At 64.3% G+C, this 57,312-nt stretch carries 53 protein-coding genes (2 of these 53 running past the window's edge); 21 read left to right on the forward strand and 32 right to left on the reverse strand.

From position 1 onward, the window contains the following. From BLV07_RS26100 to BLV07_RS26120, 5 genes are all read right to left on the reverse strand, one after another. Positions 1 to 1,430, reverse strand: the beginning of a protein-coding gene (locus BLV07_RS26100; RefSeq protein WP_091891536.1) for a bifunctional cytochrome P450/NADPH--P450 reductase. 1,807 nt of this gene lie to the left of the window's left edge; 1,430 of the gene's 3,237 nt are visible here — the first part of the coding sequence; its start codon is at positions 1,428 to 1,430; the stop codon falls past the left edge of the window. A 122-nt stretch (positions 1,431 to 1,552) separates the two neighbouring features. Then, on the reverse strand, positions 1,553 to 2,548 hold the full coding sequence (locus BLV07_RS26105; RefSeq protein ID WP_176945756.1) for an alpha/beta fold hydrolase: 996 nt from the start codon (positions 2,546 to 2,548) through the stop codon (positions 1,553 to 1,555). A gap of 10 nt (positions 2,549 to 2,558) precedes the next feature. Continuing rightward, positions 2,559 to 4,109, reverse strand: a complete 1,551-nt coding sequence (locus tag BLV07_RS26110) for a WS/DGAT/MGAT family O-acyltransferase (RefSeq protein ID WP_091891542.1) — start codon at positions 4,107 to 4,109, stop codon at positions 2,559 to 2,561. A 48-nt stretch (positions 4,110 to 4,157) separates the two neighbouring features. Then, entirely contained in the window at positions 4,158 to 4,958 is an 801-nt protein-coding gene (locus BLV07_RS26115) for an alpha/beta fold hydrolase (protein WP_091891545.1), read from the reverse strand. Next, complete coding sequence (locus BLV07_RS26120; protein WP_091891548.1) at positions 4,958 to 5,215, reverse strand: DUF6489 family protein; 258 nt, start codon at positions 5,213 to 5,215, stop codon at positions 4,958 to 4,960. The genes BLV07_RS26115 and BLV07_RS26120 overlap by 1 nt, the downstream gene beginning before the upstream one ends. Positions 5,216 to 5,522: 307 nt before the next feature. Here BLV07_RS26120 and BLV07_RS26125 point away from each other — a divergent pair, with 307 nt between their 5' ends. From BLV07_RS26125 to BLV07_RS26180, 12 genes are all read left to right on the forward strand, one after another. Further along, the gene (locus tag BLV07_RS26125) at positions 5,523 to 7,118 is read left to right on the forward strand and encodes an ABC transporter substrate-binding protein (protein WP_091891551.1); all 1,596 of its coding nucleotides are present in this window, start codon (positions 5,523 to 5,525) and stop codon (positions 7,116 to 7,118) included. A gap of 104 nt (positions 7,119 to 7,222) precedes the next feature. Further along, complete coding sequence (locus tag BLV07_RS26130; protein ID WP_091891554.1) at positions 7,223 to 8,203, forward strand: ABC transporter permease; 981 nt, start codon at positions 7,223 to 7,225, stop codon at positions 8,201 to 8,203. Between the two features lie 10 nt (positions 8,204 to 8,213). Next, on the forward strand, positions 8,214 to 9,185 hold the full coding sequence (locus BLV07_RS26135; RefSeq protein ID WP_091891557.1) for an ABC transporter permease: 972 nt from the start codon (positions 8,214 to 8,216) through the stop codon (positions 9,183 to 9,185). A 14-nt stretch (positions 9,186 to 9,199) separates the two neighbouring features. Next, the gene (locus tag BLV07_RS26140; protein WP_091891561.1) at positions 9,200 to 10,186 is read left to right on the forward strand and encodes an ABC transporter ATP-binding protein; all 987 of its coding nucleotides are present in this window, start codon (positions 9,200 to 9,202) and stop codon (positions 10,184 to 10,186) included. Then, positions 10,183 to 11,172, forward strand: a complete 990-nt coding sequence (locus BLV07_RS26145) for an ABC transporter ATP-binding protein (protein ID WP_091891564.1) — start codon at positions 10,183 to 10,185, stop codon at positions 11,170 to 11,172. Before BLV07_RS26140 ends, BLV07_RS26145 begins: the two co-directional genes overlap by 4 nt. Positions 11,173 to 11,253: 81 nt before the next feature. Continuing rightward, complete coding sequence (locus tag BLV07_RS26150) at positions 11,254 to 13,059, forward strand: gamma-glutamyltransferase family protein (RefSeq protein WP_091891567.1); 1,806 nt, start codon at positions 11,254 to 11,256, stop codon at positions 13,057 to 13,059. Positions 13,060 to 13,069: 10 nt separating this feature from the next. Beyond that, on the forward strand, positions 13,070 to 13,780 hold the full coding sequence (locus BLV07_RS26155; RefSeq protein ID WP_091891569.1) for a DUF1028 domain-containing protein: 711 nt from the start codon (positions 13,070 to 13,072) through the stop codon (positions 13,778 to 13,780). Then, complete coding sequence (locus BLV07_RS26160; protein ID WP_091891572.1) at positions 13,777 to 14,766, forward strand: ABC transporter ATP-binding protein; 990 nt, start codon at positions 13,777 to 13,779, stop codon at positions 14,764 to 14,766. Before BLV07_RS26155 ends, BLV07_RS26160 begins: the two co-directional genes overlap by 4 nt. Further along, positions 14,766 to 15,872, forward strand: coding sequence for an ABC transporter ATP-binding protein (locus tag BLV07_RS26165; RefSeq protein ID WP_176945757.1), 1,107 nt, complete (start codon positions 14,766 to 14,768; stop codon positions 15,870 to 15,872). Before BLV07_RS26160 ends, BLV07_RS26165 begins: the two co-directional genes overlap by 1 nt. Before the next feature lie 22 nt (positions 15,873 to 15,894). Continuing rightward, on the forward strand, positions 15,895 to 17,403 hold the full coding sequence (locus tag BLV07_RS26170) for an ABC transporter substrate-binding protein (protein ID WP_091891574.1): 1,509 nt from the start codon (positions 15,895 to 15,897) through the stop codon (positions 17,401 to 17,403). A gap of 10 nt (positions 17,404 to 17,413) precedes the next feature. Further along, positions 17,414 to 18,355, forward strand: a complete 942-nt coding sequence (locus BLV07_RS26175) for an ABC transporter permease (protein WP_091891577.1) — start codon at positions 17,414 to 17,416, stop codon at positions 18,353 to 18,355. Between the two features lie 4 nt (positions 18,356 to 18,359). Next, a complete protein-coding gene (locus tag BLV07_RS26180; RefSeq protein ID WP_091891580.1) occupies positions 18,360 to 19,244 on the forward strand; it encodes an ABC transporter permease in 885 nt (294 codons plus the stop codon). A gap of 201 nt (positions 19,245 to 19,445) precedes the next feature. On the opposite strand, the gene cnbZ is transcribed toward BLV07_RS26180, so the two are convergent. The 9 genes from cnbZ to BLV07_RS26225 all read right to left on the reverse strand — a co-directional run bounded on the left by cnbZ (position 19,446) and on the right by BLV07_RS26225 (position 30,870). Further along, positions 19,446 to 20,192, reverse strand: coding sequence for a 2-amino-5-chloromuconate deaminase CnbZ (cnbZ, locus tag BLV07_RS26185; protein WP_091891583.1), 747 nt, complete (start codon positions 20,190 to 20,192; stop codon positions 19,446 to 19,448). A gap of 9 nt (positions 20,193 to 20,201) precedes the next feature. After that, positions 20,202 to 21,452: an adenylate/guanylate cyclase domain-containing protein gene (locus BLV07_RS26190; protein ID WP_091891586.1), complete on the reverse strand. Its 1,251-nt coding sequence runs from the start codon at positions 21,450 to 21,452 to the stop codon at positions 20,202 to 20,204. Then, a complete protein-coding gene (locus tag BLV07_RS26195) occupies positions 21,449 to 21,838 on the reverse strand; it encodes a response regulator (protein ID WP_018315558.1) in 390 nt (129 codons plus the stop codon). The genes BLV07_RS26190 and BLV07_RS26195 overlap by 4 nt, the downstream gene beginning before the upstream one ends. After that, positions 21,835 to 24,417 (reverse strand): sensor histidine kinase, encoded by a 2,583-nt coding sequence (locus tag BLV07_RS26200; RefSeq protein ID WP_091891589.1) that lies wholly within the window; start codon positions 24,415 to 24,417, stop codon positions 21,835 to 21,837. Before BLV07_RS26200 ends, BLV07_RS26195 begins: the two co-directional genes overlap by 4 nt. A 135-nt stretch (positions 24,418 to 24,552) precedes the next feature. Continuing rightward, complete coding sequence (locus tag BLV07_RS26205; protein WP_091891592.1) at positions 24,553 to 27,651, reverse strand: MexW/MexI family multidrug efflux RND transporter permease subunit; 3,099 nt, start codon at positions 27,649 to 27,651, stop codon at positions 24,553 to 24,555. A gap of 69 nt (positions 27,652 to 27,720) precedes the next feature. Next, on the reverse strand, positions 27,721 to 28,911 hold the full coding sequence (locus BLV07_RS26210) for an efflux RND transporter periplasmic adaptor subunit (protein WP_091891595.1): 1,191 nt from the start codon (positions 28,909 to 28,911) through the stop codon (positions 27,721 to 27,723). 1 nt (position 28,912) lies between these two features. Further along, on the reverse strand, positions 28,913 to 29,599 hold the full coding sequence (locus BLV07_RS26215) for a TetR/AcrR family transcriptional regulator (RefSeq protein ID WP_176945764.1): 687 nt from the start codon (positions 29,597 to 29,599) through the stop codon (positions 28,913 to 28,915). Positions 29,600 to 29,740: 141 nt separating this feature from the next. Further along, complete coding sequence (locus BLV07_RS26220; protein WP_091891601.1) at positions 29,741 to 30,331, reverse strand: thiamine pyrophosphate-dependent enzyme; 591 nt, start codon at positions 30,329 to 30,331, stop codon at positions 29,741 to 29,743. Continuing rightward, complete coding sequence (locus BLV07_RS26225; protein WP_091891605.1) at positions 30,328 to 30,870, reverse strand: phosphonopyruvate decarboxylase; 543 nt, start codon at positions 30,868 to 30,870, stop codon at positions 30,328 to 30,330. The genes BLV07_RS26220 and BLV07_RS26225 overlap by 4 nt, the downstream gene beginning before the upstream one ends. Positions 30,871 to 30,976: 106 nt before the next feature. Here BLV07_RS26225 and BLV07_RS26230 point away from each other — a divergent pair, with 106 nt between their 5' ends. Continuing rightward, on the forward strand, positions 30,977 to 32,209 hold the full coding sequence (locus tag BLV07_RS26230; protein WP_091891608.1) for a cytochrome P450: 1,233 nt from the start codon (positions 30,977 to 30,979) through the stop codon (positions 32,207 to 32,209). A gap of 228 nt (positions 32,210 to 32,437) precedes the next feature. Further along, positions 32,438 to 33,652, forward strand: coding sequence for an ornithine--oxo-acid transaminase (gene rocD / locus BLV07_RS26235; protein ID WP_091891611.1), 1,215 nt, complete (start codon positions 32,438 to 32,440; stop codon positions 33,650 to 33,652). Between the two features lie 171 nt (positions 33,653 to 33,823). On the opposite strand, the gene BLV07_RS46500 is transcribed toward rocD, so the two are convergent. Continuing rightward, complete coding sequence (locus tag BLV07_RS46500; RefSeq protein WP_176945749.1) at positions 33,824 to 34,222, reverse strand: hypothetical protein; 399 nt, start codon at positions 34,220 to 34,222, stop codon at positions 33,824 to 33,826. Next, positions 34,219 to 34,653 (reverse strand): hypothetical protein, encoded by a 435-nt coding sequence (locus tag BLV07_RS48985; protein WP_244551214.1) that lies wholly within the window; start codon positions 34,651 to 34,653, stop codon positions 34,219 to 34,221. The genes BLV07_RS46500 and BLV07_RS48985 overlap by 4 nt, the downstream gene beginning before the upstream one ends. Before the next feature lie 72 nt (positions 34,654 to 34,725). Between BLV07_RS48985 and BLV07_RS48990 the strand changes: the two genes are divergently transcribed. Beyond that, positions 34,726 to 35,646 (forward strand): Spy/CpxP family protein refolding chaperone, encoded by a 921-nt coding sequence (locus tag BLV07_RS48990; protein ID WP_244551215.1) that lies wholly within the window; start codon positions 34,726 to 34,728, stop codon positions 35,644 to 35,646. Positions 35,647 to 35,982: 336 nt separating this feature from the next. On the opposite strand, the gene BLV07_RS26245 is transcribed toward BLV07_RS48990, so the two are convergent. Both BLV07_RS26245 and BLV07_RS26250 read right to left on the reverse strand, forming a co-directional pair. Further along, complete coding sequence (locus BLV07_RS26245) at positions 35,983 to 36,813, reverse strand: nucleoside phosphorylase (protein WP_091891617.1); 831 nt, start codon at positions 36,811 to 36,813, stop codon at positions 35,983 to 35,985. A 21-nt stretch (positions 36,814 to 36,834) separates the two neighbouring features. Then, a complete protein-coding gene (locus tag BLV07_RS26250; protein ID WP_091891724.1) occupies positions 36,835 to 37,503 on the reverse strand; it encodes an ArsR/SmtB family transcription factor in 669 nt (222 codons plus the stop codon). A 74-nt stretch (positions 37,504 to 37,577) separates the two neighbouring features. Here BLV07_RS26250 and BLV07_RS26255 point away from each other — a divergent pair, with 74 nt between their 5' ends. Genes BLV07_RS26255 through BLV07_RS26265 form a run of 3 tightly spaced genes read left to right on the forward strand, consistent with a single transcriptional unit; the run spans position 37,578 to position 40,003 of the window. Next, a complete protein-coding gene (locus tag BLV07_RS26255) occupies positions 37,578 to 38,327 on the forward strand; it encodes an MBL fold metallo-hydrolase (protein WP_091891619.1) in 750 nt (249 codons plus the stop codon). Then, entirely contained in the window at positions 38,303 to 39,616 is a 1,314-nt protein-coding gene (locus tag BLV07_RS26260; protein WP_244551216.1) for an MFS transporter, read from the forward strand. Before BLV07_RS26255 ends, BLV07_RS26260 begins: the two co-directional genes overlap by 25 nt. Before the next feature lie 30 nt (positions 39,617 to 39,646). Then, positions 39,647 to 40,003, forward strand: a complete 357-nt coding sequence (locus BLV07_RS26265) for an SHOCT domain-containing protein (protein ID WP_091891728.1) — start codon at positions 39,647 to 39,649, stop codon at positions 40,001 to 40,003. A 260-nt stretch (positions 40,004 to 40,263) separates the two neighbouring features. Here BLV07_RS26265 and BLV07_RS26270 read toward each other — a convergent pair whose 3' ends face one another. From BLV07_RS26270 to BLV07_RS26320, 10 genes are all read right to left on the reverse strand, one after another. After that, on the reverse strand, positions 40,264 to 40,464 hold the full coding sequence (locus BLV07_RS26270) for a hypothetical protein (RefSeq protein WP_091891624.1): 201 nt from the start codon (positions 40,462 to 40,464) through the stop codon (positions 40,264 to 40,266). Positions 40,465 to 40,612: 148 nt separating this feature from the next. Beyond that, positions 40,613 to 41,476: a sugar phosphate isomerase/epimerase family protein gene (locus BLV07_RS26275; protein WP_091891627.1), complete on the reverse strand. Its 864-nt coding sequence runs from the start codon at positions 41,474 to 41,476 to the stop codon at positions 40,613 to 40,615. Then, positions 41,476 to 42,681, reverse strand: a complete 1,206-nt coding sequence (locus BLV07_RS26280) for a dihydrodipicolinate synthase family protein (RefSeq protein ID WP_091891631.1) — start codon at positions 42,679 to 42,681, stop codon at positions 41,476 to 41,478. Before BLV07_RS26280 ends, BLV07_RS26275 begins: the two co-directional genes overlap by 1 nt. Before the next feature lie 136 nt (positions 42,682 to 42,817). Next, positions 42,818 to 43,969, reverse strand: a complete 1,152-nt coding sequence (locus tag BLV07_RS26285; protein ID WP_091891634.1) for a Gfo/Idh/MocA family protein — start codon at positions 43,967 to 43,969, stop codon at positions 42,818 to 42,820. Then, on the reverse strand, positions 43,966 to 45,363 hold the full coding sequence (locus BLV07_RS26290) for an enolase-like domain-containing protein (RefSeq protein ID WP_091891637.1): 1,398 nt from the start codon (positions 45,361 to 45,363) through the stop codon (positions 43,966 to 43,968). The genes BLV07_RS26285 and BLV07_RS26290 overlap by 4 nt, the downstream gene beginning before the upstream one ends. Before the next feature lie 204 nt (positions 45,364 to 45,567). Further along, positions 45,568 to 46,398, reverse strand: coding sequence for an ABC transporter ATP-binding protein (locus BLV07_RS26300; RefSeq protein ID WP_091891640.1), 831 nt, complete (start codon positions 46,396 to 46,398; stop codon positions 45,568 to 45,570). A 14-nt stretch (positions 46,399 to 46,412) separates the two neighbouring features. Beyond that, positions 46,413 to 47,405, reverse strand: a complete 993-nt coding sequence (locus BLV07_RS26305; RefSeq protein ID WP_176945759.1) for an ABC transporter substrate-binding protein — start codon at positions 47,403 to 47,405, stop codon at positions 46,413 to 46,415. A gap of 74 nt (positions 47,406 to 47,479) precedes the next feature. Continuing rightward, positions 47,480 to 48,289: an ABC transporter permease gene (locus tag BLV07_RS26310; protein ID WP_091891646.1), complete on the reverse strand. Its 810-nt coding sequence runs from the start codon at positions 48,287 to 48,289 to the stop codon at positions 47,480 to 47,482. A gap of 506 nt (positions 48,290 to 48,795) precedes the next feature. Beyond that, on the reverse strand, positions 48,796 to 49,503 hold the full coding sequence (locus BLV07_RS26315) for a TetR/AcrR family transcriptional regulator (RefSeq protein WP_176945760.1): 708 nt from the start codon (positions 49,501 to 49,503) through the stop codon (positions 48,796 to 48,798). A 154-nt stretch (positions 49,504 to 49,657) separates the two neighbouring features. Further along, positions 49,658 to 50,506 carry a VOC family protein gene (locus BLV07_RS26320; RefSeq protein WP_091891652.1) on the reverse strand — a complete coding sequence of 283 codons (849 nt, stop codon included), beginning with the start codon at positions 50,504 to 50,506 and terminating at the stop codon, positions 49,658 to 49,660. Between the two features lie 220 nt (positions 50,507 to 50,726). On the opposite strand from BLV07_RS26320, the gene BLV07_RS26325 reads away from it, so the two are divergent. After that, entirely contained in the window at positions 50,727 to 51,620 is an 894-nt protein-coding gene (locus BLV07_RS26325) for a sugar kinase (RefSeq protein WP_091891655.1), read from the forward strand. Positions 51,621 to 51,634: 14 nt separating this feature from the next. Next, on the forward strand, positions 51,635 to 52,543 hold the full coding sequence (rbsK, locus tag BLV07_RS26330) for a ribokinase (protein WP_091891658.1): 909 nt from the start codon (positions 51,635 to 51,637) through the stop codon (positions 52,541 to 52,543). Positions 52,544 to 52,708: 165 nt separating this feature from the next. Here the strand turns inward: rbsK and BLV07_RS26335 are convergent, their stop codons facing one another. After that, complete coding sequence (locus BLV07_RS26335; RefSeq protein ID WP_091891660.1) at positions 52,709 to 53,929, reverse strand: NAD(P)/FAD-dependent oxidoreductase; 1,221 nt, start codon at positions 53,927 to 53,929, stop codon at positions 52,709 to 52,711. 228 nt (positions 53,930 to 54,157) lie between these two features. On the opposite strand from BLV07_RS26335, the gene BLV07_RS26340 reads away from it, so the two are divergent. Next, positions 54,158 to 54,952 (forward strand): enoyl-CoA hydratase/isomerase family protein, encoded by a 795-nt coding sequence (locus BLV07_RS26340; RefSeq protein WP_176945761.1) that lies wholly within the window; start codon positions 54,158 to 54,160, stop codon positions 54,950 to 54,952. A 17-nt stretch (positions 54,953 to 54,969) separates the two neighbouring features. Here the strand turns inward: BLV07_RS26340 and BLV07_RS26345 are convergent, their stop codons facing one another. The 3 genes from BLV07_RS26345 to BLV07_RS26355 all read right to left on the reverse strand — a co-directional run. After that, a complete protein-coding gene (locus BLV07_RS26345; RefSeq protein WP_091891663.1) occupies positions 54,970 to 56,310 on the reverse strand; it encodes a TRAP transporter large permease in 1,341 nt (446 codons plus the stop codon). Further along, on the reverse strand, positions 56,307 to 56,885 hold the full coding sequence (locus BLV07_RS26350) for a TRAP transporter small permease (RefSeq protein WP_091891666.1): 579 nt from the start codon (positions 56,883 to 56,885) through the stop codon (positions 56,307 to 56,309). Before BLV07_RS26350 ends, BLV07_RS26345 begins: the two co-directional genes overlap by 4 nt. Before the next feature lie 210 nt (positions 56,886 to 57,095). Beyond that, a protein-coding gene (locus BLV07_RS26355; protein WP_091891669.1) for a TRAP transporter substrate-binding protein crosses the window boundary here: on the reverse strand, positions 57,096 to 57,312 show its 3' end. 791 nt of this gene lie beyond the right edge of the window; only the last 217 of its 1,008 coding nucleotides appear in the window; its start codon lies beyond the right edge, outside the window; it ends in the stop codon at positions 57,096 to 57,098.

Consider the following 57,312-nt stretch of genomic DNA (forward strand, 5'->3'; position numbering starts at 1 on the left):
GCGATGGGACCGCCATAGGCACCGCGCTCGCGGTCGGCGCGCGGACGCACCTTGATCTTGAAGCCTTCCGGCTTCATCGTCAGCGTTTCCTTGAGGTGCATTTGATAGCGCTGGTGATCGATCAGCTTGAAGCGCTGGAGGATCATGCCGAGCGCAAGCGCAGCCTCGTGCATGGCAAAGCCGCGGCCGATGCAGGCGCGCTGGCCGTTGCCGAACGGCTTCCAGGCATTGATCGGCCGCTTGGCTTCGGCTTCGCGGCTGAAATTCTCGGGATCGAACGCATCCGGGTTCGGCCCCCAGACGCTGGGATCGCGATGCAACGCCGTCACCAGGATGGTGGTGAAGGTGCCCTTCCTGAGTTTGTACTTGCCACCGCCGATGGTCTCGTCGTTGAGCGGCGAGATGCCGTAGGCCGGCGCCGGCGGCCACAGCCGCAGTGCCTCCTTCAGGATCTGCGTGATGTAGGTGAGCTGCGTCACCTGCTGATAGGTCGGCCTCGCATTGACGTCGGGGCCGAACACGCGGTCGACCTCGTCATAGGCCTTCTTCAGAATGTCCGGATGCTTGAGCAGTGCATAGAGCGTGTAGGACAACAGGCCGCTGGTGGTCTCGTGGCCCGCGATCAGGAAGGTGTTGATCTGGTAGCGGATGTTGACGTCATCGAGCTGCTCGCCGGTCGCGCGGTCGACGCCGGTCATCATCGCGGCCAGCATGTCTTTCTTGTCGTCGATCCCATCCGCACTCTTGCGGCGCTCCGCGATGATCTCGTCGACCATCTTGTTCATGAAGGCCACGTCTTCGGCCAAGGTCTTGCGCCGCTTCTGCATCCAGAGCTGCTCGAACGGCAAGCCGCGCGTCATCATGATGGTTTCGAGCGAGCGCACCAGCGACTCGACGAAGGGGTGGTAGTTGCGCCGGTAGAACGAGTTGAAGCGATAATCGAAACCGCACAGACCGATCGTATCAAGCGTCAATGCGGTCATATCGTGGACGACGTCGATCTCGTCGTCGGCGTTGAGCCGCTCCCATTTGTGGACGAGCTGCTCGGCGATATCGACCATGCTCGGATGATAAGACTGCATGGCGCGGTTGCCGAACGGCTGGAGCAGGATGTTGTGCGCCTTGCTCCAGTTCGGCTCCTTGGTATCGGCCGTGAACAGGCCATCACCGCCAACCGCACGCACACGCCGCAGCGCGCCGCGCACCGTCTTGTCGAAGCGCTTCTCGTTGGAGAGCTCGTCGACGAGATCATGGCCGGAGACGACGACGATCGGCGAGCCCATCATGTCGAGCCAGAAGATCGGACCGAGCTCCTTGGCGAGCCGCGTCAGGTGCTGCACGGGGGCGGCCGAGTCCAGCGACAACATGTTGCCGACCACCGGCTTGGTCGGCGGATGCGGGATCGGGTCCAGTCGGTTCTTGGATGACATGAAAAGCGTTTCCCCCTCAGTAACCCTCGTCATTGCGAGGAGCTCTTGCGACGACGCAATCCAGAGCCTCTCCGCGGACACATTCCTGGATTGCTTTGCTTCGCTTCGCTCGCAATGACGACCTATCCAAACCGCCTTCTACGCCATTCGATCAGCTTGGCGCTGACCTCCTCCGGCTTCTCCTGCTGCGTCCAATGGCCGCTGTCCTTGACGAGATACTTCTCGAGATCGGGAATCAGCTTGTCCATGCCATCAGCGGAGGATGGCGGCAACACCGCGTCATTCTCGGCCATGATCATCAGCGACGGCACGCGGACCGTATGATCGAGCCCTTCGGCACGCGTCCAGTTGCGCGACATGTTGCGGTACCAGTTGATGCCGCCGGTGAAGCCGGTTCTGGTGAAGGCATCGACGAAGACTTTCTTCTCTTCCGGCGACAGGATCGGCGTACGCGGATCGTGCTTCGCGTCATAGGCGGCAATCATCTGCGGAAATGCCAGATTGAGCCGCGGCGAAGCGCCGACACCGGCGACCACCTCCTCCGGCGGCGCGTCGGCCTGGCGCGGCACCGGCTTACGCATGAACGCATCGAAGGTCTGTTCGACACGGCTGCTGAAAATCCTGTCCGGCTCGCGCGCCGGATCCTGGAACTGCACGATGTACATCTTGTCGCCGAAGCGCGCGCGCAACAGCTCGATCGGATCGGCCCAGGCACGATTGGTGTGGGGCGTGTTGATGCCGACCACGCCGGCGACCCGGTCGATGTGCCGCAACGGCATCTGCCAGACGACGAAGCCGCCCCAATCGTGACCGACGAAGATCGCCTTGTCGATCTGCAGATGATCGAGCAGTCCGACGAGATCGCCGGTGAGGTGTTCGATGTCGTAGGCCTCGACCGGCTCGGGCCGATCGGTCGCACCGTAGCCGCGCTGGTCGGGCGCGATCACGCGGATGCCGGCCTCGCTCAACGCCTTGATCTGGTGCCGCCAAGAAAAGGCGAGCTCGGGCCAGCCGTGGCACAGCACGACCGGCGGCTTGTCATCGGCCGGGCCAGCCTCGTAATAGCCCATGCGGATTCCGTTCGTCGTCGCGAACCTGAGCGGTGGCATTTCAATCATGGCGAACTTCCTACTCGGCAGCGCCCTTGATGTCGGCCACGGGCGGCGCATAGGCCGCCTCCAGTGCCGCGAACTCTTCCGGCAGCATGTCGCACATCACTTGCACATGCGGAATGATGTTGGCGCCGACGATGAAGCCGAAATCGAGCTGGTCTCGATAGCTCTGCACGGTGATGTTGAGCGCCTGCCCATGCGTCGCGATCGACACCGGGAAGATGTGCAGAAGCTCGGCCCCTGCGGCATAGAGCGTCTGTCGCGGTCCGGGCACGTTGGACACCGTGATGTTGGCGGCCGGCGGCAGCACGTCCGACAGGTTGGAGCGGCTGTAGAGCAGCGCCAGGATCTGCACCATGATCGGTGCGCCCAGCATCGAGATATTGGAGACCTGCGGCATCAGTGCCCGCAGCGGATGCGACATCTCCTTGGACTTGGTCGATTGCGCGATGATCGCTTCGAGCCGCGCCTTTGGATCGGCGATGTTGGTCGCGATCGAGCAGATCATGCCGAACACCTGGTTGTTGGCCTCGGTGTTGCCCTCCTCGCGCAGCGAGATCGGCACGGCGGCGGTGAGGGATTTCGCCGGCAGCGTGCCATATTGCTGCAGATAGCGGCGGACCACGCCTGAGGCGAGCGCCAGCACCACGTCGTTGAGCTTGCCGCCGGCCTGCTTGGCCAGCGCCTTCGCCCGCGACAGCGAGATCGACACGCCGGCGAAGCTGCGCTCCGACGAGATGGTCTTGTTGAGCATGGTCGGCGGCGACACCATGCTGGCGAGGCTCTCGCGCGACTTCGGATCGGCGACCTTACCGAGCACGTCGGAGACGCTCTTGAGCACGGTCGGGATGTTGCCAGCGAAGCGTACCGCACTCTCGATCTGGTACATCGCATTGTCGAACAGGATCGAACCGATGTCACTCTTGCCGGTGCGCGGCAATTGAAGGTTCTTCGCGGCCGCCGATGCATCGAGCGGCTGGCTGAAGAGCTGCTGATAGGAATCGAGCAGGTTGGCGGCGATGTCGCGCGGCTCCTGTCCGGGCTTGGCCCCTGCCGTCGGAGGATCGACCTTCCGCGGGATCGGCGAGATGTCGTAGATCATGTTGGTCAGGGCCGCACCGGCGCCGCCGTCGATGGCGGCATGATGCATCTTGGAATAAAGCCCGACCTCGTTGTCCTTCATGCCCTCGAACACGTAGAACTCCCAGAGCGGACGGGCCCGGTTCAGGAGCTTGGCATGCATCCAGCCGACGATGCGTTCGAGCGTGGCGCGGTCGCGCGGCTGCGGCAGGCTGGCGCGGAAAATGTGGCGGTCGATGTCGAACTGGTCGTCCTCGACCCAGGAGGGGTGATCAATGTCGAGCGGCGCCTTCTCCAGCCGCGCCTTCAGGATCGGCGCGATGTGCAGGCGCGAGACGATCATCGCCTTGAAGTCTTCGAAGAAGTCGCCCTTGTAATCGTCAGGCAGGCGAAAGATAGCCATGCTGCCGACATGCATCGGCATTTCCGGCGTTTCCAGATAGAGAAACGACGCGTCCAGCGACGACAGCTTCTTACCGTCAGCCATAGTTCCCTCCCGCAAGATTTCGACGGGCGCCTTGGTCTGCGCTTCTCGTCAGGCCGATACTGCCTGTTCCGGCGGGGCATATGCAATGGCAAACGGCCCGGCCCGGTCAAATGGCCAGAATTCCCCCTCCGGTTGCGCCAGGCGGTCCGCCACGGCCCATAGCGCCGCGGGGTTGACCCCGAGCCCGATATGGCTCGCCAGGTGCACCTCGATGTTTTCGGCACGGTCGGAAGGACGCAGCAGACAGGTCCGCCAGTTCACGACACCGTCGGCGCGCGAATAGATCGAGCTCGTGGGCACCGGCAGATCGCCGGCGATCGCCTCGCGCTGTTCGGCAAAATCCTCGACCCGCTCGCCGGACAGCGCCTCGTACAGCCGCGTGGCGTTGGTCGCCCGCACGTCGTTGGCAAAAGGGCTGCCGAGCGTGACGACATAGCGGACCATTTCCGGCGCCTGAAGTGCGAGATCACGGGCATAGACGCCGCCGAGGCTCCACCCGACCAGGCTGACCTTGCGTCCGGACGCGGCATGGATTTCGCCCAGACGAACGCGCAAGGCGTCGCGCATCCGTCCGAGCCCGCCAAGATTGCGGCCCATCCGCCAGGCATGTGCCTCATAACCGAGCTCGCTGAGATAGCGCCGCATCGGCGCCATCGAGAGATCGCTGGCGAGGAAGCCCGGCAGCGCCAGCACCGGATGGCCGTCGCCCCTTGGTGCGCGCATCAGCAGCGGTGACAGCAGCAGGCTCGCATTGAGTTCGAACAGGCCCCGAGCCTCGGCAAGCAGCAGTCCGACACCCGGCGGACGAAGCCGGCCTGAATCCAGCGTCCCGTCCGGCTCTGACGGCACTATTTCTTCTTGTCGCTACTGCGCGTGCCGCCGAGGCCAGCCATCGCGACGAACATATCCTGAAACCGCTCGGCGAGCTTGGGATCGTACGTAAACCAGCTCTGGACCAACGATTCGGGCGAGACCTTGTCGATGTTGCTCAAGACCTGCTGCTGTAGCTTGTCCATCACCGCCGTCTGCATCGGCGACACATCGGGCAATCCAAAGAACTGGCGGGCCTCGAGGGGGGTGCAGTCGATTTCGATGTTAACTTTCATATCCCCTCCGGATGAGATTCGAGCGGCCTGCCGGTAGTATCGCCGCGAGTTGTGGTGCGACGCAAGCGACCTGATGTCGGCGGCGGGACGCCGGCTTCCGCCATCGGCGGGTATGGTCAATCAAATTGCTCGCACCTGCGTCCATCCGCCGACCAATGCTGGTCAGCATTGCTGCACAGCGGTGCAAGTTGGCGCGTTCCTTGCTGGAATGACGCTTGCACGGGTCGAGAACTCTGGGCAACATGGATTGATCGGCCGGCCGAACAAATCAAAAATCACCGGCACGGCGGTGTGGAGAGGGTCAAGAATGTCAGTAGGTCGAAGTCTGTTTGCGGCGGCGCTCGCCGGTACGGTTGCGTTGACGGTCTCGCCGGCGTTGAGCCAGACGTTGCGCTATGCCAACCAGGGCGACCTGAAGTCGCTTGATCCCTATACCCTCAACGAGAGCACCACCCATGCCCATCTCGGTCATGTCTATCAAGGCCTGACTGCGCGGGACAAGGACCTCAAGATCATTCCGGCACTGGCGGAAAGCTGGGAAACTCCGGAGCCGACCCGCTGGCGCTTCCATTTGCGCAAGGGCGTGAAATTCCACAACGGCGATCCCTTCACCGCCGACGATGTGCTGTTCTCCGCCGATCGGGTCCGCAAGAAGGGGTCCAATATGCAGACCCGCCTTGCGGCCGACGTCAAGGTCGTGAAGGTCGACGACTACACCGTCGATTTCGTCCTGCCCTCGCCCAATCCCATCCTGCATTCGTCGTGGGATGTCTGGTACATCATGGACAAGAAATGGGCCGAGGAGAACAATGTCGTCGATCCGACGCCGGTGGCGGCGACCACGCCGAGCTACGCCTCGCTGCACGAGAATGGCACCGGCCCCTTCATCATCGAAAGCCACCAGCCCGGCGTGAAGACGGTGTTCAAAGCCAACCCCAATTACTGGGGCAAGATGGAAGGTAACCTGAAGGAGATCATCTTCACCCCGATCGCCTCCGATGCCACCCGCGTCGCCGCGCTGCTCTCGGGCGAAGTCGATGTCATCGAGCCGGTGCCGATCCAGGATATTTCCCGCGTCGATTCCAGCCCGAATGCACAGGTGCTGAAAGGGCCGGAGCTACGCACCATCTTCATCGGCTTCGACCAGACCCGCGACGAGTTGCTCTACTCCAACGTCAAGGGCAAGAACCCGTTCAAGGACGTCCGTGTCCGCGAGGCCTTCTACAAGGCGATTGATATCGAGCTGATCAAGACGCGCGTCATGCGTGGACTGTCGACGCCGTCAGCTCTGATGATCGCGCCGGAATTGTTTGTGCTGTCCAAGGAGTTCACGCGGCCGAAATTCGACCCTGATGGCGCCAAGAAGCTTCTGACCGCGGCCGGTTACCCTGACGGCTTCGAGGTCACCATGGATTGCCCGAACGATCGTTACGTCAACGACGCCGCGATCTGCCAGGCCGTCGTCGGCATGCTCGCCCGCATCGGCGTCAAGATCAATCTCTTGGCGCAGCCGAAGGCGCAATACTTCGCCAAGGTGCTCAAGCAAGGCGGCTACCAGACCTCGTTCTACCTCTTGGGCTGGACGCCGAGCACGATGGATTCCCACAACGTGCTCTATGACATCATGGGTTGCCGCGACGATGCGAAATCCTCGCGCGGCGAGGCCAACCTCGGCGGCTACTGCAACAAGGAGTTCGACGCCATCACCGACAAGGTGCTGGTCGAAACCGACACTGCCAAGCGCAACCAGTTGATCAAGCAGGCCTACGAAATCGCCAACAAGGACTGGGCCTACATCCCGCTGCACCAGCAGGCTCTGGCCTGGGGCGTATCGAAAAAGGTCAACCTGCCGCAGCGTGCCGACAATCTCGTCATGTTCCACTGGGCAACCAAGAAGGAATAGCGTCAGTTGAACACGAGGTCCCGGCAGCGTCAGACTTCCGGGACCTTTCCTTTTCCGGCCGACAAGGACGTCGGCCGTACGCACACCCAAGGAAAGTGGAAGGCATGCTCGCTTTCACGCTTCGCCGCGCCGTTCAGGCCATCGGCGTCATGTTCGCCGTCGGCATCATCGCCTTCTCGATGTTCCGCTTCGCCGGCGACCCCGTCAACCAGATCGTCTCGATCGACACGTCGGCGGCCGAACGCGAAGTCGTGCGCAAGTCGCTCGGCCTGGACGATCCCGTGCCGTTGCAATTCGTGCGCTACTTCGCCGATGCCGCGCAGTTCAAGTTCGGCGTCTCCTATCAGTTCCGCCAGCCGGTCTCGACGCTGTTGATGGAGCGCATGCCGGCGACGCTGGAACTTGCGATCTGCGCGACCGTCTTTGCCATGGTGCTCGGCATCCTGATGGGCGTCTATTCGGCGCTCAGGCGGGATACCGTGCTCGCCAAATTATTCCAGGCGGTTTCACTGATCGGCATCTCGCTGCCAACTTTCCTGATCGGCATTCTTCTGATCTATCTGTTCGCGGTGACATTGGGCTGGCTGCCCTCCTTCGGCCGCGGCGAGGTGGTCAAGCTTGGCTGGTGGACCACGGGCCTGCTCACGCTGTCGGGCCTGAAGGCGCTGATCATGCCCGCGATCACGCTCGGCCTGTTCCAGATGACCCTGATCATGCGGCTGGTGCGCGCGGAGATGCTGGAAGTGCTGCGGACCGACTATATCCGCTTCGCCCGCGCGAGGGGGCTGACCACCCGTGCCATTCATTTCGGCCACGCGCTGAAGAACACGCTGATTCCCGTGATCACGGTCGCCGGACTTCAGTTTGGCTCGGTTATTGCCTTTTCGATCATCACCGAAACCGTGTTCCAATGGCCGGGCATGGGACTTCTGTTCGTGCAGGCCGTGCAAAATGTCGATATCCCGATCATGGCCGCCTACCTGCTGATGGTCTCGCTGATTTTCGTCACTATCAATTTGGTGGTCGACATCCTCTACACCGTGGTCGATCCGCGCTTGCGCTCGACCGTCGGTCGCGCCGCATAAGGCAGCCTGCATGTCCGACGCAGTCGTCTCCAATTCCGACAAGCCGAGCGCGCAGCCGATGCATGCCGCCCACAGCTGGTTCAGTCGCGCGCTCGACAGCGACCTCTTTTATTCGTTCCGGCGCTCCAAGCTCACCATGGTGGCGGCGGCCATCACGGTCTTGTTCTTCCTGCTTGCGATCTTTGCCTCCTGGCTCGCGGTGCAGAACCCGTTCGATCCGGCGCAACTGCAATTGATGAATTCGCGGATTTCACCGCTGTGGACCGCGGACGGCCAGAGCCCGTTCCTGCTCGGCACCGACGAGCAGGGTCGCGACGTGTTCTCCGCCATTCTCTACGGGATGCGCATCTCGCTCGCTGTCGGCGTGGCCGGCGTGATCTTCGCCGGCGCGCTCGGCATCGCGCTCGGCCTGATCGCCGGCTATTTCGGCGGCGCGGTCGACGGCGTGATCATGCGGATCGCTGACGTGCAGCTCACCTTTCCCGCCATCCTGATTGCGCTGCTGGTCAATGGCATCGCGAAATCGATCCTGGGCAACCGCCTGGATGCCAACAGCATGTTGGTGGTGCTGGTGATCTCGATCGGCCTGAGCTTCTGGGTGGGCTATGCCCGCACGGTGCGCGGTTCCGTCATGGTCGAAAAGAACAAGGACTATGTCGCCGCCGCGCAGCTGATCGGCCTGCCCGCGCCAAAGATCATGCTGCGGCATGTGCTGCCGAACACGATGGGCCCGATCCTGGTCATCGCCACCATCAACCTCGCGCTGGCCATCATCACCGAGGCGACGCTGTCCTTCCTCGGCGTCGGCCTGCCCGACACCATGCCCTCGCTGGGGACGCTGATCCGGATCGGCAACAACTACCTGTTCGCCGGCGAATGGTGGATCGTCGCCTTCCCCGGGCTTGCGTTGGCAGCGCTGATCCTCTCGATCAACCTGCTCGGCGACTGGCTGCGCGACGCGCTGAACCCGAAGCTCAGATGAGTACGGCTCCGCCCATGACCGAACCTGTTCTCTCCGTGCGTAATCTTCATGTGGAGTTCGCCTCCCGCCGCGGCACGCTGCGCGCCATCGACGGCGTCTCCTTCGACATCGCCAAGGGCGAGGTGCTCGGCGTGGTCGGCGAATCCGGCGCCGGCAAGTCCGTCACCGGCCTCTCGGTGATCGGCCTGATCGATCCGCCCGGCCGCATCGCCGGCGGCGAGATTCATCTCGCGGGCCTGCGCATCGACAATCTGCCACCGGAGGAGATGCGCCGCATCCGGGGCAAGCGCATCGGCATGATCTTCCAGGATCCCCTCACCTCGCTCAATCCGCTCTACCGGGTCGGCGACCAGATCGTGGAGACGATCCGGACCCACCTCAATCTCTCCGAACAAGCGGCGCGCCGCCGCGCCATCGACCTCTTGGCCGAAGTCGGCATTCCCGCGCCGGAAAAGCGCATCGACGGCTATCCCCACGAATTCTCCGGCGGCATGCGCCAGCGCGTGGTGATTGCGCTGGCGATCTGCGCCGAGCCGGAACTGATCATCGCAGACGAGCCGACCACCGCGCTCGATGTCTCCGTGCAGGCGCAGATCATCTCCCTGATCAAGCGGCTCGGGCGCGACCACGGCACCGCCGTGATGCTGGTGACCCACGACATGGGCGTGATCGCGGAGACGTCGGACCGGGTCGCGGTGATGTATGCCGGCCGTATCGCCGAGATCGGTCCGGTGCAGGATGTCGTGAAGAATCCGCTGCACCCCTACGCCAGGGGGCTGATGGGCGCGATCCCGACGCTGGCCGGAGACGACAAGCGTCTCGTGCAGATACCCGGCTCCATGCCGCGCCTGTCGGCGATTCCGCCGGGTTGCTCGTTCAATCCGCGCTGCGCCTTCGCCTTCGACCGCTGCCGGGTGGAACGGCCGGAGCCGCTCCCACGTGGCGCGCAGTCGGTTGCCTGCCACCTCTATGACAATGTGCCGGCGGAGAGCGCGGCATGAGTGCTCCCTTCGTCCAGGCCACCAATCTGCGCCGCGTCTTCGACGTCTCGAAGCCATGGCTCAACCGCGTGCTCGAAGGCGGGCATCTCGAATATCTCAAGGCGGTCGATCACGTTACCTTCGAGATCAGGAAGGGCGAGACGTTCGCCCTGGTCGGCGAATCCGGTTCCGGCAAGACGACCGTCGCGCGTATGGTCGTCGGCCTGTTGCCGCCGAGCTCCGGCGATGTGCTGATCGACGGCGTGTCGATGACCGATCCGCGACAGGCGTCGGCGCGGCGGAAGCTACGCCGCCGCATCCAAATGATCTTCCAGGACCCCTATGCGAGCCTGAACCCTCGCTTCCGGGTCGACGCCATCATCTCCGAGCCGATCCGCGCCTTCGACCTGATCCAGGGTGAGCGCGACATCCAGGCCCGCGTCGGCGAGCTGCTCAGCCTCGTCGGTCTGCATCCAGACGACCGGCTGAAATTTCCGCACGAATTCTCCGGCGGCCAGCGCCAGCGCATCGCGATCGCGCGCGCGCTCGCATCGGACGCCGAGTTCATCGTCTGCGACGAGCCGACCTCGGCGCTCGACGTGTCCGTGCAGGCGCAGATCCTGAACCTGATGCGCGATCTCCAGGACAAGTTCGGCCTGACCTACATGTTCATCAGCCACAACCTCGCCGTGGTCCGCCACATGGCGAGCCGGGTCGGCGTGATGTATCTCGGCCGCATCGTCGAGATCGCGGAAGGACGCGAGCTGTTCGCCCGTCCGCGCATGCCCTACACCAAGATGCTGCTGGGTGCTGTGCCAGATCTCGCCATGAGCGGCCGCCAGCGCGTTCCGGTGAAAGGCGAGATCCCGAACCCGATCCATCCCCCCTCCGGCTGCGCCTTCAACCCGCGCTGTCCGCTGGCGTTCGATCTCTGTCGCAAGGACACGCCGGAACTGATCGACGGCGTCGCCTGCCACGCGGTCAACACCGCGCCGGTCCCGGCGTGACGCGCGCGTGCCATGCAGCCTGCGCATTTGGCGGCGGCGTGGCCCTGTGATCAATTGCGCGCGTCGCAAATGAGGTAGCCCATGGCCAGCAAAATCAATCCCGATCCGTTCACGACGAGGCCGGAGATCGAAGGCACCTTCGGGGTCGTCGCCACCACGCATTGGATTGCGACCGCCGTTGGCATGGGCATCCTGGAGAAGGGCGGCAACGCCTTCGACGCCGGTGTCGCCACCGCCTTCACGCTCCAGGTGGTCGAGCCGCATCTGAACGGCCCCGGCGGCGACGTGCCTGTCATCGTCCATGACGTCAAGCGCGGCCGCACCGAAGTGATCTGCGGCCAGGGCCCGGCACCGGCGCGCGCCACCATCGCGCACTACAAGAGCGAAGGCCTCGACATGGTGCCTGGCACCGGTCTGCTCGCCGCCTGCGTTCCCGGCACCTTCGAATCCTGGATGATGCTGCTGCGCGACTACGGCACGATGCGTGTGCGCGATGTGCTGGAGCCCGCGATCTCCTATGCGCGTGACGGCTATCCGCTGGTCGAGCGCGCCTGCGCCACGATCCAGACCGTCGAGCAGCTATTCCGCAAGCACTGGCCGACATCGGCGGCCGTGTACCTGCCGAATGGCGAGGTGCCGACGCCCGGAACGCTGTTCACCAACAAGACGCTGGCTACGACCTACTCCCGCATTCTCAGCGAAGCCGAGAGCGGCGGCGGCGGCCGCGACGCCGAGATCGAGCGCGCGCGAAAAGCCTGGTCGCAAGGTTTCGTTGCGGAAGCCATCGACAAATTCTGCCGCACCCAGGAGGTCATGGACGTCAGCGGCTCGCCGCATCGCGGCGTCCTCTCGGCCGACGACATGGCGCGCTGGCAGCCGACGATCGAGGCGCCGCTCACCTACGATTATGGCCGCTACACCGTCTGCAAGGCCGGCGTCTGGAGCCAGGGCCCGGTGACGCTCCAGCAGCTCGCTCTGTTGAAAGGCTTTGCGCTCGACGGGCTCGATCCGACCGGGCCGGAGTTCATCCATCTCCAGATCGAATGCGCCAAGCTGGCATTCGCCGACCGCGAAAAATTCTACGGCGACCCCAAATTCAACGAGATCCCGATCACGACGTTGCTGTCGGATGCCTATAATGACGAGCGCCGCAAGCTCGTCACCGAAAAGGCCTCGCTCGACTTCCGCCCCGGCTCGGTCGAGGGCTTTGGCGGCGTGGTCAAGCTTCGCCGCGCCGAGGGCCAGCGCGAGGCGGTCGGCGCGCTCGGGGCCGGCGAGCCGACCGTGGGCCGCTTCGGCGAAGTGCGCGGCGACACCGTGCATTTCGACATCATCGACAAGGCCGGCAACATGGTGTCCTCGACGCCGTCGGGCGGATGGCTGCAATCCTCGCCGATCATTCCCGAGCTCGGCTTTTGTCTCGGCAGCCGCGCGCAGATGTTCTGGCTCGAGGAGGACCATCCTGCCGCGCTCGCGCCGGGCAAGCGGCCGCGCACCACGCTGTCGCCGACCATGGCGCTGCGCGATGGCGAGCCGTATCTGGCCTGGGGCTCGCCCGGCGGCGATCAGCAGGACCAGTGGATCACGCAGTTCTTCCTGCGCCACGTCCATTGCAACCTCAATCTCCAGGAGGCGATCGACGCGCCGGCCTGGCACTCCGAGCATTTTCCGATCTCGTTCTGGCCGCGCACCGCGCGCCCGGGCGTGCTCGTGGTCGAGAACCGCGTGCCGAAGGCCACGATCGAGAACCTTCGCGAGCGCGGGCACGTCGTCGAGGTCGGTCCCGACTGGTCGGAAGGCCGCCTCACCGCGGCCTCGCGCGTCGGCGTGCGCCGGCGCGCAGCCGCAAATCCCCGCGGCATGCAGGGCTACGCCACAGGACGCTGATGGGCACAAAATGACCTGGTCGATCATCGCGCGCGATCCTGCCACCGGCCAGTTCGGCATTGCCGTCGCGACCCGGTTCTTCGCCGTCGGCGCGCGCGTACCTTTCATTGCGGCTGGACTCGGGGCAATCGCCACGCAGGCCTTGGTCAATCCCTATTACGGCATCGACGGCGTCAAGCTGCTGCGCGAAGGCCTCAATGCACACGACATCATTGCCGCGCTGCTCGCTGCCGACGACGGCCGCGAAAGTCGCCAGATCCACATCATGGATGCGAGCGGCGAGATCGCCGCGCATACCGGGTGCGATTGTATCGACTGGTGCGGGCACATCGCGGGCAGCGGCTTCTCCATCGCCGGCAACATGCTTGCGGGCGCCGACGTGCTCGACGAGACCGCAAAGACCTACATCGCCAACGACAGCCTGCCCTTCCCGCGCCGTCTGCTCGCGGCCATGCGCGCCGGCGAAGCCGCCGGCGGTGACAAGCGGGGCAAGCAGTCGGCGGCGCTGCTGATCCATGGCGAGGAGGAATGGCCGGCGTTGGACATTCGCGCCGACGATCATCCCGATCCGCTCGGGGAGCTCGAACGGCTCGAGCGGGTCAGCCAGGAGCTCTGGGTGCACTTCCGCGCCTCCATGCCGACACGGCAGAACCCGGCCGGCAACACCGATCGCAGCGTCATCGACGCCAGCATCAAAGCAGCCCGCGCAAGACAGTCATGAGCGCCAGTCCCCTCATCGAGATCACGGATCTGCGCATTCGCTTCCACGGCGACGATGGCCGTGTCACCCACGCGGTCGACTGCGTCGATCTCAGCGTCGCCAATGGCGCCACGCTCGGCCTCGTCGGCGAATCCGGCTGCGGCAAGAGCGTGACGTCGCTGGCGATCATGGGCTTGCTGCCGAAGCAAAGCGCGGAGATATCGGGTACGATCCGCTTCGAGGGGTTCGACCTGCTGAGCACCCCGGACCAGACCCTGCGCGACCTCCGCGGCAACCGTCTGGCGATGATCTTCCAGGAGCCGATGACCTCGCTCAACCCGAGCCTGACCATCGGCGACCAGATCATCGAGACGATCTTGCGCCATCGCGGCGGTTCGCGGCGCAGTGCGCGCGAGCGGACGATCGAGCTTCTGCGCCGCGTCCACATCCCCTCACCCGAGCGACGGATCGACGAATATCCGCACAAGCTCTCCGGCGGCATGCGCCAGCGCGTGATGATCGCGATGGCGCTGGCCTGCGATCCGCGCCTCTTGATTGCTGACGAGCCCACCACGGCGCTCGATGTCACCTTGCAGGCCCAGATTCTGGAGCTGATGCGGGAGTTGAAGGCGGCGAGCGGTGCCGCCATCATTCTGATCACGCATGATCTCGGCGTCGTCGCCGAGGTCTGCGACGAGGTCGCGGTGATGTATGCCGGCGAGATCGTCGAGCGCGCGCCGGTGGACGAATTGTTCTCGGCACCTCAGCATCCCTACACCGTCGGCCTGCTCGGCTCGATCCCGCGCCTCGACCATCGCGCCGAGGAGCTCGCGACGATCGAAGGCATGGTGCCGAACATGGCGCAGCCGCCCGCCGGCTGTCGCTTCGCCGCGCGCTGTCCGTTCGTGCTGGATGCCTGCACCAAGGCGCCGCCGCCATTGATCGAAGTCAGCCCCGGCCACCTGTCGCGCTGCATCCGCGCGCCGCTTGAACGTCTGGTGTCGTGATGGCACTGCTCGAGGTCGAAGGGCTGGTCAAGCATTTCGTCGCCGAACGCTCGCTGTTCGGCCGCGCTCGGGCGCACGTCAAGGCGGTCGATGGCGTCAGCTTCTCGCTCGAAGCCGGCAAGACGCTGGCCCTGGTCGGCGAATCCGGTTGCGGCAAATCCACCGTCAGTCGCCTGGTGCTGCGGCTGATCGAGCCGGATGCAGGTACGGTACGCTTTGACGGCCGTGATCTTCTCTCCCTGGACGCCAATGCACTCCGCGCCTTCCGCCGCGAAGCCCAAATCATCTTCCAGGACCCCTACGCCTCGCTCAATCCGCGCATGACGGTCGGCCAGATCCTGACCGAGCCGCTGGCGCTACACGATCTCGTGCCTCCCGCACAGCGGCGCGAGCGGGTCACCGAACTGCTGCGGCTGGTCGGGCTGGAGCCGCGGCTGGCGCAGCGCTATCCGCATGAATTCTCCGGCGGTCAGCGCCAGCGCATTGCCATCGCCCGTGCGCTCGCGGTCGAGCCGAAGCTGATCATCTGCGACGAGCCGGTCTCGGCGCTGGACGTCTCGATCCGCTCGCAGATCCTTAATCTGCTGCGCGAGCTCCAGGACCGGCTCGGCCTCGCCTACATCTTCGTCTCGCATGACCTCGCCGTGGTCAAGCACATCGCCGACCACGTGGCGGTGATGAATCTCGGCCAGATCGTCGAGACGGCGGAGGCCGACGCGCTCTTCGCAGCACCGCGCCATCCCTATAGCCGGGCGCTGTTGTCCGCGATCCCCCTGCCACAGCCGAAAGCGAAGCGAACGACGGTCCTATTGGCGGGCGAGATCCCTAGCGCGCTCAACCCGCCGGCCGGCTGCCGCTTCCATACGCGCTGCCCCTTCGTTATCGAGCGCTGTCGTACCGAGGCGCCGGAGCTCGTGGCCGACCGCGCGGGCCACGCCGCCGCCTGTCACCGTGTAAGCGAGCTGCCGTCTGCCGACGCCATCCTGCCGGCGGCCGGCGGGTTTTCGCCGGCACTTGCAAAATTGGTCGCGGCCTTCAGCCAAAAGACGGAAGGCGAAGCCGTCTCCGGGGTTGGTATACAAGACACCGCGCCCACAACGACGTAGTCGAAGCAATGGGGACTGTCCGATGAAGATGTTTCGCCGGGCCGCAACGGCCACCGCCTTCCTGCTGTCGGTCGTAACAGCACAAGCCCAAACCACGCTGCGCATCGGTCTTGCCGAGGATCCCGACATCCTCGATCCATCGATGGCACGCACCTATGTCGGCCGCATCGTGTTCTCCGCGTTCTGCGACAAGCTGTTCGACATCGACGAGAAGCTTAACATCGTGCCGCAGCTCGCGCTGTCCAGCGAAACGGCCGATGACGGCAAAGCGCTCGTCATCAAGCTCCGCCCCGGCGTGAAATTTCACGACGGCGAGCCGTTCGATGCCGAGGCCGCCAAGTTCTCGCTGGAGCGCCACCTGACCTTCCCGGGCTCCTTCCGCAAGCCGGAGCTGGCCTCGGTCGACCACATCGACGTCGTCGATCCCCTCACCATCAAGCTGGTGCTGAAGTCGCCGTTCTCGCCGCTGCTCGCGCAGCTCACCGATCGTGCCGGCATGATGGTGTCGCCGAAGGCGGCCAAGGAAGCCGGCGACAAGTTCGGCCTGCGTCCGGTCTGCGCCGGTCCCTACAAATTCGTCGAGCGCGTGCAGCAGGACCGCATCGTGTTCGAGAAGTTCGCCGACTACTGGAACAAGGACAACGTCTTCATCGACCGCATCGTGTTCCAGCCGATCGTCGATGCCACGGTGCGGCTCGCAAACCTGAAGTCCGGCGGCCTCGACCTGATCGAGCGGGTGCTCGCCACCGACCTCAAGGAGGTTCGCGCGGATTCGCGGCTGAAGGTCGCGACCGCCATCGAGCTGGGCTATCAGGGGGTCACCCTCAACATCGGCAAGGACAAGGCCAAAGGGCCGCTCAGCCAATCCGCCAAGGTGCGACAGGCGCTCGATCTCGCCATCGACCGCGAAGCGATCAACCAGGTCGTGTTCAACGGCGAGTTTCAGGTTGGCAATCAATGGGTCAATCCTGATCATCCGTATTATCAGAAATCCCTTCCGGTCCGTCCCCGCAATGTCGAGAAAGCCAAGGCGCTGCTGAAGGAAGCCGGTGTGACGCCGCCGGTCAGCGTCGACTTCCTGGTGCCGAAGGGCGCCGAGACGGAGACGCCGGCGCAGGTGATCCAGTCGATGGCGGCCGAAGCCGGCTTCGACATGAAGATTCGCCTCACCGAATTCGCGACCGGACTGAAGCAGGCGGAGGCCGGAGACTACCAGGCTTACCTGCTCGCCTGGAGCGGCCGCGTCGATCCCGACGGCAACACCTACGTCTTCCTCCACAGCGGCGCGCCGCAGAACTACGGCGCGTGGAACAATGCACAGGCCGACAAGGCGCTGGAGGATGCGCGAGCGGTGACCGATTCCACCAAGCGCAAGGCCAGTTACGAAGCTCTGGCGAAACTGGTCCGGGAGGAAGAGCCGCTCCTTTACCTCTACCATCGCCGCATCATCATCGCGCACACGACCAAGCTCGAAGGTTACAGGCAGATGCCCGACGGCCTCGTGCGCGTGGTCGGCCTCAAGCTGAAGTGACGCCGAAGGGATGCTGAACTTCCTCGCCCGCCGCCTTGTCCAGATCGTGCCGACACTGTTCTTCGTGTCGGTGTTGATCTTCTCGCTGCAGCAATTGCTGCCGGGCGATCCCGCGCTGGTGATGGCGGGCGAAGAGCGCGATCCTGCGGTGATCGAGCAGATCCGGCATCAGTACCGGCTCGATCAGCCGATTCCCGTGCAGTATGCCTACTGGATCAAGGGCGTCCTGTCGGGCGATTTCGGCGAGTCGCTGCGCAACAAGATGCCGGTGCGCGAGCTGATCGCACAGAAGCTGCCGGTGACGCTACAGCTCGGCTCGATGGCGATCCTGATCGCGTTCTGCATCGGCATTCCCGCCGGCATCGTCGCGGCCGTGAAGAAAGGCACTGTCTGGGACTACGGCGCCAATTTCTTCGCGCTGTGGGGCATCTCCACGCCGAATTTCTGGCTCGGCATCATGCTGATCTTCCTGTTCTCGATCGAGCTCGGCTGGCTGCCGGCCTCGGGCTATGTGCCGCTCACCGAAAACTGGCGCGCGAGCCTGGCGGCCACCATCATGCCCGCCTTCGTGCTCGGCAACGCGATTGCCGCGATCCTGATGCGGCATACGCGCAGCGCCATGCTGCAGGTGCTGGAGAGCGACTATGTCCGCACCGCGCGCGCCAAGGGACTGTCGGAACGCTCGGTCATCCTCAAGCACGCGATGCGCAACGCACTGACGCCCATCATCACGCTCGGCGCGCTCGAGCTCGGCACACTGCTGTCGGGCGCGGTGCTGACCGAGCAGATCTTCTCCATCCCCGGCTTCGGCAAGCTGATCGTGGATGCCGTGTTCAACCGCGACTATGCGGTCGTGCAGGGCGTGGTGCTGGTGACGGCCACGGTCTACATCACGCTGAATCTCGTTGCGGACGTCGCCTATATCCTCGTCAATCCGCGGCTACGGGGCTAGTGCCATGACCGACACGGCGCTGGCCAGTTCCGTCACGCAAGCTCACGAGCCGGACAGCCCGGCACGCCGCGCCCGGCGGCGTCTGTTCAAGCGCAAGGCCGCTGTATTTGGCCTCATCGTGATCATCGCGTTCATTCTTCTTGCGGTGCTTGCACCCGTCGTCGTTCCCTATGATCCCGTCGCGACGAGCTGGAGCCTGGTGCGCAAGCCGCCGACCGCCGCGCACTGGTTCGGCACCGACGAGCTCGGCCGCGACGTCCTGAGCCGCGTGGTTTACGGCGCGCGCGCCTCGCTGCTCGCCGGTCTGATCTCGGTCGCCATCGCGCTCGGCATCGGCCTGCCGCTGGGCCTCGTCGCCGGCTATCGCGGCGGTTTCACCGATGCGCTGATCAGCCGGATCACCGACGCGATGCTCGCCTGCCCGTTCCTGATCCTGGCGATTGCGCTGGCGGCATTCCTCGGCCCCAGTCTCGGCAACGCCATGATCGCGATCGGCATCTCCGCAACGCCAATCTTCATCCGCCTGACCCGCGGCCAGGTGCTGAGCGTCAAGGCCGAGGACTATGTCGAGGCCGCGCGCGCGCTCGGCAATCCGCCGTGGCGGATCGCGTTCTCACACATCCTGCCGAACATCCTGCCGGCGCTGCTGGTGCAGGCGACGCTGTCGATCGCCGCGGCCATCATCGCCGAAGCCGCGTTGTCCTTCCTCGGCCTCGGCCAGCAACCGCCGGCACCGTCATGGGGCAGCATGCTCAATGCCGCGCAGCGCTTCCTGACCCAGGCGCCCTGGATGGCGATCTGGCCGGGCCTTGCGATCTTCCTGGTGGTGCTGTCGCTGAACCTGCTCGGCGACGGCCTGCGCGACGCACTCGACCCGCGCCAGCGCTGAGTTTGGATCAACGTTGCCGCCCTACACCTCTCCCCGTCGGGGAGAGGTCGGATTGCACCTGGCGATGCCACGCATCGTCCAATGCAATCCGGGTGAGGGGCCGCAGCATTCAGTGAGACTGAAACCCCTCACCCGGATCGCATCTTTGATGCGATCCGACCTCTCCCTACGGGAGAGGTGAAGATCACCAGCCGATAGACCTCAAATCACCACCTCCCGCATCACGCGGCGGCAATCCATCTCATATTCGAGATCGACCACGGGAGGCCGGGCAAAATGCCAGGTCAGGCCGGAGCGCAGCGCGCCGCGACGGACCAGCTCGTCGACCAGCGCGTGGTGGAAGTCGTGCACCGAATAAGCCTGCACGCCGGTCGTGTCCTTCCAGCCGAAGCCGAAGGCCGCCATGCGGTTCTCCATCTGCGAGGTCGTGGTGAAGCGCACCTTCTCCCGCAGCCCTTCCGGGCTGAGATCGCGGTAGCGCACCGTGCGCTCGACATAGGTGCCGCTGCCTTCGCGTGCCTCGGCGCCACCGGCGATCACGAAGCTCGGCGCTTTCGCCGTCGTCGGGCGCGTGAAGGAGAACGCGTAGAATGACGGCTCGGACGGCGGATCGATCTCGGGGCAGACATTGCTGCGTGCCACCGGATTGGTGGTGCCGTCGAAGATGCCCCATTCCGACAGCGTCTTCACATAGTGCAGGTTGAACGCCCGAAAACCTTCCTCGCTGAAAGCCGCCGGCGAGCGCAATTCGCAGGCACAGAATGCCGTCAGCGGCCGCCCGGCCTGCTGGATGAACTTCGCCGCCAGCGCAAATCCTTCCGCAAGCGGCACCAGGCGGTCGAACCGAACGCGCTCGATCTCGTAGCCATCATCTGCGGCGGCACCCGCCGAGTACTGGAACACGGACGGAATGAAACGATAATTGCCGGCAGAGAACTCACGGATCATGACGGACTCCTATTCCAGTTGCATGCGAATGCCCTTGGCGCCGTTGAGCAGGCGTCTTAGGTGAAAGCCGGCCAAGGGATCGTCGGCGTGCATGCCGACCAGCGCGGCAAAGGCAGGCATGGCGGCGGCATCGCCTGCCTCCATCTTGGCAAAAGCCTCGGCATACAGCGCCGTCTCCGGCGCATCGAATTTGGCCTGCGGCAGCGGTTCGAACGCGCGCAGCGGCTCGCTGCGCCCTCGCAGCATCAGCTCGCCTATGGGGCGACCTTGAAAATTCTCAGCCGACTTGGCGACGCTGGCGCTGACGCAAATGTGCGTTCCCAGATGCTTGTTGGCAGCCTCCAGCCGCGCCGCGATATTGATCGTGTCGCCGTAAGCGGTGTAGTCGAAGAAGCGATTGCCGCCGAAATTGCCGACCAGCGCCGGGCCCGCATGCACGCCGATCCGGGTCGTCCCGAAATTCACACCCCTCGCTCTCCAACGCGCCGAGAAGTCCTCCGCCCAGGCGTCGAGATCATGGGCGCAGGCGACCGCACGCGTCGCATAATCCGGCTGGTCCCCCGGCGCATTGAAGAGCACCTGGATCGCATCGCCGATGATTTTCGTGACCGTCCCCTCATGCGCGAAGACGATCTCGGTCATGCCGCCGACATATTCATTGAGGAGCTCGCCGAGCATCTGGGGCGCCGCGCTCTCCACCAGCGACGTGAAGCCGGTGATGTCGGTGAAGATGGTCGCGACCTCGCGCCACTGCACGTCCATGCCGTCGCCGGCGACATCCGCCGCCAGGCGCCTGGCGATCTCCGGCGAGAAGAAGCGCGACAGCGACGCATGGGCGCGCTCGGCCTCCAGCTGGCGCCGCCGCACCTCGCGCAGCATCTCGACATGGCGAATGGTTTTATCGATCGTGGCTTCCAAATCGGCGAAATCGATCGGCTTGGTGAGGAAGTCGAATGCGCCGCGATTCATGGCGGTGCGGATGTTGCTCATGTCGCCATAGGCGGAGACGATAATGGTCGACTTCTTGTCCTCGGCCTCCTGGAGCTTCGCCAGCAGCGACAGTCCGTCCATCCTGGGCATGTTGATGTCGGAGACCACCATGTCGACATGCGGATTCTGCTCGAGCGATTGCAGCGCCTCGAGGCCGTCGCGCGCGAACATGATATCGATGCGCCCCTCCCGGATCTGCCTGCGGAATTTTTGCAGGATCAGCGCCTCGAGGTCCGGCTCGTCATCGACGAAGAGGATGGTCGCAGTCATGCGGCTTGCTCGAGCCTCGTGTCGATCTCCTGCCGCAGCAGTGCAAAGTCGATCGGCTTGGTCAGGAGCCCGACGGCGCCGCGCTCGATCGCCTTGCGGCGCGTTTCGGCGTCGCCATAGGCAGTGATCATGATGACGGGAACGTCCGGATGCGCGGCACGTACCTTCGGCAGCATGTCGAGCCCGCTCATGCCGGGCATGTTGATGTCCGATAGAATCAGGATCAGCGAGGGATCGCGAACCTCGGCGGCGCGCTTGAGTGCATCGGGCGCAGAGGACGCAAATTCCATCTGGAAGCGTCCCGCGCGCAGCTCGCGCCGGAACTGCTGCCGGAACAGCGCCTCGACGTCGGGCTCGTCATCGACGACCAGGATGTAAACGTTCAAGTCTCGTCTCCAGTAGTTCCGCCTGCCGCCATCGTGCGCGGCAGTGTGATGATGAATTCGGTGAATACACCGGGCTCGGTGTTCACGTCGATCGTGCCGCCGTGCTGTTTCACGACGATGTCATGGCTCATGGAAAGGCCGAGCCCGGTGCCCTCGCCGGCCGGCTTGGTGGTGAAGAAGGGATTGAACATCTTCTGCTTCACCTCGAGCGGAATCCCGGTGCCGTTATCGCGGATCCGGATCTCGACCCTGTCGCCGAGGTTCTTCGTTGCCGCGCGCAAGGTCGGCTCGAACGCCTCGCCCGCGCTCTCCTTGCGCTTGGCGGTGGCATAGAAGCCGTTGGAGATCAGGTTGAGAAAGACGCGTGTGATCTCTTGCGGATAGATATCGACCATGCCGGCGGCCGGATCGAGCTCGCGCTGCAGCGTGACGTTGAAGGCCGGCCTTTCGGCGCGCGCGCCGTGGTAGGCCAGATTGAGGCTCTCCTCCACGACTGCATTGATATCCACCGCGCGATGCTCGCCGGAGCCCTCCCGCGAATGCAGCAGCATGTTCCTGACGATGGAATCAGCGCGCTTGCCGTGCTGCACCACCTTCTCGAGATTGGCCCTGAGCATGCCGGTCAGTTCGTCGACCTCCTCCTTCGTCTTGCCATCGAGCGCGGCCGACTGCAGGGTCTCCTTAAGCTCGTCGATCAGCTCGGTCGAAACCGCGGAGAAGTTGTTGACGAAATTGAGCGGGTTCTTGATCTCGTGGGCGATGCCCGCCGTGAGCTGGCCGAGGGAGGCGAGCTTCTCGGTCTGGATCAGGCGGTCCTGGGCAGCGCGGAGGTCGTCGAGCGACTGCGACAACTCTCTGGTACGCTCCTGGACCTCCTCGAACAATCGGACATTCTCGATCGCGATAAGGGCCTGGTCTGCGAAGGTCGTGGCGAGTTCGATCTGCTTCGCGCTGAACGGCCGCACCTCGTGTCGTGTCAGAACGAATACCCCGATCGGTATCCCCTCTCGAAGCAGGGGCACACCCAGCATCGTACGCACGTTGGCGCGCCTTCGGGCGGACGAGGGCGCATATTCCGGGTCGGCCTGCACATCCGGGACATGAACCGTCTTACCGTCGAGCAGCGTGCGGCCGACCACACTTCCGCGTTCAGGTACGGACGCGAATGTCCGAAGCTTGTTTTCCTGTTCTGCGTCGAGTCCGCAGCTTGCCGCCAAATAGAAAACGCCATCGTTGGGCCGGAAAATCGTCCCCTCGTCCGCGTCACACAAGCGAGCTGCCGAGCCAACAAGCGTGTTCAGCACGGCTTGCAGGTCGAACGCCGAACGGCTGATGACTTTCAACACGTCGGCGGTCGCAGTCTGCTGCTGCAGGGACTCGCTCAATTCCGCTGTGCGCCGTTCGACCTTGTTTTCGAGGTCGGCATAAGATTCCTGCAAGCGCGCGCCCATCTCGTTGAACTGGTTGGCGAGACCTTCGAGCTCGTCGCCGGTTTTGATCGAGATGCGCTGGGAGAAGTCGCCGCCGCCGATGCGCTCTGCGCCGCTGCGCAGCGCCTGGATCGGCCCAACCATGCGGCGCGCGAGAAAGATCCCCGCAAGCACCGCGAAAATCGAAGCCGCCAGCAGCACGATCGCGAGCCGCTGCAACGAGGCATAAAGTGCGGCGTAGGCCTCTTCGACAGGAAGCTCTACGAACATGGTCCAGCCCAGCGGCGCGATCGGGGCCGATGCGGTCAACACCTTCTGCCCCTGAATATTGCGCGCTTCGGGAAGCGCGTCGGAGGTGGGGCCACTGCCGGCCTGCGCGGCGCGCACTTGCGCGAGACCCGACATGTCGGTGTTGCGTAGGACCAGGCTGATATCGGGATGCGCGATCAGACGCCCCTCGGGGCCAACCACATAGGCATGCCCGTGCTCGCCGACCTTGATTTGCGACACGACGTCCCAGATCAGCTTGAGATTGACCTCGGCGATGCTGACGCCGGCATCTTTGCGCGCGCCGCCCAGCGCCAACGTCATGTAGGGCTCGGACTCCCGGCGGAAATAGACCGGCCCGTAATAGATTTTGTGTGCGAGCGCCTCGGTGAATTTCGGATCGCTCGACAGGTCGATCCCGCTGTCGACAGAGTTCATCGCCAGCCGCGAGACCCGCAACCGCTCCCTGCCGGTCGAATCCACCTGGGCGAGCTCGGTGACGGCAGGCACTTGGCGGAGCAGCCGCAGCGCGTCGAAGCGGCGCTGCTCGATCGAGCCTACCGACCAGGGCAATTGCGTGGTCCAGCCGAGCTGGCTCTCGATCTCCTTGACGAACTGGCCGATCTTGGCCGCGGCCGCCTCGGCCTGCTCGTGCTGGACCCGGATCAGCGAGGCCTTGTGCTCACGGTAATAGAAGAAGACCTCGAACAGGCCGTTGGCGAGCAGCGCGACGGCGACCACGGCCACGAACAGCGCGACATATTTGGTGAACAGCCGGGTCCTGATCCCGCGGCCCGCCGCTTCGCCGGACGCGCCCTCCCCCGGCGCCGCGCTCGGCAGCGTCCTCTCTTGCGGGGTGTCGGGATGGAGGGAAAGGCTCATCCCTCGGAACCTAGCAAGAAGACCGGACCTTGTCTCTCGCAAGCGCGGGAACGGACTCTTGCTGGAGCCGAGAACGAAAAAGGGCGGCAATGGAGGTTAACCCATTGCCGCCCTCTGGATTCGCTCGGATGGGCCTCAGGTCGGCCGCAGGGCCTTGTCGGAGCCGAGGTCGAGGTCGGCCACCTGCTTGTTCCGCTCCGAATCGGCCGCCGCGCGATGGTCGGTCGCCAGCACCACATAGACCGCCGGCAGCACGAACAGCGTGAACAGCGTGCCGATCGACATGCCGGCGACGACGACCAGACCGATCGAGAAGCGGCTGGCCGCGCCCGCGCCGGTCGCGGTCAGGAGCGGGATCAGGCCCGTCACCATCGCGGCCGTGGTCATCAGGATCGGCCGCAGGCGGATGCGGGCCGACATCTCGATGGCCGAGCGGCGGTCGAGCCGCTCGTTGACCTGGAGCTCGTTGGCGAACTCCACCATCAGGATGCCGTGCTTGGTGATCAGGCCGACCAGGGTGAGCAGGCCGACCTGGGTGTAGATGTTCATCGTCGCCGCGCCGAAGAACAGCGGGATCAGCGCACCGACGATCGCCATCGGCACCGAGATCATAATCACCAGCGGGTCGCGCAGACTCTCGAACTGCGCCGCCAGCACCAGGAAGATGATGATCAGCGCGAAGCCGAAGGTGATCGCGAGCTGGTTGCCTTCCTGCACGTATTGCCTGCTATCGGCCAGATAGTCGTGGCTGAAGCCTTGCGGCAACTTCTTGGCCTCGCCTTCGAGGAAGTCGACCGCCGCACCAACGGTCACGCCGGGCATCGGCACGGCCGAGAACGTCGCCGAATTGAGCTGATTATAGTGCGTCAGCGAATTCGGGTCGGTCTTGGTCTCGATCGACACCACCGTCGACAGCGGGAGCTGCTGGCCGGTGTTGGTCGTCACATAGTAGCCGCCGAGCGATTCCGGCGACAGACGCTTGCCGCGTGGCACCTGCGGGATCACCTGGTAGGAGCGGCCCTCGAGGTTGAAGCGGTTGATGTAGTTGCCGCCAAGCAGCACCGCGAGCGTAGAGCCGAGGTTCTGCATGTTGACGCCGAGGTCCTGCGCCTTGGTACGGTCGATCGTGACCTTCACGTTCGGCTGGTTGAAGTTAAGATCGCTGTCGGAGACGATGAACATGCCGCTCTTGCGTGCGGCGTCCTTCAGCTTCTCCATTTGCTCATAGACCGTCTGGAATCCGGCGGTGGAGTTGATCACCATCTGGATCGGGAGACCGCCCGGCCCGCCCGGCAGCGGTGGCAGGTTGAAGGCGAAAGCCTGCACGCCCTCGATCTTGGAGAGCTCGGCCTGCACCAGCGGTTTCAGCTGGATCGACGAACGTTTGCGCTCGTCCCAGGGCTTCAAGAGCATGCCGGCGATGCCGCCCTGCGGGCCGTTGATGCCGTTCAGCACGAAACGCAGATCGGTCTCGGGGAATTTCTGGAATTCCTTGTCGAGCTTTTCGCCATAGAAATCGACATAGTCGATGTTGGCGTATTTCGGCGCCTTGGTCACCGCGAACACGATGCCCTGATCTTCCTCCGGCGCCAGCTCCTTCGAGGTGTGCATGTAGAGGAAGCCGACCAGGCCGAGGATCGTCACCGCGAACAGGCCGGTGATGGCCTTGTAGTCGAGCGAGCGATCGAGCTTGCGCCCGTACCACCGCGTGATCGCACCGAACACCCGGTTCACGAGCTTGGCGAAGCGGCCTTCTTCGGTGTTCTTCAGCAGCACCGAGCACATCATCGGCGACAGCGTAAGCGCGATCACGCCCGATACGATCACCGAGCCCGCCAGGGTGAACGCGAATTCGCGGAACAGCGAACCGGTGAGACCGCCAAGGAAGCCGATCGGAGCGTACACGGCCGCGAGCGTGATGGTCATCGAGATGACGGGGCCGACGATTTCGCGCGCGCCTTGCAGCGACGCCTGAACCGGCGTCTTGCCCTCCTCAAGGTGGCGGTGGATGTTCTCCACCACGACGATGGCGTCGTCAACCACGAGGCCGATCGCGAGCACCATCGCGAGCAGGGTCAGGAGGTTGAAGCTAAAGCCCAGCGCCAGCATCAGGGTGCAGACGCCGATCATCGATAGTGGGATCGTGACGACGGGAATGATGACCGAGCGGAGCGAGGCGAGGAACAGGAAGATGACCACGATCACGATGATCACGGCTTCACCCAACGTCTTCTCCACCTCGTCGATCGAGGATTGGATGAACTTGGTCGAGTCGTAGGCGACCTTCATCTTCATCGACGGGGGCAGATTGCGTTCGAGCTCAGGGAACAGCGCGCGCACGCCCTTGACCAGCGTCAGCGGGTTGCCCTGCGGCGTTGCTTGCACGCCGATGAAGATCGCATGCTCGCCGTTGAAGGCGACACTCGCGTCGGTGCTTTGGGCCGCAAGTTCGACGGTGGCGATGTCCTCCATCCGCACGAAGCCGCCGTCCTTGGCCTTGACAATCATCTTCTTGAACTGGTTGACGTCGGTCAGGCCCGTATTCGTCGAGACGTTCGAGACGATGAGATAGCCCTTGGCCTGGCCCGCCGCAGACTGGAAGTTGTTGGCAGTGATCGCGGCGGCGACGTCGGCCGGTGACACATTGCGGCCGGCCATCTTCACGGGATCAAGCCACAGCCGCATCGCGAAGGTCTGACCACCAAGAATGTCGGCCGAGGCCACGCCGTCGACGGTCGACAGCACCGGCTGCACCACGCGCGTCAGATAATCCGAGATCGCCGAGCCCGATAGCTCCTCGGACGAGAAGCCGAGATACATCACGGCCGTGGTCTGGCCCGTGGTCTTGGTGACGATCGGGTCGTTGGATTCCTTCGGAATCAGGTATTTGACCGAGTTGGTCTTGGCCAGCACCTCGGTGAGCGCCTGGTTCGGATCGAAGTTCAGCTTGATGTAGACCTGGATCGTCGAGGTGCCGAGCACCGAGGACGAGGTGATGTAGTCGACGCCCTCGGCGGAAGCGACCGCCTGCTCGATCGGCGTCGTGATGAAGCCCTGGATCAGGTCCGCGGATGCGCCGGGATAGACGGTCGTGATGTTGATGACCGTGTTCGATAGCTTGGGATATTGCCGGATCGGCAGCACCATCGCCGCGCGCAAGCCGATCAGCAGGATCAGCAGGCTAACAACGACCGACAGGACCGGTCGCTTGATGAAAATGTCGGTAAAGGCCATCGCGGCGATCTCGATTTCTATGTCTCAAGAAACGTGATCCGGCCGAGCCGGATCACGTGAATGTATTTGTCAGTAGCGCGGCGGCTGCGCCGGGATTGCCGGGGCCGGATCGGTCGAGATCGACACCGGCGCGCCCGATTGCAGCTTGAGCTGGCCGACCGCGACAACCTTGTCGCCCGCTTTCAGACCCTTGATGATCTCGACGCGGCCTTCGACCCGATTGCCGGTCTGCACGAAGGTACGTACCGCGGAGAGGCTGGTCTTGCCGTCCTGTTCCTTCTTCTCGGTGATCACGAACACCGAGTCGCCGTACAGCGTGTAGTCGACCGCCGTCTCCGGCACGGTGATCACGGCCGGCTTGTCCGGCAGCACCACCGTCGTGGTCACGAACATGCCCGGCTTCAGGATCCTCTCCGGATTGGCAATCGTCGCCTGCACGCGGATGTTGCGGGTGTCGGTCGAGATTTGCGGCTCGATCGTGGTGATCTTGCCCTCGAAGGTGCGCCCCGGATAGGCGTCGACCTTCAACCGCACGACCTGTCCAACCTTAAGGCTGCCGGAATCCTTTTCCGTCACCGTGAAGTTGGCCCACAGCTCCGACAAATCAGTCAGCGACACGATCGCGGTGCCGGCCGTCAGATACTGGCCGACCTCGACCTTGCGCATGCCGAGATCGCCGGAGAACGGCGCGCGCACCAGCTTCTGGGAGATTAGCGCCTCGGTCTTGGCGATGCCCGCCTGCGCCTGGTCGTAGTTGGCCTGCGCCTGGTCGACGGTCGCCTGCGGGCCAAACTGACGCGAGGCCAGCTGCTTGGCGCGGTCGAGCGACAGCTGGGCGACGGTCGCCTGCGCCTTGTAGTTGGCGAGATCGCCCTGCTCGGGCGTGTCGAACAGCTGCACCAGCGGCGTGCCGGCTTCGACACGCGTGCCCGGCTCGAACTTGATCTCGGTGACGCGACCGTTGACGTCGGCGGAGACGTCGACCTGGTGCACGGCGGCAAGGCCGCCGACCGCGGTGAGCAGGTTCGGCACCACTTCGGACTTCGCCTCGGCGGCGCTGACGGCGACCGGCGGCGGCTTGTTGTTGGCGAAGAACTGCTTGATCATCTGGCCACGGAAATAATTGAACCAGACGAGGCCACCGACGAGCACGGCCAGAAGCGTGCCGACGATGATGAACCAGCGCACCGGCCTGACCGGACGCTTCGGCGCTTTGTCGATCGGTTCGCCCGAAATCTTGTGTTCGGCTACGATGTTCATGTCATGCACTTTCTGCAATTGCCGTCTTGCCGGCACCGGCCGCCTGATTGTGGCCCAGATGCGAAGCAATTGCGGCGTCGTTAAGTCCGATACCCCTCAGGAGAAACTCACAGAGCTGCCGCTCCAGATCGTTTGCCTTGCCGTATGCAAGACAGGGCGCGGCCGGCAGCCTGGTCAGCGCCGCGGTCATCACCGAATGATGCGCGAACCAGAACAGGTTGAGCGGATCGCCAGTGCACGGCCGCGCGTCCCCGGCCGCAATCGCGCGCTCGAGCGACGTGACGAAGACAGCCCCGATCAGCGTCTCGATCTTGGCGTAAAGCAAACGGGCGAATTCACCATCATCCAAATGGCTCGTGGCCATCAACCGCAGGCGCTGCGCCTCTTCCTGGTCGGGCCCGTCCGCGATCGCGAGGAAATGCTGGACCATGCCGCGGATCAGCTCGACCAGGGTAGCCGTCGATGGCTCCCGTTCGAGCAAGTCCATCAGGGCCGGATCGGCCTCGCATTCGTCGCTCAGGATCTCGGCGTAGAGCGCCGCCTTGGACGGGAAATGCTTGAACAGCAGCGCCTCGGAAATGGCAGCGGCGGCCGCCACGCTCTTGGTCGTGGTGCCGTTATAGCCGTGTCGGGCAAAGCAGCGTTTCGCGGCACCGAGGATCAATTGACGCCTCAGGTCGCTCGTCATACGCAATGAGCTCATGTTAGTGAGTAAGCACTCACCCACGCAGAAGTCAAGCAATATGTTGCATCGCAACCTCTAGATTCAGTAGAAACTGGCTAGAGTACACGGCGCACGAGCAGGATGGGGCGCCGGGCAAGGCTGGTCCTAGATCGGCTGGAAGCCCAGGTCGCGACGGATCCGGTTGACGATGTAGGTCCCATCCCGGGTCGGCAAGATCCGCTCGACGCTCGCGCTGTCGATCTTCACATTGGCAAAGCGGGGGCCCACGGAGACGTCGTGGACGGCCTTTGCGAGGGCCTCGACCTCGGCCATGGTCGTGACGGCCCGGCTGTCCTCGATGCCGCAGGCCCTGGCGATGCCGACGAGGTCGGCGGCCGCGGAGGTGTGGCTGGTCTGGCCGCCGGTCTCGCCATAGGCCTCGTTGTCGAGCACGACGATGGAGAGATTGGCCGGCTTTTGCAGGCCGATGGTGGCGAGGCTGCCCATACCCATCAGCATCTCGCCATCGCCGGTGATGACCAGCACCGGCAGCTTTGGCTGCGCCAGTGCGAGCCCGAGCCCGATCATCGCAGCGCCACCCATGCCGCCCCAGAGATAGAAGTTGCGCGCATGGTCGCCGGCCGCGCACATGTCGTTGGTGGCGGCACCTAAGCCGCCGATCGCAACGACATCCTTGCGGTCCGCGAGCAGCGTGGACACCACCTGGCGGCGGTCGAGGAGATTGGCCTTGCTCATTTGGTGAAAACCTTGGCGCCGATCAGGCGCTGCGACAACAGGACGGCGGTGGGGGTGAGCGCGTTGTAGGCCTGCGCTGCGGCCGCCTCCAACACGGCCGGCACCTCGGCCGCGTTCGAGGCGCGCAGCACCTTGACCCCGGAGAGCTCGAACACGCCCTGCGTGGTCGATCCCATCGGCACCTGCCACGGATTGAACTCGCCCCACTCGCCGCGCATGGTGACGAGCGTGAGGAAGGGAAAGCGCAGGATCGGGATCAGCGACAGCATGTTGATGCAATTGCCGACGCCGCTCGACTGCATCAGCAACACGCCGCGCTGTCCGCCCGCCCAGGCGCCAGCGAGAAGTGCCACGCCCTCCTCCTCCGTCGTCAGCGCAATGCCGCGCATCGTGGAGGAGGCCAGCACGCGCTGGATCAGCTTCGAGTGACCGGCGTCGGGCACGTACGGCACCTGCCGGACGTCGAAGCGCTGCAATGTCGCGAAAATATCGTCGGGCCAATTCGGGGCCGTGTCGGGAGCGTCAGCGCGCGCGTGCATTTTCCTGTCCGGTCGGCTAGCAAAGACGGCGCGACTGTAGACGCATGCGTGCGTCGATCAGAACAACAAAAACGGCATATCGGCTTTAACCGGCGAGTATAACGGGATGAACGCAGATGCGAAGGAGCTGGCGGCAAGCTTCGATCTCGAGAAGCTGACGCCTGAGTTCTACGACAACCCTTATCCGACCTATCGTGCACTGCGGGAGAACGAGCCGGTCAAGCGCCTGCCGAACGGCACCGTGTTCCTGACCCGCTATGACGATCTCGTCACCACCTACAAGAACACCAAATCGTTCAGCTCGGACAAGAAGCGCGAGTTCGCGCCGAAATACGGCGACAGCCTGCTCTACGAGCACCACACCACGAGCCTCGTCTTCAACGATCCGCCCTCCCACACCCGCGTGCGCCGCCTGATCATGGGCGCGCTGTCGCCGCGCGCCATCGCCGGAATGGAGGGCGACCTCATCAAGCTGGTCGACGGCCTGCTCGACGCCATCGCTGCCAAAGGGTCTTGCGAGCTGATCGAGGACTTTGCCGCCTCCATTCCGATCGAGGTGATCGGCAATCTGCTCGACGTGCCTCACGAGGAACGCGCGCCGCTGCGCGACTGGTCGCTGGCGATCCTGGGCGCGCTCGAACCGGTGGTGTCGCCCGAAGCGGCGGCGCGCGGCAACAAGGCGGTACAGGACTTCCTCGCCTATCTCGAGACGCTGGTCGCGCGCCGGCGCCAAAAGCCCGGCAATCCCGAGCGCGACGTGCTGACGCGCCTGATCCAAGGAGAAGGGAGCGGCGAGGAGAACGGCGAGCGGCTGACCGAGAAGGAGCTGCTGCACAATTGCATCTTCCTGCTCAATGCCGGTCACGAGACCACCACCAACCTGATCGGCAACGGCCTCGTCGCGCTGCATCGGAACCCGGATCAGAAGCAGCGCCTGATCGACAACCCCGACATGATCAAGACCGCCGTGGAGGAGATGCTGCGCTACGAGAGCTCCAATCAGCTCGGCAACCGCATGACGACCGAACGGGTCGAACTCGGCGGCGTCGTGCTCGAGGCCGGCACGTCGGTGACGCTGTGTATTGGGGCGGCCAACCGCGACCCCGCGCAGTTTCCGGACCCCGAACGCTTCGACATCGCGCGCACGCCGAACCGGCACCTCGCCTTCGCCACCGGCGCGCATCAATGCGCGGGCATGGCCCTCGCGCGGCTGGAAGGCGCGATCGCGATCTCGCGCTTCCTGGCGCGATTCCCGAACTATGCCGTGAGCGGGCAGCCGGTGCGGGGCGGACGGGTCCGGTTTCGCGGCTTTTTGAGTGTGCCTTGCACGATCGGGTGAGGCCTCCAAACAAAAATGACGAAAACAACCCCATGCACAGTAGAGCCTGGGTCGGCGAACCATGCCCTGATGCTCCGCAGAACTACCGGACATTTAAGGAAAATCAGGCCGCGGCACGCAATCGGGCGCACGAAGGCTTCCAAGGCGGCAGGCTGATCCCCAGATCAAGCTGAAGGCCGCCGGTGCCGTCGGTTGACGCCCCCGCGTGCAGCAATGGAGTGACGGCAGATGAGCGCGTCGGTCATTGATTTCATCGCAACGGAAGCACGCTTTGGCGCCCGTAATTACGAGCCGATCGGGGTCGTCCTGTCGCGCGGCGAAGGTGTCTGGGTCTGGGATACCGAAGGCAACCGTTATCTCGATTGCCTTTCAGCCTATTCGGCGGTCAGCCAGGGCCACTGCCACCCCAAGATCCTGGCGGCGATGGTCGAACAGGCGCACAGGCTGACGCTCACCTCGCGCGCCTTCCACAACGACCAGCTCGCCTTGTTCTACGAGGAGATCGCGGCGCTCACCGGCTCCCACAAGGTGCTGCCGATGAACAGCGGCGCCGAGGCGGTCGAAAGCGCGATCAAGTCGGTCCGCAAATGGGGCTATGAGGTGAAGGGCGTGCCGGACGGCCAGGCCGAAATCATCGTCTGTGCCAACAATTTCCACGGACGCACGCTGGGCATCGTCGGCTTTTCAACCGACCCCGAGACGCGCACACATTTCGGTCCGTTCGCGCCTGGCTTCAGGATCATCCCGTTCGGCGACGCCGCGACGCTGGAAGAGGCCATCACGCCAAACACCGTCGCCTTCCTGGTCGAGCCGATCCAGGGCGAAGCCGGTGTCGTCATTCCTCCAGCCGGCTATTTCACTGAGGTGCGGGAGCTCTGCACCGCCAATAACGTGATGCTGGTGCTCGACGAGATCCAGACCGGGCTCGGCCGCACCGGCAAGCTGCTCGCCGAACAGCACGAGGGAATCGAGGCGGACGTGACGCAGCTCGGCAAGGCCTTGTCCGGCGGCTTCTATCCGGTGTCGGCCGTGCTCTCGAACAACGACGTGCTCGGCACATTGAGACCCGGGCAGCATGGCTCGACCTTTGGCGGCAATCCGCTTGCCTGCGCGGTGGCGCGCGCGGCGATCCGCGTGCTGGTCGAGGAAGGCATGATCGACAACGCGGCCGGGCAGGGCGCGCGCTTTCTGGAAGGCTTGAAGGACATTCGTGCCAATACGATCCGCGAGGTGCGCGGACGCGGCTTGATGCTGGCGGTCGAGCTGCATCCCGAGGCCGGGCGCGCACGCCGCTACTGCGAGGCGCTTCAGGCCAAGGGCATCCTCGCCAAGGATACCCATGAGCACACGATCCGCATCGCCCCGCCGCTGGTGATCACCAGCGACCAGGTCGACTGGGCGCTGGAGCGGCTCGCCACCACCCTGACGCAGGATTTCTCTTGAGGCTGCCTGCGTCGGAAGATCGCAATGGCTGAAGCGGCCAACAACGAACGATTTCGCCAGCTGCGCGTTGAAATGTTGTGGGCGATTACGAGCTGGGAGCTGCAATCATGCTTCCGCGTGGCTTTTGCTTTACGGCTGTTTTAGTTGGTGTCTCGATGCTGTCGGCGAGCCTCAGTGCGTTCGCCCAAGGACCCGGCCAGGGACACGGAAGGGGCGGACCACCCGGTGCGGGCGCAGCGCCGGCAGCTCGGCCAGCAGCACCACCGGCCATGGCCCGTCCGGCGGCGCCAGCCATGGCGCGTCCCGCCGCGCCGGCATTCCATCCCCCGGCCATGTCGCAACGACCGGCCATGCCGCAACATTCGGCGCCGCATATCGCCTCACCGCCATCGCGCCCGACCCCGCATTTCGCTGCACCGCCGTCCCGCCCGACACCACATTTCGCTGCACCACCGTCGCGGGCGGCCCCGCACGTGGCGGCTCCGCGGCCTGAAATCCATCGGGCGCCGGCAGCAGTGCAGCGTCCGGCCATGGCACCCCAGCGGACGCCGCATATCGCAGCCCCCTCACGCCCCAGCGCGCCGGCGGCCGCGAGCGAGCGGCTGTCGCGGCGGGATCAGATCGAACAGCGCGCGCAACAGCGCCAGCAGCAGATCCAGCAGCGCCAGCAGGTGGTGCAGCAGCAGCAGCGCGAGATGCTGTCGCGCCAGAGCACAGAACGGCAGAGCCGCATCGATCGCATGCAGCAGCGCGTCCAGCAACTGCAGTCGCAGAAGCCGGAAGGCCTGCGGGCGCAACGCGCGCAGGAGCGGATGCTGCAGACGCAGAACCGGCTGCTGCAGCGCGAACAGCGCTTGCAGCAAAGTGATCAGGCGCGCCTGCAGCGGTTGGGACCTGAGCCGACGACGGTTGGGCGAGCCGCCACGGCCGCCGCTGTGCAGGCTGCCGAGCGCGGGCGGTTTGCGGAGCGCTTCCGTGAGCAGGCCGCTCCGCAGACCCAAGCCGCCCTCCTCACCCGCCAGAGCGGCTGGGCTCCCCGGCAGGCCTGGCGTCACCGTCATCCCGCGGTATTCGTGGCGTGGCTTGGGCCGGTGTTCTGGCCATACGCTTACTCCGACATTTTTGACTACACGTTCTGGTCCTATGCTTATGAGCCCGGCTATTGGGCGTACGCGTATGACGACTTCGTCGACACCGTGTTCTGGGGCGGTGACGGCCCCTATTCCGCCTTTGCCAGCACCAACCCGTATGATTATCCGCAAGCTGGCGGCGGCGGCCGCGCCCGGCCGCGCGCCAGCGTGAGCCCGCAAACGCTACAGCAATTGTGCGGCACGCCGGACAAGGGCGTGACAGCTTGGCCGCTTGCCGATATCGCGAAAGCAGTGCAGCCGACGCCGGAGCAACGCGCGCTGCTCGACGAGTTGAAGACTGCGGCGGCCGACGCTGCCGGTGTGTTCAAGGATTCCTGCGCGGAGACTTATGCACTGACGCCGCCTGGCCGCTTGCGCGCGATGATGAACCGCATCAGCGCGACGCTGGAAGCCGTCAAGATCGTGCGACCGGCACTGGAGAAGTTCTACAACTCGCTCAGTGACGAACAGCAGGCCCGCTTCAACGCGCTCGGCCCCAATGTCGGCGACCGCTCGTCACAGCAGCAGCAAGCCAGTGCCGAGGGCTGCGGTGATCCCAAGTCCAGCCTGACCCAGTTGCCGATCCAGAGGATCGAGGCCGTGCTCCACCCCGCAGGCAAGCAGAAGGAGGCGCTCGACCGCCTCGGCGAAGCGACAGCGAAGGGCGTTCAGGACCTGCAGGCGGCCTGCCCGAACGATGTGCCCCTGACGCCGGTCGGACGGCTGGAGGCGATGCAGCACCGGCTCGAGGCCATGCTGACGGCCGCCAAGCTGGTCGAACCTGCACTGGACGAGTTCTACGCCACGCTGAGCAGCGAGCAGAAGGCGCGCTTCAACACGCTGCAACAGGTCGCAAGCCCGTGAGGGCAGCGTCGCGTTCTCGCGTTGCCATTTGCGCAGCGGTCGAACGAAACGGGGTGAGCGCGATGCGATTTGGATGAATCGTCATCGCGCTTTAGGTTGTTGTTTGCGCATGATCTTTCCGGAAAACCGCTTCGCACTTTTCCGGATCATGCCTTAGGGCATGTACTCATCAAGCGGCTGGCCGATGTCCGGTTGACCCCTAACAGCGGCCCAAGAGCGGACATTCTCCGAGGTCGCAGATGGCCCGGAGCCGGAGACCTCAAGTTCAGTTATGCTCCTGGATTTTTACCAACGGCCGTGAGGCAAGTGAGGTTTCGGCCGAGTTGCCTTCCTGATTCAGCTTGCTGAAGTCGCCGACCAGCCGCGAGCCGCAGCGGCAACGACCGCGAGCGTCGCCTTCGCGCCGTCGGCCTCGCCCTTTTCGAAGTCGCCTTCCGTCTGCGCCATCGCATTCGTGACGTGCGCGAAGCAGACGACGGGACGGCCGCTCGCCGCGCTGAAGGCATAGAGAGCAGCGGCTTCCATCTCGACGGCGAGTGTCCCCAGATCGCGCGCACGCGCGATCGCTGCTTCGGTTTCGCGGTAGGGCGCATCGGTCGTCCACGTCGCACCCCGATGCAGCGTGATGCCCGGCAGAGCCCGCCCGGCCTGCTCGACCCGCGCGAGAAGCGGCACGTCGGGTGCTTCGGCGAACGTGGAGCCGGGTAAATAGTGATAGCTCGTCCCTTCGTCGCGCAGGGCGCGGTCGATCAGGACGAAGTATGGCGTGGGTCCGATTGGGGTGATTTGTCCGGCGGACGTCACGCTGACCAGCAGCCGGCAGCCTGATGCGAAGAGCTGCTCGGCGACCAGGACGGCGAACGGAGCGCCGACGGCGCAGCCGACGATGCCGACCTCGCCGAGGCCGTCGAGATCGAAGGCAAGAAGTTCGGTGTGATAGCAGGCCCAACCTTCATGGGTACGGCCGGTGCCGGTCCGCTTGAGGTGACGGACAACATCACCGTCCGGATCGAGCACGCAGATTTCGGGGACAGCGAAGAGCGGCAACTGCCTCTGCCGACGCGCCTCCCTCAACAGGGCTTCGGGCCGAAACACCGAGGGCGCGTTGAGGTCCTTCAGGCCAACAATCGGCCACGCGGCTTCTGCGCGATAAGGCTTATCATCCATGATGCACCAGATCCGCTTGTCTTAAGCGACGGATTCGACCGGCAGGCCGGCGGCTTTCCATTCGGGATAGCCGTCCTCGAGCCGACGGACGCGATAGCCGCGCGTCCGGAGCGCTGCGACCGCTTCGAACGAAAGGACGCAATACGGACCGCGGCAATAGGCGATCACCTCACGGCCTTTCGGAAGTTCGCCGAGGCGTCGTTCCAGTTCGGCGAGCGGGATGTTGAGCGCGCCCGGCAGATGGCCAAGGGCGAACTCGTCTTCGGGACGGACATCAAGCACCGTGACCAGATCGTCGTGCAACCTTGCGACCAGGTCATCTCGCGAGACCGGTTCGAGCGCGTCGCGGGCCTGGAAGTAATCGGTCACGACGCGGCCGATCTCGGCGATATTCCGCTCGCCGACCCGGCCCAGGGCCTTCATCAGCGCGACCACTTCGGCCTCGCCGGCCAGGCGATAGAGAACGTGTTTACCGCGACGCTCCGTCTCGACCAGGCGCGCACGCCTGAGGATCTGCAGATGGCGGGAGGTGTTGGCGAACGACAGATGGGCGCGGGCCGACAGCTCCTCGACGCTGCGCACGCCCTGCGCGAGGTGCTCCAACAGCTCAAGCCGGTGCGGATGGCCCAATGCCTGCGCCACCTCGGCGAGGTTCTCATAGATCGCGTGTTTCGGTCCGGTACTTGACACGGCAGCCCTTGAATATATCATTCAGCAGATCGATTGAATGTTATTTAGCCGCTCTTAGAGAGGAGTGCAAGTCCATGATCCTGCGCCAGTTCTTGCATTGCGATCCCGTCGGCATCTCCTACCTCCTCGGCTGCGGCGGCAAGGCGGCCGGCGCGGTCGTCGATCCCGTCGGCGATATCCAGCCCTATCTGCAAGCCGCCGACAATGCCGGCATGCGCATTCACTTCGTCATCGATACGCATGTCCACGCCGATCACCTCTCGGCGGGCCAGGCTCTCGCCGATGCAGCGGGAGCGGCCTACGTGCTCTCGTCGGCAGCTTGTGTGTCGTTTCCGTTCAGGGGTGTGGGCGACGGCGACGTCCTTCCGCTCGGCAACGTCACGGCGACCGTTCTCCACACCCCGGGTCACACGCCCGAGCACATCTGCATTCTTGTGACTGACCGGACACGCGCCGACGAACCCTGGTTCGTCCTGACCGGCCATACCCTGATGGTCGGCGATCTCGGCCGGACCGAACTCGCCGCCAGCGCCGAAGAAGGCGCCAAGCAACTGTTCCGCAGCGTGCGCAAGCTGAAGGGCCTGCCTGATTACGTCGAGGTACTGCCCGGCGCCTATGCGGGTTCGGTCTGCGGTCGCCGGCTGAGCGGCAAGCCCTGGTCCACGATCGGCTTCGAGAGACGGCACAACCAGGCCTTCATGATTGAGGATGAAGCCGAGTTTGTCCGGTTCATGGTCGCCGAGATTCCGCCGGCGCCGCCGGAAGCCGCGGCCATCAGAGCCGTCAATTTCTGGCGTCAATGCCGCTGCGGCCTGATGCCATGAGCGAAGCGGTAGCCGCCCCGCAAGGCTCGCCTTCGGTCAGGTTGGGGCTGAAGGAAAACTGGCCGCAGTTCGCTCTGCTGGTCCTGATCAACGCCTTCGTGGGCGGCATGATCGGCATCGAGCGAACTGTCGTGCCGCTGATCGGCGCTGAGGAATTCAAGATCGGTTCGACGACGCTCGTTGTGTCCTTCATCGTGAGCTTCGGCGTCGTGAAGGCGTGCGCCAATCTGGTCTCCGGGCAACTAGCCGACGCCTGGGGTCGCAAGCGCGTTCTCATCCTCGGCTGGCTCGTCGGGCTGCCGGTGCCATTCATGATCATGTGGGCGCCGAGCTGGAAATGGGTCATCGCCGCCAACGCCCTTCTCGGCATCAATCAGGGTTTTGCCTGGTCGATGACCGTGATCATGAAGATCGATCTGGTCGGGCCGAGGTCGCGCGGTTTGGCCGTGGGCCTGAACGAGTTCGCCGGTTATCTGGCAGTGGGCGTGACCGCCTACCTCACCGGATATCTTGCGTCGGAGTACGGGCTGCGGCCGGCGCCTATCTACCTCGGCGTCGTGTACGCTATCCTAGGCTTCGCGCTCTCGGTCCTCTTAGTGCGCGACACGCGCGAGCATGTGCGGCTGGAGACGGCGGGCCACGGCCCGCAACCGGCTCCGATCAGCTTCCGGGAGATTTTTGTCCTCACGTCGTTCAGAGATCGCAACCTGTTCGCCGCATCGCAGGCCGGGCTGGTGAACAACCTCAATGACGGCATGAGCTGGGGCATTTTCCCGCTGTTTTTCGCCTCCTTCGGTCTGCCCGTCGATCGGATCGGCATATTGAAGGCCACCTATCCGGCGACGTGGGGCATCCTTCAGGTCGCCACGGGTCCTCTGTCCGACCGCTGGGGCCGCAAGGGCCTGATCGTAGCCGGCATGTGGGTACAGGCCGCGGGTTTGCTCCTGACTGGGGCGACCAGTCATTTCGAGTGGTGGCTCATCGGCAGCCTCCTGCTCGGACTTGGCACCGCCATGGTGTATCCGAGCTTGATCGCCGCTGTATCCGATGCCTCGCATCCAAGCTGGCGCGCGCGCTCGCTCAGCGTCTACCGCTTCTGGCGCGATCTCGGCTACGCGATCGGGGCGCTATCGGCCGGCATCATCGCGGATCGATTCGGACTTTCGGCGGCCATAATCTCGATCGCCCTCCTGACGTTCATTTCCGGCGCCGTCGTAGCGGTGTCGATGCGAGAACGCGCCGCGGACTCGATTGACCTCGCGCAAAAAGAGAGCTGGCCGGCGGAGTAGAGTCGGGTCTCTTCAACGATGGAGAAGCCCATGCAGAAGGTCTTGATCCAAGCGATCGCAGCTCTTTCCCTCATACCGGAAGCAGCTTGGGCACAGGCGCCGTCGAATACCGAACGCTACTACGGTTGGGGTCCGCACATGATGGGTTGGGGCGGAGGAGGATACGCCATGATCTTCGGTCCGCTGTTCATGATCCTGTTTCTCGCGGTTCTCGTTGCCCTCGCGGTTGTCCTTGCTCGCTGGCTGGGCGGCCCGTGGCCGGGGACATACCCACCGCACCAGTCTCCGCCCGCTCGGACACCGCTCGATATTCTCAAGGAGCGCTTTGCGCGCGGCGAGATCGACAAGGCCGAGTTCGAGGACCGGCGGCGCGTTCTCGGCGAATAAGTCGGCGCGTCTCCTCAATCTCCCTTAGTTGGAAAGGCAACGCCCGTGCACGTTTGCTGATACTGAACGACCCGCCCTAGGCTCCGAGCGGACCTACGATGGCCTACGCCTCGCCCGTGCCTGCACGATCAGACCATGGCTCGCGAGCCACGCCTTAGTCGTCCTGCTTCAAGGCTCGACGAGACCATGCATGTCCCTGCTGCGCACTCTCTGTGCGGGTGCAGCGACACGTAACGCAAACGACAGCCTCTTTTCTGACCTCACGCGGAAATCGTCTTCGGCCCAACATCATTCGTGTTTGTGATCGCGTTGCATTGTTGAAAGTAAGAAGACAACGCAAGATCGGCCAGATGATCCCAATATTCTGCTTCTGCGAGCAGCTTCCATTTGTTCATGCTGTTGTATGCGGCCTGTTGGCGGCACAGTGAGCTCATCGCACGCAAGCGTCGCACTTTCTCCACTGCGAACCTCCCTCCGCGCCTGCTTGTTTGCAAGCGCATTTGTGTTGTGAGAGCTTCGCAGAACGAATTGACGAGTGATAGTCCGGTGTTTGAGGGTGAATCGATGATAGCGCAATCGTCTGACTTTTCGCCGAAACACTCGTGTTAACTACACCACCGTCTTGTGCCGCGCGATGCAGGTGCGCAGCACCTCGTCCATCGGCTTGGCCCACCAGTCATTGGAGAAGATTTCGATCTCCGAATAGCCGGCAAAGCCCTGCGCTTCGACCGCTTGACGCACCGATTTGATGTCGATGACACCGTCCCCCATCATGCCGCGGTCGTTGAGGATGTCCTTGGTCGGCACCATCCAGTCGCAGACATGAAACGCGAGCAGGCGATCTTGGCCGGCGCGCGCGATCTGGCCCATCAGCTCCGGGTCCCACCAGATGTGATAGACGTCGAGCGCGACACCGAGCATGCCGCTGCGGCCGGGGTCGAGCCGGTCGCAGATGTCGAGCGCCTGCTTCGTGGTGTTCACGCAGGCGCGGTCGGCTGCATAGGCCGGATGCAACGGCTCGATCGCAAGCGGCAGGTTTGCCTGTCTGGCGTAGTCGAGCATCTCGGCGAGCGCTTCCTCGACCTGCCCGCGCGCTGCGGCGATATCCTTCGAGGCCTCGCTGCCCGGCCGCGAATATTGCGGCAGGCCGCCGACGACGAGCACGATGCAGGGCGCGCCGAGCGCCTTGGCTTCATCGACGCAGCGACGGTTGTCGTCACGAACTTCGCCCCGGCGCGACGCATCCGAAGTGAACATACCGCCGCGGCAATAGCCTGACAGATCAAGGCCGGCATCGCGCACCGCGCGTGCGGCACGGTCGAGACCGACGGCGGCGATCTGGTCGCGCCAGGGATCGATGGCGCGAATGCCGTGACGCGCACAGGCCTCGATGATCTCGACGAGGTCACCCTGCTTGCGGACCGTCGCCGTGTTCAGCGACAGCCAGCGGTGGTCGGACGAGAAATCACGCATCAGTCTTCCAGTCCGTGCGAGGCGAGCACCGTCTTCATCCGCCTCGTCGCCAGCTCCGGATTGGCGAGCAGGCCGGCCTGATCGGCAAGGCGAAACAGCTCGGCCAGATGCAACATCGAACGCGCACTCTCCTGCCCGCCGACCATGGTGAAGTGGTCCTGGTGGCCGTTGAGATACGCCATGAACACCACGCCGGTCTTATAGAACCGCGTCGGCGCCTTGAAGATGTAGCGCGACAGCGGCACCGTCGGTCCAAGCACGTCGTGGAAACCGGCGTCGTCGCCGGCTGCCAGCCGCGACAGCGCGTAGGAGGCTGCCGGCGCGATCGCATCGAAGATGCCGAGCAGCGCATGCGAAAAGCCTTGGCTATCGCCAGCGATCAGCTCCGCATAGTTGAAATCGTCGCCGGTGTACATCTTGATGCGCTTGTCGAGCCGCCGGCGCATATCGATCTCACGCTGCTTGTCGAGCAGCGAGACCTTGACGCCGTCGACCTTGGCGGCGTTGCCGTTGATGATGGCAACCGCGGTATCCATCGCCTTGTCGAGATCCTTGGTGCCCCAATATCCCGTCAGTGCCGGGTCGAACATGTCGCCGAGCCAGTGGATGATCACGGGCTCGCGGACTTGCGACAGCACGCGGTCATAGACTTTTGCGTAATCATCGGCGTTGCGGCCGAGTTTTGCGAGGGCCCGCGACGCCATCAGGATGATGCGGCCGCCGACCTTCTCGACTGCCGAGATCTGCTCCTCATAAGCGCGGATCACGTCGTCGAGGCTCTTGGCATCCTCGACTGCGAGGTGGTCCGTGCCGGCTCCGGAGAACACCAGCGCGTTGCGGCGCTTTGCGGCAGACACCGATCGCGTGATCAGCTCCAGCGAGGTCGGCCAGTCCAGCCCCATGCCGCGCTGCGCGGTGTCCATCGCTTCGGCGACGCCGAGACCGAGGTCCCAGACGTGCTCGCGGAATGCGATGGTCTTGTCCCAGTCGACAGCGACCGAAAGCCAGGGATCATTGTCCGCGAAGGGATCGGCCACCGTATGCACGGCCGAGAAGGCGATGCGGTTCAGCGGCCCTTCGAGCTTCGCCGGAAAGGTGCGTGAAGCCGCGAGCCGGTAGGTCTCGATCGAGCGATCGGCCTTCGGCAATTTTAGCGACAATGACGACATTGAAGGGACAGGCTTGGGCAGGACGGGCTTGTTCATGACTTCGAACCTCTCCCCGTCATTGCGAGGAGCGAAGCGACGAAGCAATCCAGACTTCCTCTGCGGAAAGACTCTGGATTGCTTCGCTTCGCTCGCAATGACGGCTTAGTAGACATCAGGGCTTATCCAATAGACGTCACGCCTTGATCGGGGCGACGTCGATCCAGCGCCGCTCCTTCCAGCTCTTCAGCGCGCATTCGGCGAGCTGCACGCCCTTGGCGCCTTCGAGCAGCGTGAACTTGTAGGGCGCATCCTCATAGACGTGACGGATGAACATCTCCCACTGCTCTTTGAAACCGTTGTCGTAGGTGACGTTGTCGGGCATCTTCTGCCAGTCGCCGTAGAAATCGTGCAGCCGCTTCTCGTCGGGATTCCACACCGGACGGGGCGTCGCCTGCCGCGCCTGGATCATGCAGTCGGTGAGCCCTGCGACCGCCGAGCCCAGCGTGCCATCGACCTGGAAGGTGACGAGGTCGTCGCGATAGACCCGCGTCACCCAGGACATGTTGATGTGGGCGATGACACCGCCCTTGAGCTGGAACGTCGCGTAAGCCGAGTCGTCCGCGGTCGCCTTGTATTTCTTGCCCTGCTCGTCGTAGCGCTCGGGAATGTCGGTGTTGCCGATGCAGCTCACACTCTCGACTTCTCCGAACAGGTTGTCGAGCACATAGCGCCAGTGGCAGACCATGTCCAAAATGATGCCGCCGCCGTCCTCGTCGCGGTAGTTCCAGGACGGCCGCTGCGCCTCCTGCCAGCCGCCTTCGAACACCCAATAGCCGAACTCGCCGCGCACCGAGAGGATGCGGCCGAAGAAGCCGGAGTCGCGCAGGAAAGCAATCTTCTTCAGGCCGGGCAGAAACAGCTTGTCCTGCACCGTGCCGTGCTTGACGCCCTTGGCGTTGGCGAGCTTCACGACCTCGACGGCCTCCTCGAAGTTCGTCGCGATCGGCTTCTCGCAATAGACGTGCTTGCCGGCATTGATCGCCTGGGTCAGAAGACCAGGGCGCGCCTGCGTGGTCGCGGCGTCGAAGAACATGGTGTCGTTCTTGTCGGCGAGCGCGGCATCCAGATCGGTGGTCCAGCGCGTGATGTTGTAGCGTTTGGCCAGAGCTTCGACCTTCTCGGCGCTGCGGCCGACCAGGATCGGATCGGGCATGACGCGGTCGCCGTTCTTCAGGCGGACGCCGCCCTGCTCGCGGATCGCGACGATCGAGCGGATCAGATGCTGGTTGAGCCCCATGCGGCCGGTAATGCCGTTCATGATGAGGCCGAGGCGCTGGGTGGTCATGACAATTGCTCCTGAAGTGATTTTGGCTGTTCGAGCGGGCGGAGCGCCGACCAGTCCGGATGGACCGAGGTGGCGAAGCCCGCAGCATGAAGCGATCCCGTCAGGAGATCGCCGTCGTGAATGGAGAGCCGGATGCCCTGCCCGGCATCGACATAGAGATCGGGATGCGCGGCCGCGAAGGCCGCCGCTTCAGCGGCCGGCGTTTCGCCAAAACCGTCGACATAGTGATGGCCGTTGCGCTCGGCGTGGGTGACGCCGATGAAGGCGCCGAGCGCGAGGTCCTGCTGCACGGCAAGGCCGGCCTGGCAGGTCAAATCCTCGCCGGTCACGAAGAAGGTCTCGCCTTCCGCGCTCCATTTCGCCGCGCGCGTGGCATTGACGATGGACTTGTAGAGGCCTTTGCAGGATTTCGATGAGATGCCGCGATAGCCGAGCGCCCGCGCTGCCGGGAAGGCGTCATAGGAATCATCCGCTTCGTCGATGATGAAGCCACGTGTGGCCAGCGAGCCCAGCGGCGACTGCCTTGTGATGTCGCGCGGCATCGGCTGCTCGACATAGAGCGGGCGCGTGGCGATCGGCCGCAACGCTGCATCATGATCGAGCCGAGCCATCAGCGCCTGCAACGCGGCGAGATCGGCGTATTGCTCGTTAGCATCGAGCGTCACCTTGTAGTCATGTCCCAGCGTCTCAAGCTCCTTGCCGATCCGCGCCAGCCGCGCCGCATCGGCCGCGGGATCGCCCGACAGCTTGAGCTTGAAATAGCGAGCACCGGCGTTCTCGCGTGGATCGGCAACACCGCCCTCACCTTCCACCGCATCATCAAGTCCGACGGTATGCCTGATGGCAACACGCTCCAGCCGCTTCCGGCCGGAGAGGAACGTCCTGATGTCCCTTTCGCTCAGGTCAGGCGAAAGCCGCGCATCGATGCCCGCGATGTTAGCGGCCATCCCGTCGAAAAAGCTGGTCCCGACAGCGCGCAGCAGCGCATCGAGGATCGCCTTGTCGATCTCGGCTGGACCATAAGCCGCTGCAAGCGCGGGAATGTTCTTCTTCGCACAAGTCGCAACCTGCGCACCGATGCACGCGGCATGCAGATCGAACGCCGTCAGATATCCAGTCCGCGCCAGATAAAGACCGCGTGCAATCTCCAGCGAGCGACGCAGGCCATCGACCGTCTGCGCCGGCGACAGCTCCGGGCGCTTGTCGAACCACTTTGGCACCAGCAGTTCCGCGCTGGCGCCGACCGCAACGCTCCTGCCCTCGACCTCGATCTCGACGCGCACGAACAGCTGCGGCGTCGCGTTGATGGTAATCGCGCCAAAGCGGAACGGCCGCGCAAACTGCACGGGACGTTCGAAGAAGGCGATGTCTCGCAACTTCAGGCGCGGCGCCATGGTGCTACTTGGCTCCGGAGGTGTGGCCGCGGGCGCGGTGCACCTCTCCCGCTTGCGGGAGAGGTCGGCGCGCAGCGCCGGGTGAGGGTTCTATCCTCTTGGGGAATCTTGCCAGCGGAGACACCCTCTCCCCAACCCTCCCCCGCAGGCGGGGGAGGGAGCGCACCGTCGCCGCGGTTGCAGCCCGACTCAATCGCATTGCCCTCAGTCCAATGCACCTTGCGAAAAGAAATGCTTGCGGATGCGCTGCACGAGCTCGGTGAACACTGGGTCAGCCATCACGTCGAGCGAGCGCGGGCGCGGCAGCGGCACGTCGTAGATCGCGGCGACCGCACCGGGACGCTCGGTCATAACCAGCACGCGGTCGGCGAGGAACACGGCCTCCGGAATCGAATGCGTGATCAGCAGCACCGTCTTCTTCGTCTCGCGCTGGATCCGCATCAGCTCGACGTTCATGCGTTCGCGCGTCAGCGCATCGAGTGCGCCGAACGGCTCGTCCATCAGCATGATCTTGGGATCGTGCACCAGCGCGCGGCAGATCGAGGCGCGCTGCTGCATGCCGCCGGAGAGCTGCCAAGGCAGCTTCTTCTCGAAGCCTTCGAGCCCGACCAGCTTCAGCAGCGACTTGGCGCGATCGAGATATTGCTGCCGCGGCAGCCGCTTCATGTCGATCGGCAGCATCACGTTGTTGAGGATGTTGCGCCAGGGCAGCAGCAACGCGTTCTGGAACACGATGCCGACATTGCCGTGCGGCTTCGTCACCTTCTCGCCCTCGACTAGGACCTCGCCCATGGTCGGCGGCAGCAATCCCGAGATCAGCTTGAGCAGCGTGGACTTGCCGCAGCCGCTTGGGCCGACCACAACGAAGAACTCGGCGTCATTGATGTGGAAATCGAGCGGCTGCAGCGACGGCACATCGCCGTCGCGCGTCCGGTAGGTCTTGGACACGCCGGACAGTTTGATGCCCGACGCATCGCCGGCAGCCCGTTCGCTCACCAGTCTCAGATGCGCGGCCGGCTGGACGGTTTCGCTCATTACGGTCGCTGATTTCACGAGCCACTCTTCGGCAGATAGTCGTTGGTGTAGAACGCCTTCGGGTTCTCCTTGGCCTTGGCGTCGAGGCCGCCATATTCGACCAGCAGATTGACGGTCTCGCTCATGTTCTGATCGGTGACCTGGAACGGCCGCTTGCTCTTGGTCTCCGCGGTCCGGTAAAGCGGGATGGTCAGCTCAAAACCCTGGGTCAGCGTATCGATCTTGCCGCCTTTCGGGTTGGCATCGAGGATCGACTGCGCCGCGGCCTTCGGCTCCTTCTCGGCCGCTTCGACCGCCTTGGTCGTCGCCGACATGAAGCGGCGGACCAGATCGGCATTGGCCTTCACATAGTCGGTGTTGGCGATGATGCCTGACGAAACCATGTTGATGCCGTAGTCGGCGAACTTGATCGGATAGACGTCCTTGCCGGTGGCGTCCTTGATCTTCATCGACTGGTCCATGACGTAGCCGAGCAGGAGATCAGCCTGGCCATTGATGACGGCGTTGAGTTTGGTCTGGCCGTCGCCGGCAACGGTTTTGAAGTCGCTCTCCTTCAAGCCGGTCTTCTTCAGGAACAGCGGCCAGATCTGGGTCATGGAATCGGCTGGCGTGATCGCCACCGTCTTGCCCTTGATGTCCTCGGGCTTCCTAATGTTCTTGTCGACGAAGCTCATCGCGGACATCGGGCTGGTCTGGAGCAGCACGCCGGTCGCAACCACAGGCGCGCCCTTGATCGCGGCACGCATCATGGTGGGAACGTCGACATAGCCGAAATCGGCGGTCTTGGCGGCGACGGCCTGGGTGGTCGCAGCCGAGCCGCGGCCTTCCTGGATCTCGAGGTCGATGCCCTCGGCTGCGTAAATGCCCTTGGCCTTGCCGTAATAGAACGGCGCGTGCTCGCCATAGACGTACCAGTTCAGCATCAGCACGACCTTGTCGGCCGCCTGCGCCGGCACCGCCGCAAACACCATCAGCGCCGCCGAGACGACTCCTATCCACCGCTTCATTGTCACTCTCCCTTGCCCTTATCGCGTCGACCGTTGGTGGCCGCTCGTTGCTTCACTTCAGAGTCTGAAAATATTTAAGAGGCGAAAATCACGTCCTCGCGCTGGCTGACATGCCAGGGGATGATCAGCTTCTCGATGCGGTCCACGACCCAGAACAGGACCACGCCGAGCAGCGCCAGGATCACGAGGGCTGCGAACATCGTCGGCAAGTCGAACGTGCCGATCGACCGCTGCATCACGTAGCCGATGCCGGAATTGGAGCCGACGAACTCGCCGACGACGGCGCCGACCACGGCAAGCGTCACCGAGACTTTGAGACCGGAGAAGATCGCGGGCAGCGCATGTGGCAGGTTCACCGCGCGGAACACCTGAAAGCGGCTGCCCTGCATGGCGCGGGCGAGATCGACCATGTCGGGGTCGACCGATTTGAAGCCCTGCACGGCAGACACCACCACCGGGAAGAAGCCGAGCAGGAAGGCCGAGATCACTTTCGGGATGATGCCGAAGCCGAACCACACCACGAACAGCGGCGCGATCGCGATCTTCGGCACGGATTGCGAGAACACCAGCAGCGGATAGACATAGCTCTCCACCGTCTTCGACCCCGCGATCAGCATCGCGACGGGAATCCCGAACAGCGCCGATAGCAGGAAGCCGCAGACGGTCGCATAAGTGGTCGGCCAGGACTGGCGCAGCAGTTCCGGCCATTCGGTGCGCAGCACCGCGACGACATCGGCCGGCGACGGGATCTGGTAGGCGGGAATCTTGAACAGCCGGATCGCGAGATCCCAGGCAACCACGATGAAGACCAGGAACAAAAACGGCCGAACCCAGGCCGCATTCAGCATCTTCGACACCGCACTCTGCGGCTTCAACTCAGCCACGTCTCACTCCCGGCATTCTTGTTCGTTGCGGAGAGAAATTAACCCGTTGGATAAATACTGTCCAGCCCCCTCCCTGTGACGTTTTGCGGCGGGTTCCGGGCGTTTTGGGATCATGCATCTCGCCAAACCAGCAGTTGTTGTCCCGGCCTAGTGCGCAATTGCGCACGGGGGCCGGGACCCATAACCACAGGGGGAAATTTGGCGAAAGCTGGTCCTTCGGGATTGGCACTAAACACAGCCGAGAGTTCACGCGGTATGGGTCCCGGCCTTCGCCGGGACGACGATGAGGAGGCACATTCGCGCCGCACTCTCGGTGTCATTCCCCGCCACCGGGTCTCGCCTTCGGCGAGCCCGATGACAGGCTCCGGCAGGGAATCCAGTACGCCGCGGCCCCTCCGTATCCCACCAACGTCTCTGGAATACTGGATTGCCCGCCTTCGCGGGCAATGACGGCGGAGAGTTTGGAAAGAGCGGGCGCAACGTCGACCAGCGCGCGAACCGCAGCGCTAAACCGTCTGCACCAAACCCGCGCGCGACTTCGGTGCCTTGGCGAGCTCGAACAGGGCGGCGGACTGCCCCGTCAGGGCGGCGAGCACGAGGCCGACCATGTGCGCGAGGCGCTCGTCCTTGGCGTCCTTGGCGAGCAGATCGCGGCCGAAGATCACGCTGAGCGTCGCCGAGTTGGAGAGGTAGAAGAAGCAGAGTCCCGCGATCGAGATGTAGAGCTGCACCGGATCGACAGCGACCTGGAAATCGCCGCTGTCGACGCCGCGGCGCACCACGGTGCGGATCATCTCGACGAAGGGCGAGTGCATCGACTTGACCTTGGTCGAGCGCTTCAGGTGCTTTGCGCGCGCGAGGTTCTCGGTCTGGAGCAATGACAGGAATTCGGGATTGCGCAGGAAGTAATTCCAGGTGAACTCGATCAGGCGGCGGATGGCCTCGGGCGGGTCGAGATGTTCGAGGTCGAGCCCCCGCTCCTCGCTGCGGATCTTGTCATAGGCGCCTTCGAGCACGGCGAGATAAAGCTCGTCCTTGTTGCCGACGTGGTAATACAGCATGCGCTTGTTGGCGCCGGCCTTGGCGGCGATGCGATCGACGCGCGCGCCGGCGAGGCCATGGGCCGAGAATTCCTGCTTGGCAGCTTCGAGAATGCGCAGCCGCATCCCCTCGGGGTCGCGCTGCCATTTCAGAGTTCGTATCGCCTTCGCCAAACCGGTTGCTCGCTGGGTGCTCTCAGGTCAGCGTGTAGCACGAGGAAGCCGTCATTGCGAGGAGCCCTTGCGACGAAGCAATCCAGACTGCCACCGCGGAGGAATTCTCGATTGCTTCGCTTCGCTCGCAATGACGGGTGGAGAGACCGGGGCCCTACTCCACCGGCTTCGGCGAACGCTCCAGCAGCACGGTCTGGATGCCGCAGGTGCCGTTCCGCACCGTCATCACCCTCGTGCCCGGCTTGCGGCCGTTGCGGACCTCGGAGACGTCGAGGCCGCCAGCGATCAGGCGGGCGCGGGTGGCGTCGATGTCGGCGACGCGCCAGCTCAGGCCCCAGAGCCGGTCATGCGCGGGATCGCCACCCGCCACCGGGCGGCGCACCACCTCGACGATGAGATCGCCGCAGCGGAAGAACATCAGCTGGCCCCAATCCTGGTGGGAGCGGTCGAGTGCCAGATCGAGCCCGAGCCGCGCGCCATAGAGCGCGGCGGCGCGCTCGGAATCCTCCGTCGTGATCACGACGTGATCGAGCGCGTCGATCGGTGCGATGTCGGTCGCGAGCGACTTGGGCCGCTCGTCGGCGAGCTCGAGGAAGAACATGCGCACGCCGCGCGTGAGCTCCGTGGCGGCACGCGTGCGCTTCCAGTGCAGCACGGCGTCGGATGCGGCATCGCTGCTTTCGACCTCCACGACCGGATCCGGCCTCAACGCCACGCGCTCCAGCCGGCGGTACATCTTGCTCATGTCTGCGACACGAAAGCACAGGCTCGCGAGCACACCCTCCTGGTCGTCGAGCAGCGCGCGCATGCGGTCGGCGCTGACGCTGAAGCCGCTCGGTGCCATCAATTCGATCGTCATGTTGTCGAGGGTGAACAGCGCCCGGTCAGCGCCCTCGCCGGAATTCTGCCAGGCCGGCGCGCGTCCCAACAGCGTCTGATAGGCCGCCTTGGCCGCACCGATATCTCTGACCAGAGCGACGACATGATCGAGGCCGGTGATCATCTTCCCCCCTTTTTGACCGCCCCTTGTCGACCCGGAACCAAGGGCCGAAAAACGGCGTTTGTCCGGGCTTGGCATTTCCCTGTCATGGTCGTATTCCCCCACCATGCTGACCTCAAGCGCTTCGGGCGGCAGTCTTGCGAATATTTTCAGCGATCCCTCGGCGGAACCGGTGTTAGAGTAGGCGTGCCGGCCGGGACCACAAGCGCATCACGGACAAGCAATGCAGGCTCTCTTCATCGGACAGACCTATATCGACGTCGTCTTCATCACCGACCACATGCCGACCGGCGACGAGAAGCACGTGGCTTCGGACTACGCGGTTTCCTTCGGCGGCAACGCGGTGACGGCGGCGTTCTGCTGCGCCAAGCTCGGCATCGTGCCCGACCTCATCGCCACCGCCGCCAATGACTGGCTGGGGCGGATGTTCCAGGACATGTGCGCAAAATACGCGATCTCGCTGCATGCGCGAAAGGTGAAGCAGTCGTCGCTCTCCTTCATCATGCCGAAGGACGGCAAGCGTGCCATCGTCCGTTGCCGCGACGACGAGCACATTCATCCGTTCCCGATGCTCAATCTCGGCGGCTGCCGCGCGCTGCACGTCGACGGCCACCAGCCGGATGCGGCGATCCACTATGCCAAGGTGTGCCGCGAGGCCGGCATCCTGACCTCGCTCGACGGCGGCGGCCTGCGCACCAACACGCACGAGCTGCTGGAATATATCGACGTCGCCATCGTCGCCGAGCGGCTGTGCGAGCAGATGGACCTTACGCCGGAGAAGATGCTCGATTACCTCAAGAGCCGCGGCTGCAAGATCGGCGGCATCACCATGGGCGAGAAGGGCCTGCTCTGGTATGACGAGACCGGGACGGTGCAGGTGATGCCGGCGATGCCGATCCCGCGCGAGCGCGTGATCGACACCAACGGCGCCGGCGACGTCTTCCACGGCGCCTATGTCTATTCCTACCTCGCCCATCCCGGCAAAAGCTGGCGCGAGCATTTTGATTTTGCCCGCGCCGCCTCGACCTACAAGATCCAGCGCCTCGGCAACGAGGCCGGCCTGCCGACGCTCGTCGACATCGCCAAGGTCAGGCACGAATTCGAGGTCAGGGTCTAGCGGAAGGGTGTGTCATGGGGCGCGTGTTCGTCGCCGGCAGCATCAACATGGATGTAGTGGCGACGGCCGATCGCCATCCCAAGGTCGGCGAGACCGTCGCCGGCCGCCAGGTGCTGTATTTCCCGGGCGGCAAGGGCGCGAACCAGGCGGTGGCGGCGTCGCGGCTCGGCGCCAGGACTACGCTGATCGGGCGGTTGGGGAAGGATTCCTTCGGAGCTGAGCTTAAGGTTTTCCTGCGCAGTCAGGGCATTGATCTCGGCTATCTCCAGGAGACGACTGCTGCGCACACCGGCACGGCCATCATCACGGTGGCGGAGGCCGACAACACCATCGTCGTCATCCCCGGCGCCAATGCATTGGTCGACGCCGATGATGTCAGCGTCGTGCCGCTGCTGGAGGGCGACATCGCGGTCAGCCAGTTCGAAATTCCGCTGCCGGCGATTGCCGCGTTCTTCCAGCGCGCACGCGCCGCCGGAGCCACGACGCTGCTCAACCCGGCGCCGGCGCAAAGCATGCCCGGCGAGCTGCTCGCGCTGGTCGACATCCTCGTGCTGAACGAGACCGAGCTCGGCTTCCTCGCCGGCACCGAGCTCTCCGACAGCGACGAGGCCGCGCGGATCATCGACGTGGCACGGCAGCTTCAGGCACGGCCGGACCAAACCATTTGCGTCACGCTCGGCAGGCGCGGCGTGCTCGCGCTGGCGGGGCGCGAGGAGATTTCGGTGGAGGGGCGCGCAGTGCAGGCGGTCGACACCACAGGCGCCGGCGACTGCTTCGTCGGCGCGCTCGCGGCGCGCCTCGCCGATGGCACGGCCTTGCGCGACGCACTCACCTTTGCCAACGCCGCCGCTTCGATCAGCGTGCAGCGCATGGGCGCCGGGCCGTCGATGCCGACGGCAAAGGAAGTGGCTGCGGTCTTGTAAGACGGAGCGCTTTCTTCACCTCGCCCCGCTTGCGGGGAGAGGTCGGATTGCATCGAAGATGCAATCCGGGTGAGGGGGAGTCTCCGCGAGCCCAACTATCACCGTCCCCGCGGAGAGTCCCCCTCACCCCGACCCTCTCCCCGCAAGCGGGGCGAGGGAGGAGACTCAAGCCAGCGCGCTCTTCAGGTCGAAGCTCTCGTCGGCGGCCTGCTCCGGCGTGATCGAGCGATCCATGGCCTGCAAGCGGCGGCCGAACATGTGGTCGCCGGCGCGGTTGATCGATTCGATGCCGAGCAGCTTGTCGCCGTGGTAGCAGAACGCCGAGAACGCCTTCTTGGCGGGATCGCCGCGCAGCACGACGCGGTCGTAACCGGTGGTGAGGCCGGCAATCTGGAGCTTGTCCTCGCCCTGGTCGCTCCAGAACCAGGGATGGCCGTCATAGGGCTTTCGGTCGCCGGTCAGCCGCGCCGCGAGGCAGCGGGCGTGATCGGTGGCGTTCTGCACCGATTCCAGCCGCAGCGAGCCGCCGAAGCGCGGGCTTGCGAACAGCGCGCAATCACCGATCGCGGAGATATTGGGATCAGCCGTCACAAGATATTCGTCGACGATGATGCCGGCGGCAACCGGCAGCCCCGCTTCCGCGGCAAGCTCGATGTTCGGCAGCACGCCGACGCCGACCACGACGAGATCGGCGGGCAAATGCCGTCCGTCGCTCAAGGAGACGCCGGTGACCTTGCCGCCCTCCGCCTCGATGCTGGTTGCCTGCACACCGAGATGAATGCGGATGCCGGCCTCGCGATGCCGCGCCTGAAAATACTCCGAGACCTCAGCCGTCACCGCGCGCGCCATGACGCGCGGGGCGAGCTCGAGCACGTCGACCTCGAGGCCCTTGATCCGCGCGGTGGCGGCGAATTCGAGGCCGATGAAGCCGGCGCCGATCACCACGACGCGCGTCTTCGAAGGGATGATCTGGCGCAGCGCCTCGCTCTCGTCGAGGATGCGCAAGTATTTCACGTCGGGCAGATTGGCGTTGGGCAGGTCGAGCAGGCGGTTGCGCGCGCCCGTGGCCAGCACGAGGTGGCCGTAAGGCAGCGTCTCGCCCGAGGCGAGATGCAGCTTGCGGCCGGCGCGGTCGATCGAGACCGCGCGGCCAGCGATCAGCTCGATGGTCTGGTCGTGGTAAAATTTCTCGGGGCGGAACATCAGGCTCTCCGGCCCGGCCGAGCCCTTGATGTAGGCCTTGGACAGCGGCGGCCGCTGATACGGCAGATGCGCCTCGTCATTGATCAGGCAGATGCGCTGCGAAAAGCCCGCCTGGCGCAGGGATGCCGCGACCTGGTAGCCGCCATGGCCGGCACCGACAATGATCACCGGACCATCCGTCATTGCAACAGCCCAATTCCGGAGACACGAGCGTGACCCATGTCGTCTCCTCTCTCGCTGATTTTGATTTGCTGGCCTTACGAGGAGCCGGCGCTCGTGTCCGTCCCTTGGCGAAGGCGGGCCCATTTGAGCCTATCGTTCCGCCCAACGCAAGAGCGGCGGACGGGGATTGTCACCCCTCGCCTTCTGCGATTTAGTTGCAGCAACGAACCTCTTGCCGGGGATTTCAAGATGCCAGCTCCCGTCTCCCAGCCCGATGATCCTGCCCTGCTGCGGATCGATGGCCCGATCGCGACCATCACGCTCAACCGCCCCGCCGCGTTCAATTCCATCAACCTCGCCATCGCGCAGAGGCTCGAACAGCTCGCGTCCCAAATCGAAGGCGACGCCAGCATCCGCGTCGTCGTCCTCGAAGGTGAAGGCCGTGCCTTCAGCGCCGGCGGCGATTTGCAGACGATCGGTGCTGCCGCCGAAGCGGGCACGGTGACACCCGTGGTCGGCGAGCTGCTCAAGCACTATCACGCCTTCATCGAGATCCTCCGCCGTATGCCGAAGATCTCGCTGTCCAGCGTCCACGGCTCGGCCGCCGGCGCCGGCATGGGCCTCGCTTTCGTCACCGATCTCTGTATTGCCGCAGACGACGCCAAGTTCACGCCGGCCTATGCCAAGATCGGCGTGTCGCCGGACGGCGGCTCCACGGTCGGGATCGTCGGCACGGTCGGCTCCCGCCGGGCGCTGCAAATCTTCCTGTCCGAGGATAATTTTACCGCGCAGCAGGCCCACGACTGGGGTCTGGTCGCTAAAGTCTTTCCTGCCGCGGAGCTGAAGGCGGCGACGCGAAAACTCGCCGAGCGGCTGGCGCAGAACCCGCCGGCGGCGATCGCCGGCACAAAGTCCCTGGTCTACCAGGCCGCGACCACGCCGGTGAAGCAGCAGTTAGATGCCGAGGAGCACAAGATCATCATGGCGATGAACACGGAGGCGTTCCGCACCGCCGTGAAGAAGTTCACCAGCAAGGGCAAGTAGCGTTCACTCGAGCAGGCCTACTGCGGACAGATATAGCCCGTGCCGGCCGGCGACTTGAAGCAGCCGACCGACTCGGGGAGCACGTGCCGCGGCAGCCACAGCACCACGCTCGGGAAATAGATCGCAAACGCGATGGTCGCGAGGAACACCAGATAGATCGGCAACGCCGCCCGCAAGGCCTTGGCAAAACTGATGCCGACGAATTTCGACGCCATCAGCAGCACCAGCCCGTAAGGCGGCGTGATCAGGCCGAAGGCGAGCGTCGCGATCAGCACCACACCCATGTGCACCGCGTTGATCTCGCCGGCCTCGGTCAGCGCGTTGACCAGCGGCATGAAGATGATGATGGTCGGCACCGGCTCGATGAAGTCGCCGACGATGGTGAAAAGCAGCACCATCAACAGCATGATCAAATGCGGGTCGTTCCCGGCGATCGAGGTGATCCACTCGGCGATGTAGGTCGCCCCGCGCAAATAGGCCAGCATCCAGCCGAAGGCGTTGGCGGCGCCGATCGTGATCAGCGGCAGCGAGAAGATCAGGCCAGCGAGGCAGAAATCGTAGGGGATTTTCCTGATATGCCCGCGATTGAGCGAGGGGATCACGACCAGGATAATCCAGACCACGGCGACGACGCCGGCTTCCGTCGGCGTGAACCAACCGGTCAGGATGCCGCCGAGGAGGATCGCTGGGATCATCAGCGGCAGCGCGGCATCGCCGGCGGCGAACACCACCTGTCGCAGCGGCGCACGCGGCTTGCGCAGGCCGGAAGGGCCGAAGAAGTAGCAGTAGATCATCAGGCCAAAGCCAATCATCAGGCCCGGCACCACGCCCGCCATGAACAGGCCGGCGATCGAGACGTTGCCAACCGCGCCATAGACCACCGCGGTGATGCTCGGCGGCACTAAGGCGGCGATAGTCGAGGCAGAGGCAATGATGGCGGCGATGAAGGCGGGCTCATAGCCCTCGCGTTTCATCGGCCCACCCAGCGCGCGGCTCATCACGGCGACGTCGGCGGTGGTCGAGCCCGACATCTCCGAGAAGAACATGCTGAAGACCACCACGACTTGCGACAGCCCGCCCCTGATATGTCCGACCAGCGACACTGAGAGATTGGCTATTCGCACCACCACATTGGCCGAGCTCATGAGCTCGCCGACCAGGAGGAAGAACGGGATCGCCAGCAGCGCCTCGGAATCGACGCCGTCAAAGATCTTCTGGATGATCGCGGCGAGCGACACGTCCGACAGGAGCGCGCCGATGAAGACGCCGGCCATCAGCGAGAACGGCACCGGCACGCCGAGATAGCCGAAGGACAGAAAGCAGACCGTCATCAAGGCCAGGACGATGGGTGCGCTCACGGCTGCGCCCTCATCTGTGCGTCGGTGACGACGGGCGTTCCATCCTCCTCGGGAGGCTCCGGATGGTCAAAGCCGTTGCGGAGACCATTGACGAGCTGCTCGACTGTGAACAGGCCGATCAGCACGCCCGACAGTGGAATGATCGCATAGAGCGAGGCGATCGGCGTGCCCGACGGCAGACGAAAGCTGCCGAAGCCGCGCAGATAATTCTGATAGCCGTACCAGATCAGGCAGAAGGCGACGCCGAGCACGACGAGGCGGATGATCACCTCGACGATGAGCCGCGAGGTGCCGTGCATCGCCTCGGAGATCGCGGTGAGATAGAGGTGGTCGTTGCGACGGGTCGCAGCCGCCGTGCCGATGAAGATCGCGTAGATGAACAGCGTCGACGTCACCTCCTGCAGCCACAGCCAGGGATGTCCGATGGTGCGGGTGACGATGTCGGCGGTCACCGACAGTGAGAAGCCGAAGCAGAGCAAGCCGCAGAGGATCATCAGCGCAAGCTCGAGCCAGTCGAGCCCGCGCCACTTCAGGTGGCGTTGGCGTTGAACGAGCAGTTTGTCGGCGATAGCCATTCAATGTCCCCCGTCGTTCCGACGTGGTGCGGAATGATTTAGTTGAGTCGGTAGCTGTGGGTTGTCTGAACCTCTCCCGCTTGCGGGAGAGGTCGGCGCGGAGCGCCGGGTGAGGGCTCTCGCCTCATTGGAAGTCTCTCCGAGGAGACACCCTCTCCCCTACCCTCTCCCGCAAGCGGGAGAGGGAGCGCACCGTCTTCCGGCACCACGTCAATTAATCGACCGGATCAAATCCTTGATCTTCTCGGCATGCGGGCCGAGTTCCTTGGCGAGCTTGTCGAGATAGGGATCGGCGATCGCCGTAAAGCTCTTCTTGTCGACGTCCTGGACGAGCTTGACGCCCATCTTCTTCAGCTTCTCAGCCGCGGTTCGCTCAAGCTCGAACGCTTTCGCCGGCTCCTTGGTGCTGATCTCGTTGGCCGCCGTC

This window comes from Bradyrhizobium sp. Rc2d, assembly GCF_900099855.1.
GTDB lineage: Bacteria > Pseudomonadota > Alphaproteobacteria > Rhizobiales > Xanthobacteraceae > Bradyrhizobium.

Bases quoted from the DNA above. Each gene is read 5' to 3' on its own strand.
- BLV07_RS26105 (WP_176945756.1), bottom strand. From the start codon at position 2,548: ATGATTGAAATGCCACCGCTCAGGTTCGCGACGACGAACGGAATCCGC.
- BLV07_RS26110 (WP_091891542.1), bottom strand. From the start codon at position 4,109: ATGGCTGACGGTAAGAAGCTGTCGTCGCTGGACGCGTCGTTTCTCTAT.
- BLV07_RS26120 (WP_091891548.1), bottom strand. From the start codon at position 5,215: ATGAAAGTTAACATCGAAATCGACTGCACCCCCCTCGAGGCCCGCCAG.
- BLV07_RS26125 (WP_091891551.1), top strand. From the start codon at position 5,523: ATGTCAGTAGGTCGAAGTCTGTTTGCGGCGGCGCTCGCCGGTACGGTT.
- BLV07_RS26130 (WP_091891554.1), top strand. From the start codon at position 7,223: ATGCTCGCTTTCACGCTTCGCCGCGCCGTTCAGGCCATCGGCGTCATG.
- BLV07_RS26135 (WP_091891557.1), top strand. From the start codon at position 8,214: ATGTCCGACGCAGTCGTCTCCAATTCCGACAAGCCGAGCGCGCAGCCG.
- BLV07_RS26140 (WP_091891561.1), top strand. From the start codon at position 9,200: ATGACCGAACCTGTTCTCTCCGTGCGTAATCTTCATGTGGAGTTCGCC.
- BLV07_RS26145 (WP_091891564.1), top strand. From the start codon at position 10,183: ATGAGTGCTCCCTTCGTCCAGGCCACCAATCTGCGCCGCGTCTTCGAC.
- BLV07_RS26150 (WP_091891567.1), top strand. From the start codon at position 11,254: ATGGCCAGCAAAATCAATCCCGATCCGTTCACGACGAGGCCGGAGATC.
- BLV07_RS26155 (WP_091891569.1), top strand. From the start codon at position 13,070: ATGACCTGGTCGATCATCGCGCGCGATCCTGCCACCGGCCAGTTCGGC.
- BLV07_RS26160 (WP_091891572.1), top strand. From the start codon at position 13,777: ATGAGCGCCAGTCCCCTCATCGAGATCACGGATCTGCGCATTCGCTTC.
- BLV07_RS26165 (WP_176945757.1), top strand. From the start codon at position 14,766: ATGGCACTGCTCGAGGTCGAAGGGCTGGTCAAGCATTTCGTCGCCGAA.
- BLV07_RS26170 (WP_091891574.1), top strand. From the start codon at position 15,895: ATGAAGATGTTTCGCCGGGCCGCAACGGCCACCGCCTTCCTGCTGTCG.
- BLV07_RS26175 (WP_091891577.1), top strand. From the start codon at position 17,414: ATGCTGAACTTCCTCGCCCGCCGCCTTGTCCAGATCGTGCCGACACTG.
- BLV07_RS26180 (WP_091891580.1), top strand. From the start codon at position 18,360: ATGACCGACACGGCGCTGGCCAGTTCCGTCACGCAAGCTCACGAGCCG.
- cnbZ (WP_091891583.1), bottom strand. From the start codon at position 20,192: ATGATCCGTGAGTTCTCTGCCGGCAATTATCGTTTCATTCCGTCCGTG.
- BLV07_RS26190 (WP_091891586.1), bottom strand. From the start codon at position 21,452: ATGACTGCGACCATCCTCTTCGTCGATGACGAGCCGGACCTCGAGGCG.
- BLV07_RS26200 (WP_091891589.1), bottom strand. From the start codon at position 24,417: ATGAGCCTTTCCCTCCATCCCGACACCCCGCAAGAGAGGACGCTGCCG.
- BLV07_RS26205 (WP_091891592.1), bottom strand. From the start codon at position 27,651: ATGGCCTTTACCGACATTTTCATCAAGCGACCGGTCCTGTCGGTCGTT.
- BLV07_RS26210 (WP_091891595.1), bottom strand. From the start codon at position 28,911: ATGAACATCGTAGCCGAACACAAGATTTCGGGCGAACCGATCGACAAA.
- BLV07_RS26215 (WP_176945764.1), bottom strand. From the start codon at position 29,599: ATGACGAGCGACCTGAGGCGTCAATTGATCCTCGGTGCCGCGAAACGC.
- BLV07_RS26220 (WP_091891601.1), bottom strand. From the start codon at position 30,331: ATGAGCAAGGCCAATCTCCTCGACCGCCGCCAGGTGGTGTCCACGCTG.
- BLV07_RS26225 (WP_091891605.1), bottom strand. From the start codon at position 30,870: ATGCACGCGCGCGCTGACGCTCCCGACACGGCCCCGAATTGGCCCGAC.
- BLV07_RS26230 (WP_091891608.1), top strand. From the start codon at position 30,977: ATGAACGCAGATGCGAAGGAGCTGGCGGCAAGCTTCGATCTCGAGAAG.
- rocD (WP_091891611.1), top strand. From the start codon at position 32,438: ATGAGCGCGTCGGTCATTGATTTCATCGCAACGGAAGCACGCTTTGGC.
- BLV07_RS26245 (WP_091891617.1), bottom strand. From the start codon at position 36,813: ATGGATGATAAGCCTTATCGCGCAGAAGCCGCGTGGCCGATTGTTGGC.
- BLV07_RS26255 (WP_091891619.1), top strand. From the start codon at position 37,578: ATGATCCTGCGCCAGTTCTTGCATTGCGATCCCGTCGGCATCTCCTAC.
- BLV07_RS26260 (WP_244551216.1), top strand. From the start codon at position 38,303: ATGCCGCTGCGGCCTGATGCCATGAGCGAAGCGGTAGCCGCCCCGCAA.
- BLV07_RS26265 (WP_091891728.1), top strand. From the start codon at position 39,647: ATGCAGAAGGTCTTGATCCAAGCGATCGCAGCTCTTTCCCTCATACCG.
- BLV07_RS26275 (WP_091891627.1), bottom strand. From the start codon at position 41,476: ATGCGTGATTTCTCGTCCGACCACCGCTGGCTGTCGCTGAACACGGCG.
- BLV07_RS26280 (WP_091891631.1), bottom strand. From the start codon at position 42,681: ATGAACAAGCCCGTCCTGCCCAAGCCTGTCCCTTCAATGTCGTCATTG.
- BLV07_RS26285 (WP_091891634.1), bottom strand. From the start codon at position 43,969: ATGACCACCCAGCGCCTCGGCCTCATCATGAACGGCATTACCGGCCGC.
- BLV07_RS26290 (WP_091891637.1), bottom strand. From the start codon at position 45,363: ATGGCGCCGCGCCTGAAGTTGCGAGACATCGCCTTCTTCGAACGTCCC.
- BLV07_RS26300 (WP_091891640.1), bottom strand. From the start codon at position 46,398: ATGAGCGAAACCGTCCAGCCGGCCGCGCATCTGAGACTGGTGAGCGAA.
- BLV07_RS26305 (WP_176945759.1), bottom strand. From the start codon at position 47,405: ATGAAGCGGTGGATAGGAGTCGTCTCGGCGGCGCTGATGGTGTTTGCG.
- BLV07_RS26320 (WP_091891652.1), bottom strand. From the start codon at position 50,506: ATGATCACCGGCCTCGATCATGTCGTCGCTCTGGTCAGAGATATCGGT.
- BLV07_RS26325 (WP_091891655.1), top strand. From the start codon at position 50,727: ATGCAGGCTCTCTTCATCGGACAGACCTATATCGACGTCGTCTTCATC.
- rbsK (WP_091891658.1), top strand. From the start codon at position 51,635: ATGGGGCGCGTGTTCGTCGCCGGCAGCATCAACATGGATGTAGTGGCG.
- BLV07_RS26335 (WP_091891660.1), bottom strand. From the start codon at position 53,929: ATGACGGATGGTCCGGTGATCATTGTCGGTGCCGGCCATGGCGGCTAC.
- BLV07_RS26340 (WP_176945761.1), top strand. From the start codon at position 54,158: ATGCCAGCTCCCGTCTCCCAGCCCGATGATCCTGCCCTGCTGCGGATC.
- BLV07_RS26350 (WP_091891666.1), bottom strand. From the start codon at position 56,885: ATGGCTATCGCCGACAAACTGCTCGTTCAACGCCAACGCCACCTGAAG.